Here is a 55425-nt window from a genome sequence, read left to right as displayed (position 1 = left end):
GGTCGGGCGCGACGTGGTCAGCCGGCTGATGGCCGGCGCCGGCACCTCCTGCGTCGTGGCGCTGCTGACCGTCGCCGTCGCCGTCACCCTCGGCACCGCCATCGGCCTGGTCGCCGGCTTCGCCCGCGGCTGGACCGACCGGCTGCTGATGCTGGTCAATGATGCGCTGCTGGCCTTTCCCGGCATCCTGCTGGCGCTCGGCCTGCTCGCCGTGCTGGGGGCCAGCCAATGGGGCATCGTCGCGGCGCTCGGCCTGGCCTATGCGCCCACCGTCGCCCGCATCGTGCGCGGCTCGGTCCTCTCGATCCGCGAGCGGGAATTCGTCGAGGCCTCGCGCGCCATCGGCAATTCCGAGCTCTACACGCTGTGGCGCCACGTGCTGCCCGGCACCGCCTCGCCGCTGATCGTGCTGGCCACCAGCATGTTCGGCTGGGCGATCCTGGCGGAAAGCGCGCTGTCCTTCCTCGGCCTCGGCGTGCCGCCGCCGGCGCCGACCTGGGGCAATATGCTGGCCGCGGCCCGCCCCTATCTGGAAACCGCCACCTGGCTGAGCCTGAGCCCGGGCGCCTGCATCGCGCTCGCCCTGCTCGGCGTCAACATGCTGGGCGACGCGCTGCGCGACCGGCTCGACCCGCGCACGAGGCCGCAATGAGCGCCATCCTGGAGCCGCTGCCGATGACCGCCGCCGCCACCGCCCCGCTGCTCTCGGTCGAGGGGCTGCGCGTGCAGGCCGGCCGCACCCTGGCCGTCGCCGATGTCTCCTTCGACCTGGCGCCCGGCGAGATCCTGGCGCTGGTCGGCGAGAGCGGCAGCGGCAAGACGGCCACGGGGCGCGCCATCCTCGGCCTGCTGCCGCCGGGGCTGGAGCGCAGCGCCGGCCGCATCCGCCTGGGGAGCGAGGATCTGACCACCCTATCGCCCGCCCGCCTGCGCCAGCTGCGCGGCGGCGCCATCGGCATGGTGTTCCAGGAACCGATGGTATCCCTCAATCCCGCCATGACGATCGGGCGGCAGCTCGGCGAAGCCCTCGCCCTGCACAGCGACCTGTCGGCGGCCGACCTGCACGCCGCCAAGATCGCCATGCTCGAGCGGGTGCAGATCCCCGACCCCGAGGGGTGCCTCCGCGCCTATCCGCATGAATTCTCCGGCGGCATGCGCCAGCGCATCATGCTGGCCGCCGTCATGCTGCCGAAGCCGCGCCTGCTGATCGCCGACGAGCCGACCACGGCGCTGGACAATCTGGTGCAGGCCGAGATCCTCGACCTGATGGTGGAGCTGGCCCGCGACAACGGCACCGCCGTGCTGCTGGTCACCCACAATCTCGGCCTGGTCGCCCGCTATGCCGATCGCGCCCTGGTCATGCAGGGCGGCCGCGTCGTCGAGGAGGGCCCGGCCCGCCGCCTGCTGACCGCGCCGCGCCAGGCCTATACCCGCCTGCTGGTCGAGGCCATGCCGCAACGCTCCCCGCGCCCGCCGCGCCCGGTGGGCGAGACGCTGCTGGAGGCGCGCGGCCTGGTGGTCGACTATCCCGGCCGCGCCCGGCTGTTCCGCCGTGCGCCGCCGAAGCGGGCGGTGCAGGGCGTCGACCTGGCCATCGCCCGCGGCGAGACCGTGGCCCTGGTCGGCGGCAGCGGCTCCGGCAAGACCACGCTGGGGCGCGCCATGCTGCGGCTGGTGCAGCCCAGCGGCGGCCAGCTTCTTTTCAAGGGTGAGGACATCACCACCCGGAAGGACACGGCCTACCGGGAGTTCCGGCTGGCCTGCCAGATCGTCTTCCAGGATCCCTATTCCTCGCTCGACCCGCGCATGCGGGTGGGCGAGATCGTCGCCGAGCCACTGCGCCACGAGCCGGGACTGACCGCCGCCCAGCGCGCCGCCCGGGTGCAGGAGACCTTCGAAGCCGTCGGCCTGCCGGGGATGGACCAGCGCCTGCCGCACCAGCTGTCGGGCGGGCAGCGGCAGCGGGTGGCCATCGCCCGCGCCATTGTCCGCCGGCCGGCCCTGGTGGTCGCCGACGAGCCCGTTTCCGCCCTGGACATGACGGTACAAAAACAAATCCTGGCGCTGATCCGGCAGCTGCAGGCCGAGCGCGGCTTCGCCTGCCTGTTCATCTCGCATGACCTGGGCGCGGTGGCCGAGGTCGCCGACCGCGTCGTCGTCATGCAGGAGGGCCGCATCGTCGAGCAGGGCGCCCGCGACACCATCTTCGATGCGCCGCAGCACCCCTATACCCGCGCGCTGCTGGCGGCGACGCCGCGCATCGACTGACGGCGCTTTCCGCTTTTCTCCCTGACCTCCCTCCGCTATGGCGCCCTCCGCATGACCGCCACCCCCCTGCAGCGCGAGCTGGCGCGCAACATCCTCGAGCTGCTGCGCGACCGTGGCGCGGCACCGGGGGCGCGCATCAGCCGCGCCGGCCTGGCCGAGGCGCTGGGCGTCTCCCGCACGCCGGTGAATGGCGCCGTCGCCCTGCTGGAGGCGCTGGGCGCGGTCGCCACCGAGGGCCGTGCCCTGCGGCTGATCGACGCCGAGGCCGAGCTGCCGCCCGAGGGAGATGGCGAGAAGACCGGGGTCGACCGGCTGCTGGTGGCGATCGCCCAGGGGCGCTCCGACGGGCGGGTGGCCGAGGAGGTCTCCGAGCGGCAGCTGGCGCAGCAATTCGCCGCCCCGCGCGGTGCCGTGGCGCAGGCCCTGGCGCAGCTGGCCGAGGCCGGCGTGGTCAGCCGCAACCGCGGCCATGGCTGGCGCTTCACCGCCGGCTTCGCCTCGCGCGCCGAACGCGCCGCCTCCTACCGCTTCCGCATGCTGATCGAGCCGCCGGCCCTGCTCGAGCCGACCTTCGCGCTGCCCGCCGGCTTCGCCGCGCGGATGCGGGCGGAGCATCACCGCTTCCTGGAGCGGCCCTGGCACGACGACCACGCCGTCGCCCTCTACCGCATCAACGCCGCCTTCCACGAGGGGCTGGCCGAGGCCTCTGGCAACCGCTTCATCGCGGCCGCCGTCGCGCAGCAGAACCGGGTGCGGCTGCTGTCCAACTATTCCTGGCGGGTCGGCGCCGAGCGCGTGGCGGTCACGGTGCGCGAGCACCTGGCCATCCTGGACGCGCTCGAGGCCGGCGACCAAGAGCGCGCGGCGCTGCTGATGCGGCTGCACCTGGCCGACGCCCTGGCGCTGCGCCAGGAAAGCTGAGGCGGGCGGCGCGCGCCGGCGTCAGTCCTGTCCCGATCCCGAGGAGCGGAGATTGTCGCGCGGCGCCCCGCGCGGGCCCTCGCCCTTCGCCTGATCCATCCGGTTGAGCATCTTCTGCAGCCCTGGCAGGCGCTCCGTGCTGGCGGGCGGATGCTCGCTGCCCAGGGTGTTGGCGATGTGCTGGCGGCGGGCCGCCTCGGCCGACTGCTTCAGCATGCGCAGCTGGTCCATGTCGGACATGGTTTTTCCTCCTTGTTGATGGCGCGGACGCCCCTGGCGCGCACGGGCGGCGTCCGGGGCCGGCAGCATGCGCAGGCCCCGCGATCGGGGCAAGGCCGGGCCCGCCCGCTCACCACAGGGCTGCCGTGACGGCAACGGGGGTCAGGGCGCGCGGGTTGCGCTGCCCGCCAGGCCGCCCGCGCCCGGGCCTTGGCCCGCGGCGGCACACTCCCCGGCGCGACTCCTCCACCCGCCTTCCCGGCGCCGACTGTCCCCCTGAAAAACCGTGCAACTGTCCCTTTTCCTGCCGTCACACATGGGACAGTGATATCGCTGCACGACAAGAACGAACCACAAGAACTTCCGGGAGACGTCCATGCTGCACCGCCGCCCCCTGCTCGGCTGCGCCCTCGCCGCCCCTGCCCTGCTGCTGTCCCGCCCGGGCGCCGCCCAGGCCCCCGAGGCCTGGCCGAGCCGCGCCATCACCCTGGTCGAGGGCTATCCGCCCGGCGGCGTGACCGACCTCGCCTCGCGCGCCGTCGCCGAGCCGATGTCGCGCGCGCTGGGCCAGACGGTCGTGGTGGAGAACCGCCCCGGCGCCGCGACCTCGGTCGCCGCCACCTATGCGGCGCGCGCCAAGCCCGACGGCTACACGCTGGTGATGGGCACCACGACGCTCGCCATCAACCCGACGCTGCAGCCCGGCCTGACGCCGAAGGAGCCGGTGAAGGAGCTGGAGGCCATCGGCATGGTCTTCCAGACGCCCTTCATCCTGCATATCCATCCGGGCCTGCCGGTCAGCAACGTCGCCGAGCTGATCGCCTATGCCAAGGCCAATCCGGGCAAGCTGCTGTTCGGCTCGCCGGGCACCGGCTCGGTCAGCCATCTCTGCCTGGAGCTGTTCCGCGCGCGGGCCGGCATCGAGATCGTCCATGTGCCCTATCGCGGCGGTGCGCCGGCCGCCCTCGACCTGCGCCAGGGCCGCATCCATGCGGTGTTCCAGGCGATCCAGGAGGCGGCGACGACGCTGTCCGACGGCGGCACCAAGGGGCTGGCGGTGACCGCCACCGCGCCGATCGCCAACTACCCGGCGCTGCCCCCGGTGGCCGCGACGCTGCCGGGCTTCGAGGTGTTCTTCTGGCAGGGCCTGTTCGCGCCGGCGCAGACCCCGGCGCCGATCCTGGCGCGGGCCGGCCGCGCGCTGAAATCCGCCACCGACGACACGGCCCTGCGCAGCCGGCTGGCCGAGCAGGGCGTGCAGCTGGTCAGCGGCGACGCGGCCACGACGAAGCAGCGGCTGATCGACGACACGCAGAAATGGGGCGACCTGATCCGCTCCGCGAACATCCGCCTGGAGTGAGGCGACCCGCCTCGCCCCCCGCCGCTCCCTCGCTCTCGTGGACAAGAAGATGTCGATCAGCAACCTGACCTCCCGCATCAGCGGGTTCCACCGCATGTCCGCCGAGGAGCGGCGCGAGGCCGTCGCCGCCTTTGCCGGGCTGGACGAGGCCGCCACCGCGCAGCTCGCCCGCGACACCAATATCGACGCCCATCTGGCCGAGCACATGATCGAGAACGTGGTCTCGAGCATCGCCATCCCGGTCGGCGTCGCCACCAACCTGCGCATCGACGGCGAGGACGTGCTGGTGCCGATGGCGACCGAGGAAAGCTCGGTGGTCGCCGCCGTCTGCAACTCGGCGCGGCAATGCTATGACCGCGGCGGCTTCGCCACCTCGATGTCCGGCGGCGAGATGATCGCCCAGGTGCAGCTGCTCGGCGTCGCCGACCCGGAAAGCGCGCGGCTGCGCATCCTGGAGCGGCGGGCCGAGATCGGCGCGCTCTGCGACGCCTGCGACCCGATGCTGGTGCGCCTCGGCGGCGGCTTCCGCGACCTCGAGGTGCGCCTCCTGCCGAGCCGCGGCGGCACCATGGTGATCGTCCACCTGATCGTCGACACCCGCGACGCCATGGGCGCCAACACGGTCAACACCATGGCCGAGACGCTGGCCCCGCGCCTGGCCGAATGGAGCGGCGGCCGTTCGCTGCTGCGCATCCTCTCCAACCTCGCCGACCGCCGGCTGGCGCGCGCCCGCGCGGTCTGGCCGGTGGAGGCCATCGGCGGCGAGGCGGTGCGAGACGGCATGCTGGCCGCCTACCACTTCGCCGAGGCCGATCCCTACCGGGCGGCGACGCACAACAAGGGCATCATGAACGGCGTCTCGGCGGTGGTGCTGGCCACCGGCAACGACACCCGCGCGGTCGAGGCCGGCGCCCATGCCTATGCCGCGCGCTCGGGCCGCTACACCAGCCTGACGCATTGGGAGATGACGGCGGCGGGCGAACTGGCCGGCATGATCGAGCTGCCGATGCCGGTCGGCCTGGTCGGCGGCGCCACGAAGATCCACCCGACCGCCCAGGCCTGCCTGAAGATCCTGGGCGTGAAGACCGCCGAGCGGCTGGCGCGGATCATCGCCGCCGTCGGCCTGGCGCAGAATTTCGGCGCCATGAAGGCGCTGGCGACGGTCGGCATCCAGCAGGGCCATATGGCGCTGCACGCCCATAACGTCGCCATCGCCGCCGGCGCGGTGGGCGAGGAGGTCGGCCGCGTCGCCGCCATCCTGGTCGAGCGCCGCCAGGTGCGGCAGGACGTGGCGACCGAAGTCCTGGCCACGCTCCGCGGCTAACGCGCCCCGAACTGCCCGCGCATGAATTGAAGAAAACGCGGATCGGCGGCATGGGCGACGTTGCAGCGCAAGGCGGCGACGGCGCCCTCCCGCTCGATGCGGAAGACGCTGCCGGGGGCGAGGAAGATGCTCTCGGCCGCGGCGGCACGGCAGAGCGCGGCCTCGTCGACGCCCGGCGGCAGCTCGATCCAGATGTAGAAGCCGCCGCCGGGCGGGGCGCGGGCGGCGAGGCCGATGTCGGACAGGTCGGCGACGGCCCGTTCGGTCGCCTCCGCCACGCGGCGCTGCAGCCGTGCCAGATGCCGGCGGTAATGCCCGGCGGCGATCAGCCCGCAGACCAGCCGCTCGGCATATTGCGAGGTGGCGACGACGGTCAGCAGCTTCAGGTCGGCCAGGCTGGCCGCCAGCCCCGGCGGTGCCGCGACGAAGCCGACCCGCAGCGAGGCCGACAGCGTCTTGGAGAAGGTGCCCACATAGAGCACCCGCCGCAGCCCATCCAGCGCCGCCAGCCGCGGCAGCGCGGCGGGCAGGATGTCGGCGAAGGCATCGTCCTCGACGATCAGGAAACCGGCGCGCTCGGCGGCCTGCAGCAGCGCCTGCGCCACGGGCCGGGAAAGCCCGGCCCCGGTCGGGTTGTGCGCCAGCGACTGGGTGAAGAAGGCGCGCGGCCGGCAGCTGGCGAGCGCCCGTTCCAGCGCGGCCAGGTCCGGCCCCTCCGGCCCGCGCGGAATTCCGATGATGCGCGCCTTGGCCAGGCTGAGCTTGGCGAAGAGCGGGTAGTAGCCGGGATCATCGACCAGCACCGCATCGCCGGGCTCGACCAGCTGGCGGATGATCAGGTCGAGCGCGTGGTTCGCCCCCTGGGTCAGCAGCAGCCGGTCCGGCGGGCAGGCGATGCCGCGCTCGGCCAGGGTCAGCGACAGCCGCTCGCGCAGCGGCGCATAGCCCCAGGCGCTGCCATAGTCATGCTCGGTGCCGGGCCCCTCGCCGGCGGCCTGGCGCGGCAGGCGGAAATGCGCGGCGAGCTCCGAGCGCTCCATCCAGGCCGGCGGCGGGCGGCCGTCGCCGGGACGGACGGCATAATGCGCCTCGCCCTGCTCGCGCAGCAGCGAGACCAGGTCGAGCGCCTCGGCCAGATGCGGCTGGGCCTGCGGGGTGGCGGCGACCGGCTGCGACGTGACGAAGAAGCCAGCGCCACGGCGCGCTTCCAGGCAGCCGGCGGCGACCAGCCGGTCATAGGCCTCGGCCATGGTGTTCTTCGACACGCCCTGGTCGCGCGCCGCCTGGCGGACCGAGGCGATGCGCTCGCCCGGCCGCAGCGTCCCCGCCGCGATGGAGGCGGACAGCCGCGCCACGATGCGCGCGACGCGGCTGCCCTGGCCGGCCATGGCGGTGGTTCAGCCCTCCAGCGGCCGCATCGCGCCGGGGCGCAGCGGCGCCTCGGTCTGCGCCCGCAGCGCGTCGAGGCTGAGCCCCGGCAGGATCTCTTCCACTTCAAGCCCCTCGGGCGTCACGGCGATGACGGCGAGATTGGAAAAGATCCGCTTCACCACGCCGCGGGCGGTCAGCGGATAGGTGCAGTCGCGCACGATGCGCGCATGCCCATGCCGCGAGGTGTGCTCCATCATCACCCAGATCTGCTTGGCACCGACCGCCAGGTCCATGGCGCCGCCGACAGCCGGCACGCCCTCGCCGATCCCGGTCGACCAGTTCGCCAGGTCGCCCTTCTCCGAGACCTGGAAGGCGCCGAGGACAGAGATATCGAGATGGCCGCCCCGCATCATCGCAAAGCTCAGCGATGAGTCGAAAAAAGAACCGCCGGTGCGCAGCGTCACCGGCTGCTTGCCGGCATTGATCAGGTCCCAGTTCTCCTGCCCCGCCGGCGGCCGCGGCCCGAGATTCAGGATGCCGTTCTCGCTGTGCAGGAAGATCTCGCGGTCGGCGGGGATGTGGTCCGGGATCTGGTCGGGCAGGCCGATGCCCAGGTTGACGAAGGCACCATCCGGGATGGCGCGGGCGATGCGGCGGGCCAGCTGCTCGCGGGTCAGCGGCGTGCTCATTGCGGCGCCCCCTTCAGCACGACGCGGTCAACGAAGATGCCCGGCGTCACCACCGCCTCCGGATCGATCGCGCCCAGCTCGACGAATTCCTCCACCTCGGCCACCACCAGCGCGGCCGCGGTCGCCATCACCGGGGCGAAATTGCGCGCGCCCATGTTGTAGGTGAGGTTGCCCAGCCGGTCCGCCTGTCGCGCCCGGATCAGCGCGGCGTCCGCGCGGATCGGCTTTTCCAGCACATGCTCGCGCCCGTCGATCATGCGGGTCTCCTTGCCCTCGGCCAGCGCGGTGCCGGCGCCGACCGGCGTGTAGAAGCCGCCAAGGCCGGCGCCGCCGCAGCGGATGCGCTCGACCAGCGTCCCCTGCGGCACCAGCTCCAGCTCGATCTTCCCGGCCAGGTACAGCTCGGAAAAGCTCGCCGTCGTGTTCAGCTTGGACTTGGGATAGGAGCAGACCAGCTTGCGCACCTGGCCGGCCGAGAGCCACAGGCTGAGATCCGGCTCGGCGCTGCCGCCATTGTTGGCGATCACCGTCAGGTCCTTCAGCCCGGCCGCATGCACCGCCGCCACCAGGCCGAGCGGCGTCCCGGCGCCGCCGAACCCGCCCAGCAAGATCGTCGCGCCATCGCCGATCCCGGCAATGGCCTCCGCAAAACGCGCGACACGCCTGTCCAGCATGACCGGTCCGCCCCTCCCAAGGCGCGCGGCTCTTGGCCGCTTGATAAAGTTGAGGCCGGGGGGCGGTATCCCCCCGCGCAAACCTGCAGGTTTGCGCCCTTCTGTTTCTTATTTAGAAGTCCTGATCACCTTCCAGACGCCATCGGCGGCCAGCACCGTCTCGCCGCGGACGGACAGCACGCCGCGGACGAAGACCACCGAGCGCGCGACGCGCAGCACCTCACCGCGCGCCTCGATGAAGTCGCCCGGCCGCGCCGCGGTGATGAACTGGGTGTTGAGCTGCATCGTCACCGCCGGCTGCCGGCCGGTCGCCTCCCACACCGTCAGGCCCAGCGCATTGTCGATCAGCGTCATCAGCATCCCGCCATGCACGATGCCATGCACATTGCTGTGCTGCGGCCCGGCGAGCAGCCCATAGGCCCAGCCTTCGCTGTCCCGCCTGGCCCAGAGCGGGCCGACCAGATCCGTGAAGCCGCCCGCGTCCCGTTCAGACCATCCCGCCGCCGCCGGATCGAAGGCCGCCGTCTCAAGCTCCATGCGCAATTCCGCTCCGCAGAATATCGTTCCAGCCGCTCGCGGCGAAGTATGGACCCCTCCCCCCCAAGGTCAAGCAGCGGCGGGTTTACGCGCCCATCCGGCGCGCCTAACTGACAGACATGCCCTTCGACGCACGCTTCCGCCCGGCCACCCGCCATGCCCAGCTCGGCGACGAGTTTTTCGACATCGTCGCCGCGGCGGAGTTTCCGCAGCACCGTCTCCGCTTCCGCAACCAGCCCTGGGCGGCGGCGCTCGGCCTGGGCGGCCTGACCGAGGCCGAATGGCTCGATCACTTCGGCCGCTTCCAGCCGCTGCCGGGCAGCTTCGAGAAGCCTCTGGCGCTGCGCTATCACGGCCACCAGTTCCGCAGCTTCAACCCTCAGCTCGGCGACGGCCGCGGGTTCCTGTTCGCGCAGCTTGAAGAAGCGGGTGGCCGGCTGCTCGACCTCGGCACCAAGGGTTCGGGCACCACCCCCTGGTCGCGCGGCGCCGATGGCCGCCTGACCCTGAAGGGCGGCGTGCGCGAGGTGCTGGCGGCGCAGCTGCTGGAGGCGCAGGGCGTCGACACCTCGAAGCCCTTCAGCCTGGTCGAGACGGGGGAGAACCTGGTGCGCCAGGACGAGCCCTCGCCGACCCGCAGCGCGGTGCTGGTGCGGCTGAACCATTCGCATGTGCGGATCGGCAGCTTCCAGCGCCTGGCCTTCAACCGCGACACCGAGGGCGTGCAGCGGCTGATGGACTACTGCCTGGACAACTACCTGCCGGAAGCCGCTGTCCGCGACGCCACCGGCTTCCTGGAGGCCGTGATGCGGCGCGTGGCCAGGACCGGCGCGCAGTGGATGGCCGCCGGCTTCGTGCATGGCGTGCTGAACACCGACAACATCAACATCACCGGCGAGAGCTTCGACTACGGGCCCTGGCGCTTCCTGCCGGCCTACGACCCGAACTTCACCGCCGCCTATTTCGACTATAACGGCCTCTACGCCTATGGCCGGCAGCCGCAGACCCTGCTGTGGAACCTGGCGCGGCTGGCCGAGTGCCTGCTGCCGCTCTCCAGCATGGATGCGCTGCAGGGCGTGCTGGAAGGCTTCGCCACCGCCTTCGAGGCCGAATGGACCCAGGCCTGGCTGCAGCGCCTGGGCCTGCGCAGCCTCGGTCAGGAGGCTGATACCCAGCTCTGCGTGCTGTGGGAGAGTTTTCTGGGCGAAAGCCAGGTCGGCTTCGAGCAGGCCGTGTTCGACTGGCAGGGCGGCCTCGCCAGCGGCGTCCGCGCCGGCGACAGCCCAGCCGCCGCGCATTATGCCGGGGAAGCCTTCGCGCCCTTCAAAGAGCGGCTGCAGGACTACCGCGCGGTCGACACCACCCGGCTCGAGCACCGCTACTTCCAGCGTCCCACCCCCGCCGCCCGCCTGCTGATCGACGAGGTCGAGGCGCTCTGGGCGCCGATCGCCGAGGCCGACGACTGGTCGCTGTTCGAGGCCAAGCTCCTGTCCATCGCCGAGCTGGGCGAGGCCATGGGCACCAGCCGGGCCTGACCTTTCCCCCTTGGAGCGCGGCCGCGACCGGCGCAGTCTGGCGCGGCGCGCGGCCCGGGACTCTGGAAACGCCCGGGCGCGCCAAGAAGCGACCAGGGAAACGACCGGATGACTGACTTCCTGACCCGCCGCCGGATCGGCGCGGCCTCGCTCGGCCTGGCGCTGGCCCTGCCGGCGCTGCGCCGCCCCCTGGCGGCCGAGACGGTGCTGCGCCTCTCCACCAACCTGCCGCCCAGCCACCCGCTGAACCAGCGGCTGATGGAGGCGGCGACGGCCATCGGCCAGCGCAGCGACGGCAAGCTGGAGCTGCGGCTCTTCCCGGCCAACCAGCTCGGCGCCGACACCGACGTGCTGAGCCAACTGCGCTCCGGCGCGGTACAGATGATGACGCTGTCGGGGCTGATCCTCTCGACCCTGGTGCCGGTGGCCTCGCTGAACGGCGTCGGCTTCGCCTTCCCCGACTATCCGACCGTCTGGCGCGCCATGGACGGGGCGCTCGGCGCCTTCCTGCGCGGCGAGATCGCCAAGGCCGGGCTGACGCCGATGACCCGCATCTGGGACAATGGCTTCCGCCAGATCACCTCGGCCGCCAAGCCGGTGGAGAAGCCCGAGGACCTGGCCAATTTCAAGATCCGCGTCCCGGTCAGCCCGCTCTGGACCTCGCTGTTCCGGGCCTTCGGCGCGGCGCCCGCCTCGATCAACTTCGCCGAGACCTATTCGGCGCTGCAGACCCGCCTGGTCGACGGCCAGGAGAACCCCCTGCCCGTCATCGAGACCGCCCGCCTCTACGAGGTGCAGAAGTTCTGCGCCATGACCAACCACATGTGGGACGGCTTCTGGCTGCTGGCCAACCGCCGCGCCTTCGCCGGCCTCACCACCGGCCAGCAGGAGATGGTGCAGCAGGAGCTGGACGCCGCCGCGCTGCGCGAGCGCGAGGATCTGGCGACGCTGTCCACCGCGCTGGAGACCACGCTCTCCGCCCGCGGCCTGCGCTTCAACACCCCCGACCCCGCGCCCTTCCGCCAGAAGCTGCAGCAGGCCGGCTTCTACGAGCAGTGGAAGACCCGCTACGGCGCCGAGGCCTGGGGCCAGCTCGAGGCGGCGGTCGGTAAGCTGGGCTAGTGGACAGGGCGGGCGACGCGGGGGAAATGTGTTCCCCCGCCAGCCCGAGGAGCGTCCCATGGCCGACAACCCCTTCTTCGAGACCTGGGACAGCGCTGCCGGCCTGCCCCCCTTCGCCCGGCTGCGGCCCGAGCATTTCCCCTCCGCCCTGACCGCGGCGCTGGCCGCCCACAGGGCCGAGATCGCCGCCATCCTGGCCAACCGAGATCCGGCCGGTTTCGCCAACACGCTGGAGCCGCTGGAACGCGCCGGGCGCCAGCTGAGCCTGGTCTCCCGCTGCCTGGACACCCTGGCCAGCAACCTGGGCGATCCGGCGATCGAGGCGCTGGAGCTGGAATGGGCGCCGGTGCTGGCCGAGCACGACGCCGCGGTGACGGGGGATGCCCAGCTCTATGCCCGGCTGATGCAGGTGCCGGAGGAAGGGCTGGAAGAGGACCAGCGCCGGTTGCTGGCGCAGCACCGCCGGCAGATGCGCCGCGCCGGCGCCGGGCTGGACGCCCCTGGCCGTGCCCGCATGCTGGCCATCGCCGCCGAGGCCAGCCGGCTGGAGACCGAATTCGCCCAGAACGTGACGCGGGCCGAGCGCGACTGGACCCTGGCCCTGGCGGAGGCCGATCTCGACGGCCTGTCGGCGGATTTCCGCGCCGCACTAAAGGCCGCGGCCGAGGAACGCGGCGAGCAGGGCTGGCTGGTCACCCTGTCGCGCAGCGTCATGGAGCAGTTCCTGGCGCAATCCACCCGCCGTGACCTGCGCCGGGCGGTGCACCAGGCCTGGTCGGTCCGCGCCGCCGAGGCCAATGCCCCGCTGGTGCCCCGCCTGCTGGCGCTGCGGGCCGAGCGCGCCCGGCTGCTCGGCTTCGCCAACCATGCCGAGTATGCGCTGGACGGGTCCATGGCCGGCAGCCCGCAGGCGGCCATGGCCCTGCTGGAGAAGCTCTGGGAGGCCGGCCGCGCCCGCGCGCTCGCCGAGCAGGCCGAGCTGCAGGCCCTGGCCGATGCCGACGGGCTGGGCGGGCCGATCCAGGCCTGGGACTGGGCCTTCTACGCCGAGCGGCTGCGCCAGGAGCGCCACGGCATCGACGAGGCGGCGCTGAAGCCCTACCTGCCGCTGGACCGCGTGCTGGAGGCCGCCTTCGACACCGCGCATCGCCTGTTCGGCGTCCGCTTCACCGAGCGGCCCGACCTGCAGGCCTGGCACCCGGATGCGCGCAGCTTCGCGGTGACCTCGGGCGAGGCCACGCTCGGCCTCTTCGTGATGGACAATTATGCCCGGCCCGGCAAGCGATCCGGCGCCTGGATGTCCAGCCTGTCGGATGCGGCCGCGCTGACCGGCGCGAAGGCCGTCGTCACCAACGACAACAACATCGCCCGCGGCAACCCGACGCTGCTCAGCTGGGACGATGCGCGCACCGTCTTCCACGAGCTCGGCCATGCGCTGCACGGGCTGCTCAGCACGGTGCGCTATCCCTCGCAGTCGGGCACCAATGTCGAGCACGACTTCGTCGAATTCCCCTCGCAGGTGCTGGAGAACTGGCTGGCGACGCCGGCCGTGCTCGACCGCCATGCGCGGCATGTCGAGACCGGCGCGCCGATCCCCGCCGCGCTGCGCGACGCGGTGCTCGGCGCCCGCAACTTCAACCAGGGTTTCTTCACGACGGCCCTGGTGGGCTCGGCGCTGCTGGACATGGCGCTGCACAGCCTGGACGATCCCGCGGGCCTCGACCCTGCCGCCTTCGAGGCCGCTTTCCTGACCGACAGAAGAATACCGGAGGCGGTGGGGCTGCGGCATCGCACGCTGCATTTCAGCCATCTCTTCGGCGGCTCCATGTATGCCGCCGGCTACTACGCCTATCTCTGGGCCGAGGTGCTGGATGCCGACGGTTTTGCCGCCTTCGAGGAATCGGGCGATGTCTTCGACGCTGAGCTGGCCGGGAAGCTGCGCGCCATCTATGCGGCCGGCGGCGCGCGCGATCCCATGGCGCTGTATCTGGACTTCCGCGGCCGACCGCCGCAGGAAGACGCCCTGCTGCGGGCCCGCGGCCTGATCTGAGACACCGGAGAGAACGTCGTCATGCAGAACACCCCCGATATCTGGACGCTGGTCGAGGCCAGGCGCGAGGCCATGGTGGCGCTGGCCGACCGCGTCTGGGAGACGCCCGAGGTGCTCTACACCGAGGCGCGCTCCGCCGCCGCCCATGTCGAGGAGCTGCAGCGCCAGGGCTTTTCGGTGCGCCAGGGTGTTGCCGACATTCCCACCGCCATCCTGGCCGAGGCCGGCGAGGACGGCCCGGTCATCGCCATCCTGGGCGAGTACGACGCCCTGCCCGGGCTGAGCCAGCAAGCCGGCATCGCCGAGCACCGCCCGGTCGAGGGCCAGGGCGGCGCCGGCCATGGCTGCGGCCACAACCTGCTGGGGGCCGGCGCCATGCTGGCGGCGACCGCGGTGAAGGACTGGCTGGCGGCGCAGGGCATCAAGGGCCGCGTCCGCTACTACGGCTGCCCGGCGGAAGAAGGCGGCGCCGGCAAGACCTTCATGGTGCGCGCCGGGCTGTTCGACGACGTGGATCTCGCCATCACCTGGCACCCGGATTCCTTCGCCGGCGTCGCCCCCGCCATTGCTCTCGCCAACACCCGCGTCGACTTCACCTTCACCGGCCGGTCCAGCCATGCCGCCGCGGCGCCGCATCTGGGCCGCTCGGCGCTGGATGCCGTCGAGCTGATGAATGTCGGCGTCAACTACATGCGCGAGCACATGAACAGCGAGGCGCGCGTGCATTACGCCGTGCTCGATGCCGGCGGCATCGCGCCCAATGTCGTGCAGGGCCGCGCCAAGGTGCGCTATGCCGTGCGCAACACCGATCTCGCCGGGATGCGCGCCCTGGTCGAGCGGGTGCGCAAGATCGCCGAGGGCGCCGCGCTGATGACCGAGACCAAGGTCGAGATGCGCATCGTCGCCGCCTTCTCCAACCTGATGGGCAACCGGGTGCTGGAACAGGCGATGCAGGCCGAGTTCGACCGGCTGGGCGCGCCGGAGTTCGACGAGGCCGACCGCGCCTATGCCAACCAAATCCGCGCGACGCTGGACCCGGAGGACATCCGCGCTGCCTTCCGCGGCGCCGGCCTGCCCTTCGATGGCGAGATGGCGCTGTGCAATACCGTCGTGCCGCTGGACGCGCCGCGCAAGCCGATGGTGGGCTCGACCGATGTCGGCGACGTCTCCTGGGTGGTGCCGACGGTGCAGGCGCATGGCGCGACCTGCGCGGTGGGCACGCCGTTCCATTCCTGGCAGCTGACCGCCCAGGGCAAGAGCCCGCATGCGCACAAGGGCATGGTGCATGTGGCCAAGGTGATGGCGGCCACCGCCGTCGCCGCGCTGCAGGACCAGGGGCTGATCGCCCGCGCCAAGGCGGAACTCGCCGAGCGCCGCCAGGGCGAGGCCTATGTCAGCCCGATCCCGGCCGAGATCCCGCCGCCGCTGGACATGGCCAAGGGCTGACACGCGCCGCGGGGCTTTCCTGAGCGCCCCTGCGCGGTGCATGCTGCGCGCAACGCGGGGCGGACCAACGAGTCCGCCCCCGACGGGAAAAAAGCCGGTCGAGGGAGTGTGCCATGGAGCGCCGTGCCTTCCTTGCCTCCGCCGCTGCCGCCGCCCTGGCGGCCCCCCTGGCAGCACCGCGCCTCGCCGCCGCGCAGAGCGGCCCCGGCAGCCGCGTGCTGCGCTTCATCCCCGAAAGCGACGCGACCGTCCTGGACCCGGTCTGGACCACGGCGACGGTCACCCGCAACCATGGCTACCTGGTCTTCGACACGCTCTATGGCCAGGCGGATGACTTCTCGATCCAGCCGCAGATGGTCGAGGGCCATGTCGTCGAGCAGGATGGGCTGCGCTGGACGCTGACGCTGCGCGAGGGCCTGCGCTTCCATGACGGCGAGCCGGTGCGCGGGGTGGATTGCGTCGCCAGCATCCGCCGCATCGCCGCCCGCGACGCCTTCGCCGCCGCGCTGATGGCCGCGACGGAGGAACTGTCCGCGCCGACCGACCGCACCATCGTCTTCCGCCTGAAGAAACGCTTTCCACTGCTGCCGAACGCGCTGGGCAAGACCGGCACCTCGATGCCGGCGATGATGCCGGAGCGGCTGGCCAGGACCGATCCCGGCACCCGCGTCACCGAGATGGTCGGCTCCGGCCCCTTCCGCTACCTGGCGCGCGAGCATGTCGACGGCGCCTTCTCCGCCTATGGCCGCTTCGAGGGCTACCAGCCGCGCCAGGGCGGCTCGGCCAGCTTCACCGCCGGGCCGAAGCAAGCGCATTTCGACCGCATCGAATGGCGCATCATCCCCGACCCGGCGACGGCGGCCGGCGCCCTGATGAATGGCGAGGTTGACTGGTGGCAGCAGGCGGCGATCGACCTGCTGCCGATGCTGTCGCGCGGCAACCGCTTCTCCACCATGGTGCAGGATGTCAGCGGCAATCTCGGCACGCTGCGCTTCAACCACCTGCTGCCGCCCTTCGACAATCCGGCGATCCGCCGCGCGCTGCTCGGCGCCATCAGCCAGGCGGACTGCATGCAGGCCATCGCCGGCAGCGATGCCAGCCTGTGGAAGGATGGCGTCGGCCCCTTCCCGCCCGGCACGCCGCTGGCCAACAGCGTTGGCGTCGAGGCGATCAGCGGGAAGCGCGACTATGACAAGGTGAAGCGCGATCTGGCGGCGGCGGGCTACAAGGGCGAGCCGGTGGTGATGATGGTCGCCGGCGACTATCCGGCGCAGAGCGCCATGGGGCTGGTCGCGGCGGATGCGTTGAAGCGCGGCGGGCTGAATGTCGACCTGCAGGTGCTGGACTGGGGCACGGTGGTGCAGCGCCGCGCCAAGAAGGACGCGCCGCAGGCCGGCGGCTGGAATCTCTTCATCACCTTCCTGACGGGGACGAATAATTTCGACCCGGCCAGCCATCTCGGGCTGCGCGGCAATGGCGCCGGCGCCTGGTTCGGCTGGCCGACCCTGCCGCGGCTGGAGGCGCTGCGCCAGGACTGGTTCGACGCGCCGGACCTCGCCGCGCAGAAGCAGGTGGGCGAGGCGATCCAGCGGCAGTTCTGGGAGGACGTCCCCTATCTGCCGCTCGGCGTCTACTACCAGCCGACCATTTTCTCGAAGCGGCTGATTGGGCTGCGCAGCGGCTTTCCCCAGTTCTACGACGTCCGCTGGGGCTGATCCGCCGAGGGCGGGAAAGGCGCGCGCCGGGCCAGCCTCGTTGACGGCTGGCCGGGCTTGGTGTTCCGTGGATCGCAACGCCGCGCGGCACGCGACGCGGCGAGATGGGGAGGAACACGCCCTTGGCCCGCATCGCCTATGCCGATCCGGATCGGCCCGAGACGCGCCCGCTCGTCGACCGCATCGTGCGGGAGCGCGGCTCCGTCCTGCATCTCTATGCCATGCTGCTGCACAGCGCGCCGGTCGCCGAAGGCTGGCTGCGCTACCTGACCGCCATCCGCCATGAATGCGCCCTGCCGGGCCGCCTGCGCGAGATGGTGATCATGCGCATCGCCCATCTGAACGCCGCGCCCTATGAGGCGGCGCAGCACGCGCCGATCGCGCTGAAGGAAGGTCTCAGCCAGGACCAGGTCGAGGCACTGGTCGACTGGCGCGCGCAATCGGGCCTGTTCGACGCCACCGAACAGGCGGTGCTGGCCTATTGCGACGCCATGACCCAGCATGTCCATGTCCCCGAAGGCGTCTTCGAGGCGCTGCGCCCGCGCCTGGAGCCGCGGCTGCTGGTCGAGCTGACGGCGACGGTCGGCGCCTACAACATGGTCTCCCGCTTCCTCGAAGCGCTGGGGATCGATGCCGCCGATCCGCTGGCGCAACCGAAGGCGCCCTCTGATGGGCAGGCTTGAGGGCAAGGTCGCCATCGTCACCGGCTGCGGCTCGCAGGGGCCGGGCTGGGGCAATGGCAAGGCGATCGCGGTGACCTTCGCGCGCGAGGGCGCCAGCGTCTATGGCGTCGAGCGCAACACCGCCGCGGCGGAAGAGACGGCGCGGTTGATCGAGGCGGAGGGAAAGAAATTCGCCTTCGGCATCGGCGACGTCACCGACAAGCCGAGCGTCGAGGCGCTGGTCGCCGACTGCGTCACGCGCTTCGGCCGTGTCGATATCCTGGTCAACAATGTCGGCCTGTCCCGCCCCGGCGACCCCGCGACGATGAGCGAGGAGGAGTGGGACGCGCAGATCGACATCAACCTGAAAAGCGCCTTCCTCTGCTGCAAGGCGGTGCTGCCGCTGATGGCAGCGCAAGGCTCGGGCGCCATCGTCTCGATCGCCTCGACGGCGGCGATCCGCTACACCGGCAAGCCGCAGGCCGGCTATGCCGCCGCCAAGGCCGGGCTGGTGCAGTTCAGCCGCGTCGTCGCCGTCGACTATGCCCGCCGCGGCGTGCGCCTGAACTGCGTGCTGCCGGGGCTGATGAACACGCCGCTGGTCGAGAAGCTGGCCGAACAATTCGCCAGCCGCGAGACCGGGATGGATCGCGACGCCTTCTTCCAGCGCCGCCACGACCAGGTGCCGATCGGCCGCATGGGCGAGGCCTGGGACGTGGCGAATGCCGCGCTGTTCCTGGCCTCCGACGAGGCGAAATACATCACCGGCACCGAGCTGCTGGTCGATGGCGGACTATGCGCCGCGGTGCGCGGCTGAGGGAGAGGCTTGATGCTGCGGCTGGACGGCAAGGTGGCGCTGGTGACGGGGGCGGGCTCGGCGGGGCCGGGCTGGGGCAATGGCAAGGCGACGGCGGTGCTGCTCGCCCGCCAGGGGGCCAAGGTCTTCTGCCTGGACAACCGGATCGAGGCGGCGGAGGAGACGCTGGGCCTGATCCGCGGCGAGGGCGGCGAGGCGCGCGCCCATGTGGCCGATGTGACGCTCGCGGCCGAGGTCGAGGCTGCCGTCGCCGCCTGCGTCGCGGCCTTCGGCGGGCTGGACATCCTGGTGAACAATGTCGGCGGCTCGCATCCCGGCGGCGCCGAGACGATGGACGAGGCCGACTGGGAGCGGCAGATCGACTTCAACCTGCGCAGCGCCTTCCTCGGCTGCAAGTATGCGCTGCCGCATCTGAAGGCGCGCGGACGCGGCGCCATCGTCAACCTGTCCTCGATCGCGGCGCTGCGGATGAGCGCCGAGCGCCCGCACATCGCCTATAGCGCGTCGAAATACGGCATCATCGCACTGACCAAATCGGTTGCGATGGAGCATGCCAAGGCCGGCATCCGCTGCAACACGGTGATCCCCGGCCTGATGCACACGCCGCTGGTCGAGCATCGCCTGGTGCGCCAGCTCGGCGCCAACGACGCTGCGGCACTGATCGCGAAACGCGATGCGCAGGTGCCGATGGGCAAGATGGGCGATGCCTGGGACATCGCGCATGCCGTGCTGTTCCTGGTGTCGGACGAGGCCAAGCATGTGACCGGCACGGAGTTGCTGGTCGACGGTGGCATCGGCGCGGCCATGCCCTAGAAAAAAGAGGGGGGTCTGGGGGAATTCCTTCCCCCAGCCTTGCTGTCTTCCTCCATGCTCGTTCCGGACCTGCCGCAGAGCGGGCCTTGTCGGAGGAAGTTCACGATGGATTTGACCCGCCGCGCCCTGGCGCTGGCCGGCGTCGGCCTGGCCATGCCTGCCTTGGCCCAGCCGCGTTTCCCCAGCCGTCCCATCACCATCACGGTCCCCAGCCCGGCGGGCGGCGGCACCGACTATGCCGCGCGGCTGATCGCCGAGCCGCTGGGCCAGATCCTCGGCCAGCCGGTGGTGGTCGAGAACCGCCCGGGCGGCAATGACGTCGTCGGCCTGATGGCGGTGGCGCGGGCGCAGCCGGACGGGCATGCGCTGCTGATGGGCTATTGCGGCACCATGGCCGGGCGCGCCGCCATCGGCGGGACGGGCGGCATCAGCACCACCAACGACTTTCTCCCCATCGGCCAGGTGTCGGACACGCCGCAGCTGATCGTGGCGCACCCATCCCTGCCGGTGAAGACGCTGCCGGAGCTCGTTGCCTATGCCAAGGCCAATCCGGGCAGGATCAGCTACGCCTCGGCCGGCAGCGGCTCGATGCATCATCTGGGGACGGAGCTTTTGAAGTCGCGCGCCGGCATCGACATGCTGCACGTGCCCTATCGCGGCACCGGCGAGACCATCAGCGACCTGATCGCCGGCCGCGTGCAGTTCTACATGAACTCGCCGCCGCCGCTGGTCAGCCTGCTGCGGGATGGCAAGCTGCGCGGACTCTGCGTCAGCTCGAACGAGCGGCATCCGGGACTGCCGGATCTGCCCTCGGCCGCCGAGGCGGGGTTCCGGGACCTGCCGCTGAACGTCTGGTTCGCGGTCTTCGCGCCGAAGGACGTGCCCGCCGAACTACGCCAGCGGCTGACCGAGGCGCTGCAGAAGACGCTGCAGGACGAGAACCTCAGACGGCGCGCCTTCGAGGCAGGGTCGCTCGTCAACTTCGCCACGCCGGAGCAGACAAGCCAGCGCCTCACCAACGAAGTAAGAAACTGGCAGGCAGTGGCGCAGCATGCGAATATCAGGGCAGAATAAGGAAGCAAGGCTGGGGGAATGAATTCCCCCAGGCCCCCTTCTTTTTTCTGTCGGTTTTTAGGCGCGCTTCAGGTTCCAGGCGATCGCGAAACCGCCGACGCGATCCTTCAGGGAACGGTTCACCGCGGTCAGGCTCTTGTAGGCGCCGACCGGGATGTAGGGCAGCTCGTCCATGACGACGCGCTGCATGTCCTCGGCGATCTTCTTCTGCGCGGCCAGGTCGGGCGCCAGGAACCACTCGTCGCGGAGCTGCTCCAGACGCGGCACCTCGGGCCAGCCGACCCAGGCCTGCGCGCCATTGCCGCGCAGCGGGAAATGGCAGGACGGATCGACGAAGTCGAAGGAGGAGAAGCTGGTGAACAGCATGCTCCAGCCGCCCTTCTCCACCGGCTCGCGCGAGGTGCGGCGCTGCACCACCGTGCCCCAGTCGCCGAAGGCGATGTCGGCATTCATCCCCAGGCGCCGCACCAGGTCGGCACCCACCTGCGACATGGCCGAGGGCGCCAGGATGTCGGTCGGGCCGATCAGCCGCATCGGCTGGTTGGTATAGCCTGCCTCCTTCAGCAGCGCCTTGGCGCGGTCCAGGCTGCGCGGGCCCAGCAGCGGCTCCAGCCCGACCTTGTTCGCCAGCGGCGTGCCGGGCGTGAAGACGCCGACATCGTCATTGTACAGCGACGGCTCGGGCCCGACGATCGCGCTCATGAAGTCGGACTGGCTGATCGCCGGCAGCAGCGCCTGGCGCACCTTCTTGTCGTTGAAGGGGCCGTGCAGATGGTTGAAGCGCAGCACGCCGACCAGCGGCAGCGGATCGATCTCCTCGATCGCCAGCTGGCGGTTGCGCTTCAGCAGCGTCTGGATCTCCGGCGGCGGCTGCTCGAACCAGTCGATCTCGCCGGTCTGCATCGCCGCCGCGGCGGTCGAGGCATCGGTGATGATGTTCCACTCGACCCGGTCGAAATGCACCAGCTTCGGCCCGGCCGTCAGGCTCGGCGTGCCATTCGGCGTCGGGCTGTAATCGGCATTGCGCTCATAGGCGACGAAGCTGCCCGAGTTGAACTCGTCCGCCTTGAAGCGGAACGGGCCGCAGCCGGTGGTGTCGCGGATCTGCGTGAAGGCGTCGGTCTTGGCCAGCCGCTCCGGCAGGATGAAGGCCGGGCTGTTGCTGACCTGCGCCAGCGCCGAGAGCAGCATCGGGAAGCGCTGCTTCATGCGGAAGCGCACGCGGCGATCGTCGACCGCCTCCAGCGCGTCCACGAAGGTCGCCAGCTTCTGGCCGACCGGGCTGCGCTTCATCCAGCGCTGCAGGCTGGCGACCACGTCGGCGGCGCGAACCGGCTCGCCGTCATGGAATTTCGGGCCCTGGCGCAGCGTCAGCGTCACCAGCTTGCCGTCATTCTCCTCGACCACGCCCTCGGCCAGCTGCGGCCGCGGCACGAAGCTGCTGTCCATGCCGTAGAGCGTGTCATGGATCATGTAGGCGTGGTTGCGGGTGATGTTCGCCGTGGTCCAGATCGGGTCCAGGCTGGTCAGGTTGGCCTGCGGCACCAGCTTGAGCACGCGGTTGCGCGCCGGCTGAGCAAGGGCGACGCGCGACAGCCCCGCGCTGCCGGCAAGACCGGCGGCGGCGGCGCCCGCCAGCAGGCTTCGACGATGCAGCATGAGGCTCTCCTATCCGTGATGTAATCTGGCGCGCAGAAGAGCGCAGCTGCCACCGGCTTGGCAAGCCCTGCGTGGTCAGGCCGCTTCGCAGACCTGCGGCAGCCCGGCACGAAGGTCGAGCTCCCGCCAGCTGGCGGCATGCGCCGCAGCGGCATCCGGCATCGCCGGCAGCGACGCTGTAGCCCGCGCCTCCAGCGCTGCCGCCTCCGCCCAGCAGGCATCCATGACCGATTGCTGCTCGGCGAGGGGTGCGGCCAGCACGGCCTCGATGCGCGCGCGGAAATCGGCTTCCAGCGCGTCCCGCTGCGGCGCGAAATCGGCAAGGATGGCGGCGAAGTCGCCCCGCTCGGCGGCGCGGTGCAGCATCTCGTGGCGCCACCACAGGCTGGTGGCGTCATAGCTCTCGCCGGCGCGCGCGGCGTCTTCCGGCAGCACCAGCCCGGGCAGCACCGGCTTGAAGATGGACAGGCAGGGCGCAGAGCTCGCCGTTGCCCAATGCAGCACGCGCCCGTCGCCGCGCAGCTCGGAGACCATCGAGGCGGTGCTCTGCGACCGCCGCAGCCCCTCCCCGGCATGCATGCAGATGCTGCGGCCCTGCAGATGCGCCGGGTGCCAGCGCGGATCGGCCTCCGCGGCGGCGCCGTGGTCGCGCAGCGCGGCCATCAGATGCGCGGTCGTCAGCCGTGGCGCGTTGCGCGCCAGCACTTCGGTGGCGCGGCTGCAGGGGGCGCGGCCCTGGCTGACCGCGTCGCGCTCCAGGCTGAGATAGCTTGCCGCGACGTCGAGATCCTCGAGCGAGCTGCAGAAGCCGGCAGCGCGGGCATGCTCCAGCAGCCCGCCGCCGGCGCGCCAGATCGCGCCGCGGCCGATCGAGAAGGCGTTGGACAGGGCGCGAAAGCCCGACACCCGCTCCACCGCCCAGAACTGGCCGATGGTCTCCAGCACATAGGCTTCCCGACGATCGGCGATGATGAAGCCGTTATCATAGAAGTGCTCGTGCAGATGGCCGCAGGGGCCGCCCTGGCCATGCGCTTCCAGCAGGCGGGTGATCACCTCCACGGCCCCGGCGGCGGTCGCGGCCCGTTCCAGCCCCAGCCGCACCAGGTCCATCCCGATCAGCTTCTTCTCGGTGCCCGGCGCGATGGTCGCGACCATGGCCTCGTTGCCGATGACCACGCCATGCTCATTGGCGCCGATCTCCGCGCCCCAGCACCAGAAGGGGCGGCTGAGCAGCGTGGCGTGCGTCTCGGCGACCTGGGGGATGTCGATATAGGTGCAGCGCAGCCGGCTGCCCGCCGCATGCGCCGCGCGGGGAAAGGCCGCGAAAGGCTGGCCCTCGTTGCGCTCGCGGTCGCTGTTCTTGGCGAAGATCACGGCGCCCGACAGGGTCACGGGGGGCAGGGCCACCATGGTGTCGCACATGCGGGCAGGCTCCTTCGGCTGTCAGAGGCGGCACTCTGCCACGCGCCGCGCCATCCGCAAGCCGCGCGCGGCGTCCGGATGGCAGGGCGATGCCGTCAGCCGGCCGGCGGCGCCACCGGCTTCAGCCGCGACAGCCAGGCGGCGCAGGCGATCGCCAGCACCATGCCGCCGGCGATGAGGGAGACCACGCCCTCCCAGCCCCAGCCCGACCACAGCCAGCCGCCGGTCGAGCCCAGCAGGCTGGCGCCCATGTAGCAGGAGAACAAATAGAGCGAGGAGGCCTGCGCCTTGGCGCGGAGGGCGCGGCGGCCGACCCAGGCGCTGCCCATGGAATGCGCCGCGAAGAAGCCGAAGGTGGTGATCGCCAGACCGGCGACGGCCGCCGGCACCGTCGGGACCAGCGTCACCGCCAGGCCGAGGATGGCGATGCCCAGCGCGATCCAGAACAGCCGCGCCCGCCCCAGCCGGTCGCCGAGCGCGCCCACGACGGTCGAGCTGCCGATGCCGACGATATAGACGGTGAAGATCAGCCCGATCAGCGTCTGGCTCAGCCCCAGCGGCGGCGCCATCAGCCGGTAGCCGATGTAGTTGTACAGCGTCACCAGGCCGCCCATGATCAGGAAGCCCTCCAGGAACAGCACGCGCAGCCCGGGCTCGCGCAGATGCGTGGCGAAGCCGCTCGCCAGCGCGCCGATGTTCAGCGGCCGCGGCGCGAAATGGCGCGACGGGCGCAGGTTCACCAGGAACAGCAGCGCCGAGACCAGCCCCAGCACCCCCATGAAGCCCATGGCGTGGTGCCAGGAATAATGCTCGCTCACCAGCCCGACGCCGACCCGCCCGGCCATGCCGCCCAGCGCATTGCCGCTGATATAGAGGCCCATCGCCAGGCCGATCGAGCGCGGATGCACTTCTTCCGCCAGATAGGCCATGGCCGCCGCCGGCAGGCCCGACAGCGCCAGCCCCTGCAGCGTGCGCAGGACCAGGAAGCTCTCCCAGGAGGGGGCGAAGGCGGAAGCCAGGGTCAGCGCCGAGGAGGCGAAGACCGCGCCCACCATCAGCGGCTTGCGGCCGACGGCCTCCGACAGGCTGCTGGCGATCAGCGTGCCGAAGGCCAGGGCGATCGAGGGCAGCGACAGCGACAGCGAGGCGGCCGCCGCGCCGATGCCGAATTCACGCGAGAAGGCCGGCAGCAGCGGCTGCACGCAATAGAGCAGCGCGAAGGTGGCGAAGCCGGCGCAGAGCAGGGCGATGCTGGTGCGGGTGAACTCCGCCGTGCCCTGCTGGATATAGGGGGTCTCGACGGGCGGGCTGGCGGCGATCGGGGTGGCGGCGGTGGTCGAGAGCGACATGCGGGGCAGGGTCCTGGGGAAAACCGGCCGCCTCTCTCCCCTCTTGGCATCGGCCTTGCCGGCCGCGCCCCAGGATCAAACCACTTCCGTCACCCCCCGTCATTCATGCTGCACCGCAAAATAATTCGGCGCTTCCGAATGATCCCGGCCTCACGCCCGGAACAGCGTCTGCAGGCCGAGCGCCAGCGTGGCGCGCCAGGCGATATAGTCATGGCCGCTGGCCCATTCGCGGTGCGTCAGCGGATAGCCGCGGGCGCGCAGCACCATGGCCATGTGCCGGTTGCTGTCGACCAGGCTGACCCGCCCGGGCCGGCCGCGCTCGAAGCTGCCGGCCTCCAGGTAGAAGCGCAGCGGCAGCCGGGCGGAAGACGCATAGTGCTCGATGAGCCATTCCGGCGGCGCCCCCTCCGGCGACCAGCCGTAGCTGCCGGACTGGCTGAGCACATTGCCGAAGACCTCGGGATGGCGGAAGGCGGCGAAGGCGGCGGCGATGCCGCCATAGCTGGCGCCGCCGATGACGACCTGCGCCGGGTTCTCGGTCAGCCGCAGCTGCGCCCGCGCCCAGGGTAGCATCTCCTCCACCAGGGCGGCGGCGAAGCGCGGATTGGGCGGCAGCTCGCGGTCGCGGGCATCGCCCGGCCCGTTGCCGACGAACAGCGCGGCGACCGGCGGGATCTCGCCGGCGGCGATCAGGTTGTCGAGGATGGTCGGCGTCGGGACGATATCGAGATAGGCATCGCCGTCGAACATCACCAGCAGCGGCAGCGGCGCCTGGGCCGCGGCGGCCGGGCTGTAGAGCGCCAGCAGCCGGGTATTGCCCAGCGTCGGGCTGGTGAAGCGGCGGCGCCAGACCTGGCCCTCGGCGACGCCCGGGCGGCGCGCCAGCCAGGGGGAGGCTGGCGCGTCCTCCAGCTCCAGCACCGACGAGGAGGTGTAGCGGTCGCGCCGCGGATCGGCCGGCCACCAGGGGTGCGGGTTCAGCGGATCGGCCTGGGCGGTGGCGGGGACCGCGCCGCGCCAGGCCTCGGCCTCCTCGGGCAGTTCCGGCACGTCGGGCGCCAGCTGGTAGGTCAGCCGGGTGCCGGGCGGCACGGCGACGGTCAGGAACCACAGATCGGTCCCCGGCATCCGCGCCAGCGGCGGCAGGTCGCGGCTGGGGCCGCCGGAGAGCCGGACATTCCGGGTCGCCGCCCCGCGCCACAGGAAGGAGACCCAGGCGCCCTGCCCGTCCGCGCGCTTCTCGATCAGCGGCGCGCCCTGGCGGGCGATCTCGGCCCAGAAGCGGGTCATCTCGGAGGCCGCATCGGCACCGTCGCGCAGCGCCTGGCGCAGCGCCTGCAGCCGCGGGCTGTCCAGCGGCGCCAGCGCGGGATCGGGCGCCACCTGCTGCGCCCGCGGCAGGATGCGGGTGATGCCGAGGCCGGCCTCGGCCGCGGCGCCGGCAAACAGCCGCAGCCGGTACGCGCCCTCGGCCGGCGCGACGAACTGGAAGGACAGCGGCCCGCCGCCGGGGATGGCCAGCCGGCGCAGCGGCGCCTCGCTGCCCGGGGCCAGCAGATCCAGCCCCGGCCCCTCGACCAGCGGGTCGGTGCCGCGGGTCAGCAGCCCCGCGACATAATCGCCCGCCTGAAGCGGCAGCAGCAACTCGCGGCGCTCGCCGGCCTCGAGCCGCAAGGTCGCCGTCTCGCCGACCTGCAGGGCCGCCGCGATGCCCTGGGCCACCGCGGGGGCCGCCGCCGGCAGCAGCCAGGGCATCGCCAGCATGCCGCGCCGCCCGAATTCCCTGCCTGTCATCCGTCCGATCCGCCGGTGCTGCCCTGGCGGGCATACTCCCCCGCCCGGCCACCCCATGGCAATCGGCGCAAAAGCTGGCAGAAGGGCAGCGGAGCCCAGCGAGGAGACAGGCCGGCCATGCGCCTGAGTGCACGACGCGACCGCATCGTCGAACTGCTGATGCAGCACCAGCGGATGACCGTGGAGGAGCTGGCGCAGCAGCTCGCGGCCTCGCAGGAGACCATCCGCCGCGACCTGACCGAGCTCGCCGCGCGCAACCGGCTGCGCAAGTTCCATGGCGGCGCCACGCTGCCCGACAGCATCGGCGAGGGCGCCTTCCGCAGCCGCATGGTGGAGAACCTGGACGCCAAGCGCGCCATCGCCCGCCGCGCCGCTGCCCTCTTCGCGCCCGGCGATTCGCTGTTCGTCGACACCGGCTCGACCACCATCGCCTTCGCCAGCGAGCTGGCCCAGGCGAGCGACGTCACCGTCATCACCAATTCGGTCGGCATCGCCCAGGCGGTCTCGCGCAGCGGCGCCAACCCCACCTACCTGCTGGGCGGCGAGCACCGGCACGAGGCGGGGGAGAATGTCGGCTCCCTGGTGCTGCAGCAGCTCGCGGGCTTCAGCCCGCGCCATGCGGTGCTGACCGTGGGCGGGCTCGGCCCCAAGGGCATCGCCGATTTCGACCTGGCCGAGGCGGAGATCGCCCGGACGATGATCGCCCGCGCCGCCGAGGTCACGGTGCTGGCCGATGCCTCCAAGCTGGGGCGCGAGGCGCTCTTCTTCCTGTGCGGGCTGGAGCGGATCGCCCGCCTCGTTACCGACCGTCCGCCACCGCCGCCGCTGGCCGAGGCCCTGGCGCAGGCGGGCGTGGCGGTGCTGCTGCCGTCTGACCGAAAATCTGCCAAAATCGACTGAACGGGCATTTTAGGGGCGTGTATTTTGGCCGAACGGTCATATACCTTGTCCCATGACCCTGCCCTCCGATGCTCCCTGCGATATCGCCGTGATCGGCGCCGGCGTGGTGGGCTGCGCCGTCTTCCGCGATTTCTGCCTCACCGGCCAGCGGGTGGTCCTGCTGGAGCGCGGCGCCGACATCCTCTCCGGCGCCAGCAAGGCGAACAGCGCGCTGCTGCACACCGGCTTCGACGCGGTGCCGGGCAGCCTGGAATCGCGGCTGATGCAGGAGGGCGCCGCGCGCTACCGCCGCCTCCACCAGGGCCTCGGCCTGCCGCTGCTGCCGACCGGCGCCGTGGTGGTGGCCTGGAACGACGCCGACGAGGCCGCGCTGCCGGGCATCCTGGCGCGCGGCCAGGCCAACGGGGTGCATGACGTCCGGCCGATGCCGGCGGCGGAGCTGCAGGCCCGAGAGCCGCATCTGGCGGCCGAGGCGCGCGGCGGCGTCTGGGTGCCGGGGGAATCGGTGATCGATGCCTGGTCGGCGCCGCTGGCCTATGCGCTGCAGGGAATCGCCGCCGGCGGCCGGGTGCTGCGCCGCGCCGGTGTCCGCGGCGGGCGGCGCGACGCGGCCGGGCTCTGGCACCTCGACACCGCCGCCGGCCCGGTGGCGGCGCGGGTGGTGATCAACTGCGCCGGCAACCAGGGCGACATTGTCGAGGCCATCGCCCGCCCCAGCCCCTTCGAGATCCGCCCGCGCAAGGGCCAGTTCGTGGTGCTGGACAAGACCGCCCACCGCCTGGCGCAGGCGATCATCCTGCCGGTGCCCAACGAGCGCACCAAGGGCGTGGTGATCAGCCGCACCGCCTTCGGCAACCTGCTGGTCGGCCCGACCGCCGAGGAGCAGGAGGACCGCGAGCGCGCCGCCACCGACAGCGCGGCGCTGGAGGCACTGCTCGCCCAGGGCCGCCGCATGATCCCGGCGATCGCCGAAGAGACGGTGACCGCCACCTATGCCGGGCTGCGGCCGGCCACCCAGTTCAAGGACTACCAGATGGAGGCGCTGCCGCGGGAGGGCTGGATCAGCATCGCCGGCATCCGCTCGACCGGGCTGACCGCCGCCCTCGGCATCGCGGCGGAGGCGCGCCGCCTGCACGCGGCGCATTTCGCCGCCCTGCCGGAGATCGAGGAACCCGAGGGCCCGGTCATGCCGAACCTGACCGAGGCGCTGCCGCGCCCCTGGCAGCAGCCCGGCCGGTCGGAGATCGTCTGCCATTGCGAGATGGTCACCCGCCGCGAAATCGAGGCCGCCTTCGAGGGCCCGTTGCCCGCCGGCGACCTCGGCGGGTTGAAGCGCCGCAGCCGCTGCATGATGGGCCGCTGCCAGGGCTTCTACTGCACCCGCCGGGTGATGGAGATCGCCGCGCCGCATCTGCCGGAGCTGGTCGCCCCGGCCGGGGGTGCCGGCTGATGGCGCCGATCGTCATCATCGGCGCCGGCCCCGCCGGGCTGACCGCCGCCCGCCACCTGGTCGCCGGCGGCGCCCGCGACGTCACCATCCTGGAGCGCAACCCGGAAGCCGGCGGCCTGCCGCGCTTCTGCGGCCATCTCGGCTGGGGGGTCCTCGACTACCACCGCCTCTGGCGCGGCCCGGCCTATGCCCGCCGGCTGGTGCAGGACGCGCGCGGCGCCACGCTGCGCACCCAGGTCTCGGTGACCGCGCTGGGGCCGGGCGGCGTGCTGGAGCTCGCCACCCCCGAGGGCCGCGAGACGCTGACGCCCCGCGCCGTGCTGCTGGCCGCCGGCATCCGCGAGACGACGCGCGCGGCACGCCTGATCGGCGGCACCCGCCCCTGGGGGGTGGTCAGCACCGGCGCCTTCCAGGAGATGGTCTATGCCGGCGGGCAGCTGCCCTTCAGGCGCCCGGTGGTGCTCGGCAGCGAGCTGGTTAGCTTCTCCGCCCTGCTCACCGCCCGCCATGCCGGCATCCGCCCCGTCGCCATGATCGAGGAAGCCGCCCGCATCACCGCCCGCCGCCCCGGCGACCTTTTCGCGCGTCATATCCTGGGCGTGCCCGTGCTGACGCAGACGAAGCTGGTCTCGATCGAGGGCACCGGACGTGTCGACGCCATCATCGTCGAGGAGAACGGCGTCCCGCGCCGCATCGACTGCGACGGCGTCATCGTCACCGGCCGCTTCGCCCCCGAGGCCGCCCTGCTGCGCGGCGGCCACCTGGCGCTCGACCCCGCCACCGGCGGGCCGCAGATTGATTCCTTCTATCGCACCTCCGACCCGGCGGTCTTCGCGGCGGGGAATGTGTTGCGGCCGGTCGAGCATTCCGGCCAGGCCGCCGCCGAGGGCGCCGCCGCCGCCGCCGCCCTGCTGCGCGACCTCGCCGGCACCCTGCCCGCCCCGGCCGAGGCCATCCCGGTCACCCCGGCCGGCGCCCTGCGCTATGTCTATCCGCAGCGCGTCTTCCGCGATGCCGGCGCCATCACCCTCCATGCGCGCGCGGCGACCGCGCATCGCGGCACGCTCCGCCTGAAGGCCGAGGGAAGAACCCTGGTCGAGCGCCGCATCGACGCCCTGCCCGAACGCCGGATCACCCTGACCATCCCCGCGGGCGCCCTGAAGGATATCGGCCGGGTGGCGCTGGAACTGGCATGAGCAACGGCATCCTCGCCCTCGACCAGGGCACCACCTCCTCGCGCGCCTATCTCTGGCGCGACGGCGCGCTGCGCCTGGTCGGCCAGCACCAGCACCGCCAGATCCGCCCCGCCCCCGGCTGGGTCGAGCATGATGCGGAAGAGATCCTCGGCCACCTGCAGGCCCTGGTCGAGGCCGCCGGGCGCTGCGCCGCCGCGGGGCTGGCCAACCAGGGCGAGACCGTCATCGCCTGGGACGCGGCCACCGGCCGCCCGCTGCACCACGCCATCGTCTGGCAGGACGAGCGCACCGCGCCGCGGATCGCGGCGATGCGCGCCGGGGGCCTGGAAGCCCTGACCCTGGCCCGCGCCGGCCTGCCGCTCGATCCCTATTTCGCCGCGGGCCGGATGCGCTGGCTGCTGGACCACGCCGAGGGCGCCCGCGACCTGCACCGCCAGGGCCGCCTCCGCCTCGGCACCAGCGATGCCTTCTTCCTGGCCCGCCTGACGGGGGTGGCGGCGACCGACATCGCCACCGCGTCGCGCACCAGCCTGATGGATATCCGGACCGGCGCCTGGGATGCCGAGCTTTGCGCGGCCTTCGGCGTGCCGATGGAATGCCTGCCCGCCATCCGCCCCAGCGCCGGGCATTTCGGGACGCTGGCCAACGGCACCCCCGTCACCGCCAGCCTGGTCGACCAGCAGGCGGCGCTCTACGGCCATGGCTGCCACCGTCCCGGCGAGTTGAAAATAACCTTCGGCACCGGCGCCTTCGCCCTCGGCCTGACCGAGGCGCTGCCGGAGGCCGGGCAGCCGGACGGGTTGCTGCCCACCCTGGCCTGGCAGGTCGCCGGGGAAGCGCCGCGCTATGCTCTCGATGGCGGCATCCTCACCGCCGGCGCCGCCGTCGAATGGCTCGGCACCCTGGGGCTGCTGGAAGGCGGCCATGCCGGCCTCGACCATTTCGAGGGGCCGCACGCCATCGAACGCGGCCTCGCCTTCGTCCCGGCGCTGGCCGGGCTCGGCTGCCCGCATTGGGATCGGGCCGCGCGCGGCTGCTTCCTCGGCCTCGGGCTGGAGACCGACAAGGCGCTGCTGCGCCGCGCCGTGCTGGAAGGCATCGCCTTCCGCGCCGCCGAGCTGGTGCGCGCCTTCGAGGCCCGCCTCGGCCCCGCGCCACGCATCGCCATCGATGGCGGGCTGAGCCGCAGCGGCGGCTTCACCCGCTTCCTCGCCGCCGTGCTCGGCCGGCCGATCGAGGTCGCGGGCTCGGCCGACATGACGGCGCTGGGGATGCTGCGGCTGTGCCGGGCCGATCTACCGCCGCCGGCCAGCCGCACCGTCGATGCCCCGCCGCTGCCGCCGGCGCTGCACGAACGCTTCGCCCGGGCGGTCGAACTCAGCAGAGGCTGGGCAGCCTGAAGTCCGCAAGTCCCTGCCGCCGGTGGCGGCAGGGACCGCCCCGTCAGCCGCGCTTCACGTTCCAGAAGGTCGCGAAGCCGGGCAGCACCCCCGTCAGGTTCGCGCGGAAGGCGGTCGGCTGGATGTACTGGCCGAAGGGCAGGTAGGGCACGTCGACGAAAGCCTGGCGCTGGATCTCGGCGGCGACCTTCTGCTGCGCGGCCAGGTCGGGCGCGGCGAACCACTGGCCGCGCAGCTCCTCCAGCCGGTCGCTCTTCGGCCAGCCGAAGAAGCTGGCATTGCCGCGCAGCAGCAGATGCCCGGCCGGGTCCAGATGGTCCAGCCCGCCCCAGCTGGAGCAATAGGCGCTCCAGCCGCCCTTGTCGGTCGATTCCCGGTTGGCGCGGCGCTGGATGACGGTGCCCCAGTCCAGCGCCTGGTAGTCCACGGCCAGCCCGGCCTTCTGCATCATGTCGGCCGCGACGTCGCAGGCATTCTTGACGTTCGGCACATCGGTGCCGGCGAGCAGCACCACCTTCTCGCCCTTGTAGCCGGCGGCCTCGATGGCGCGCTTCACCGCGGCCAGGTCGCGCGGGCCGTTCAGCACCTCCATCCCGGCCTCCGAGGCCATCGGCGTGCCGGGGCAGAAGACGCCGACGCCGGTGCGGTACATCTCGGGCAGGGCGCCGACCTGCGCCTCCATGAAGTCCTTCTGCACCACCGCGCCGAGCAGCGCGCGGCGGATCGCCACATTGTCGAAGGGCGTCGTCGTGGTGTTGAAGCGCATCGTCGGGATCATGCCGGTGGGATCGGTGACCTCGACCTTCACCTCGCGCCCGCGCTTCAGCATCGGCAGCAGGTCGTGCAGCGGGTATTCCCACCAGTCGGCCTCGCCGCTGCGCAGCGCCCCGGCGGCGGTCGAGGCGTCGGGCACCACGTTCCACTCGACCCGGTCGAAATGCACGACCTTGGGGCCGCCGGTCCAGCCGGGCTTGCCGTCCTCGCGCGGCCTGTAGTCGGAGAACTTCTCGTAGACCACGCGCGCGCCCGGCACCCGCTCATCCGCCTTGAAGCGGAAGGGGCCGGAGCCGACCATCTCGGTCACCTGGGTGAAGGCATCGGTCTTCGCCAGCCGCTCCGGCATGATCGCCGGCATTAGCGAAGGCGCCTTGCCCAGCGCATAGGGCAGCAGCGGGAAGGGCGTCTTCAGCCGGAAGCGCAGCGTGCGGTCGTCGACGGCGGCGAGCTCATCCGTGGCGGCGAAGAGCGCCGCGCCAAAGGCGTCGCGCTTGCCCCAGCGCTGCAGACTGGCCACGCAGTCGCGCGCCAGCACCGGGCTGCCGTCATGGAAGCGCAGGCCGTCGCGCAGGCGGATGGTCCAGACCTTGCCGTCGGCCTCCGACACCGCGCCCTCGGCCATCTGCGGCACCGGGCGCAGGTCGGCATCCAGGCCGAACAGCGTGTCGAAGACCATGTAGCCATGGTTGCGGGTGACATAGGCCGTGGTCCAGATCGGGTCCAGCGCCGCCAGATCGGCCTGCGGGATGAACTTCAGCACCCGCTGCGACGGCGACTGGGCCAGGGCGGGGCCGGCCAGCGGCGCGGCAAGGGCGGCGGCCCCGGCCGCGAAGAGGCTGCGGCGCTTCATCGGAATCATTGCACATCCTTGGACTGCGGCAGGTCGATGCCGCAGGCTAAGGTCCCGATGACCGATCGGTCAATTTACAATGACCATTTCCGGGCGTTTTTGGGCGACCGGCCTGCCTATCCGCCAGGATCAAGGCGCTGCGCGATGCCCCAGGCGGTCTCCGCCATGCCCCGGTAGCGCTCGCGATAGCCGATGGCGCGCGGATCGGCGGCATTGCCGTCCAGCGCCCGCCGCCAGACGCCGGCGACGATGGAGGCCAGCCGGAACATCGAGAAGACCACGAAGACATCGAGCCCCTCGGGCTCGGGCCGCCCCGCCGCCGCGCAATAGGTGCGGACGAAGGCCGCCTGGTCGGGAATGCCCGTCCCGGCGAAGTCGGTGCCCGCCAGCCCGGTCACCCCGCTCGGCCCCGGCGCCATGTGATAGGTCAGGCAGGCATAGCCGAGATCGGCCAGCGGATGGCCGAGCGTCGCCAGCTCCCAGTCCAGCACCGCGACGATGCGCGGCTCGGTCGGATGCAGGATGACATTGCCCAGGCGGTAGTCGCCATGCGCGATGGCGGTCTCCTCCCCGGCCGGCAGGTGGCGCGGCAGCCATTCGGCCAGCCGGTCCATCGCCGGCATCTCCTCGACCTTCACCGCCTCCCATTGCCGGGTCCAGCGGGCGACCTGGCGCTCCATGTAGCGGTCAGGCCTGCCGAAATCCGCCAGCCCCGCCGCCTGCCAGTCGACCTTGTGCAGCGCCGCCAGCACCCGGGCGAGATCCGCATAGACGGCCGCGCGCTCCGCTGGCGTGCCTTCCTTCATCACCCGGTCGGCGAAGATCCGCCCGGGCACATGGTCCATGACGAAGAAAGAAGTGCCGATGATGGACTCGTCCTCGCAGAGCAGCCGCACCCGCGGCACCGGCACGCCGCTGCCGGCCAGGGCCTGCATGGCGCGATACTCGCGCTCCACCGCATGGGCGCTGGGCAGCAGCTTGCCCGGCGGCTTCTTGCGCAGCACGTAGTCGCCGGCCGGCGTCGCCACATGGAAGGTCGGGTTCGACTGGCCGCCCTGGAACTGGCGGATGGTCACCGGCCCGTCGAAGCCGGGCAGCCTGCCGCGCAGATGGCCGGCCAGGGCGGCTTCGTCGAAGCGGTGGTTCTCCAGCACCGGCACCAGGGCCGGCGCGCCGGCATCGGCCATGCTCAATCCTCCCCCACCATCGGCGGCCCGGCCATGATGCCGCCATCGATGACGATGGTCTGGCCGGTCATGAAGCTGCCGGCGCGCGAGGCCAGGAAGACCGCGGCGCCGGCGATCTCGTCCGGCTCGCCGATGCGCTGCAGCGGCGTGTCGCGGGTGCGCTTGCGGTAGATCTCCGGATTCTCCCAGAGCGCGCGGGCGAAGTCGGTGCGCACCAGGCCGGGGGCGATGCAATTGGCGCGGATGTTGCGCGGCCCCCATTCCACCGCCAGGTTGCGCGCCAGCTGCATGTCCGCCGCCTTGGAGATGCCATAGCCGCCCAGCACCGGCGAGCCCCTGAGCCCACCGATCGAGGAGACGATGATCACGCTGCCGCCGCCCTGCGCCGCCATGCCGGGCAGCGCCATATGCGCCAGCCAGAGGTTCGACTTGACGTTGGAGGCCATGATCTTGTCGAAGGCCTCGTCCGGCATGTCGATGGCCGGGCCGAAATGGGGATTGATCGCGGCGTTGCAGACCAGGCTGTCGATCCGCCCCCATTTTGCCAGCGTCGCATCGACCAGCGCCTGCAGCTCGGGCTTGCGCCCGATGTTGCAGGCCACCGCGATCGCCTCGCCGCCACGCGCGACGATGCCGTCGACCACCTCCTGGCAGGCGTCGATCTTGCGCGAGGAGACGACGACCTTCGCCCCCTGCTGCGCCATCCGCTCGGCAATGGCGCGGCCGATGCCGCGCGAGGCGCCGGTGACGATGGCCACCATCCCGGTCAGGTCGAAGAGCGAGCGCTCCATCGCTCAGACCCCCTGCCCGGGGCCGGCATTGCGCGGCGGCCGGTGCTTGTTGAGCTCCATGCGGCCGAGCTGGAAGCGGTGCACCTCGTCCGGCCCGTCGACGATGCGCAGCGTGCGCGCGATCTTGTACATGTAGGCGAGCGGGAAATCCTCGGTGACGCCGCCGCCGCCATGCGCCTGGATCGCCCAGTCGATCACCTGGCAGGCCATGTCGGGCGCGGCCACCTTGATCTCGGCGATCTCGGTGCGGGCGACCTTGTTGCCCACCGTGTCCATGCGCCAGGCGGCGTGCAGGGTCAGCAGCCGGCACTGGTCGATCAGGATGCGCGACTGGGCGATGCGGTCGACCATCACGCCCTGGTCGGCCAGCGGCTTGCCGAAGGGGCGGCGCTCCAGGGCACGCTTGCACATCATCGCCAGCGCGCGCTCGGCCAGGCCGATGGCGCGCATGCAGTGGTGGATGCGTCCCGGGCCAAGCCGCCCCTGCGCGATCTCGAAGCCGCGGCCCTCGCCGAGCAGGATATTGTCCACCGGCACGCGGACATCGTTGAACAGCAGCTCGGCATGGCCGTGCGGCGCGTCGTCGAAGCCGAAGACCGGCAGCATGCGCTTGATCACCAGGCCGGGCGTGTCGCGCGGCACCAGGATCATCGACTGCTGGCGGTGCTTGTCGGGCGAATCCGGATCGGTCTTGCCCATCACGATGAAGACCTGGCAGCGCGGATCGCCGGCGCCGGACGACCACCACTTGCGCCCGTTGATCACATAGTGGTCACCGTCGCGGGTGATGCGCGTCTGGATATTGGTCGCGTCCGAGGAGGCGACATCCGGCTCGGTCATGGCGAAGCAGGAGCGGATCTCGCCGGCCAGCAGCGGCTTCAGCCAGCGCTCCTTGTGCGCCTCGGTGCCGTAGCGCTCGATGGTCTCCATGTTGCCGGTGTCGGGGGCCGAGCAGTTGAACACCTCGCTGGCCCAGGGATAGGCGCCCATGATCTCGGCCAGCGGCGCGTATTCCAGGTTGGTCAGCCCGGCGCCATGATGCGAGGCCGGCAGAAACAGGTTCCACAGCCCGGCCTCGCGCGCCTTCGGCTTCAGCGTCTCGACGATCGGCACCGGCTGCCAGCGGTCCGGCATGGCCGCGTGCTGCTCATGGTGCAGATGGTCGTTGGGGATGATGTGCTCGTCCATGAAGGCCTGCAGCCGCTCGCGCAGCGCCACCACTTTCGGCGAATAGCTGAAATCCATGCCCGTCTTCCTCCAGCCGGTTTCATTCTCGATGCAGTGCTGCACGGGCTTGCGCCGGATGGCAAGCCGGCGCCAGGGTTCCTGCCGGAGGAACCCCGTCATGAAAGCCATTCTCTGCGCGGCCTATGGCCCGCCATCCCAGCTGACCCTGCAGGAGATCGCCAGTCCCGTCCCCGGCCCCGGCCAGGTGCTGGTCCGCGTCGAGGCCTGCGGCGTCAATTTCCCCGACATCCTGCTGGTCGAGGGCAAGTACCAGCAGAAGCCGGCCCTGCCCTTCTCGCCGGGCGGCGAGATCTGCGGCGTGGTCGCGGCGCTGGGCGAGGGCGTCATGGCGCCAGCCATCGGCAGCCGCGTCGCCGCGCTGATGACCTATGGCGGCTTCGCCGAGGAGGTGGTGCTGGACGCCGCCCAGCTGGTGCCGGTGCCCGACGGCGTCGCGCCCGTCGCCGCCGCCGCGGTCTGCCTGGCCTATGGCACCGTGCTGCACGGGCTGCGCGACCGCGGCGCGCTGCGGCCGGGCGAGACGCTGCTGGTGCTGGGCGCCGCCGGCGGCACCGGCATGGCCGCGATCCAATTGGGCAAGCTGCTGGGGGCCCGCGTCATCGCCGCCGCCAGCAGCGAGGCCAAGCGCGCCGCCTGCCTGGAAGCGGGCGCCGATGCCGCCGTCGACTACACCGCGCCGGACTGGCGCGAGACGCTGCGCGGCCTGACCGGGGGCCGCGGCCCCGACGTCATCTTCGATCCCGTCGGCGGCGCAGCGGCCGAGCCGGCGCTGCGCTCCATCGCCTGGCGCGGCCGCTACCTGGTGGTCGGCTTCGCCAGCGGCGAGATCCCGCGCCTGCCCTTCAACCTGGCGCTGCTGAAAGGCTGCAGCATCACCGGCGTCTTCTATGGCGACTTCGCCCGGCGCGAGAAGCCGGCCCAGCTGGCGCTGCTGGCCGAGCTGTTCGACTGGGTGGCGGCGGGGAAGCTCGTGCCGCTGGTCTCGGAGAGCTTCCCGCTGGCGCAGGCGGTGGCGGCGCTGGAGCGGCTGGCGGCACGGCAGGCGACCGGCAAGCTGGTGCTGCTCACCCATGCGGCGCCGAGCGCGCCATAAGCGCATCCACCGCCAGCAGCCGGGCGCCGTGGCAGATCACCGGATTGACATCGATCTCGGCGATCTGCCCGGCCTGGTCGGCAGCGAGCTCGGCGACCCGCTGCACCAATTCCGCCAGCCCGTCGATATCCACCGCCGGCATGCCGCGGAAGCCCTTCAGCAATGCCGCGCCGCGCAGCCCCTCGATCAGCCGTCGCGCCTCGGCGCGCGTCACCGGGGCCAGCGCCACACCGCTGTCGCGCAGCAGCTCCACCAGGATGCCGCCGAGCCCGACCACGACCGTCGGGCCGAACAGCGGATCGCGCCGCGCGCCGATCACCATCTCGATGCCCTGCGGCACCATGGGCTGCACCAGCACGCCGTTGATCTGGTCGTCCGTGGTGGCGCGGCGCGCATTGGCCATCACCTCGGCGAAGCCCGCGCGCAGCGCCGCCGCGTCGCGCAGGTCGAGGCGGATGACGCCGGCCTCGGTCTTGTGCGGCAGCGCCGGGCTCTCGACCTTGATCACCACCGGATAGCCGATCCGCTCCGCGACCTGCACCGCCTCTTCCGCGTCAGCGACGAGGATCTCCTGCACCACCGGCACGCCGTATTCGGCGAGCACCGCCTTGGCCTCGCGCTCGGTCAGCACCGGGCCGGCGGCCTGCAGCAGGGCAGCGGCGCGCGCGGCCGCCTCGGGCGGCGCCTGGCGCTCGACCTGGCGCGGCCCTTCGGCGCGCAGCGCAGCGCGCGCCTGCCAGGCGGCGATGGCGGCCAGGCAGCGGTCCATCGAGCGGAACAGCGCGACGCGCGGCTCGGCCTCCACCTCGCGCGCGCCGGGGCCTTCCAGCCATTGCGTGGTCCAGACGACGCAGGCCGGCTTGCCGTGCTGCGCCGCCAGCTCGCCCAGCATGGCGAAGCGCGGCGTCGCCACGTCATAGGCATAGCCGTTCGGCAGGATCAGCGTGCCATAGGCCGGATCAGCCAGCAGCGCCCCGGCGCAGGCGCGCAGCGATTCCGGATCGTTCAGCACCTGCGCGGTGACGTCGCAAGGATTGCGCGCCGAACCGAAATCCGGGATGCGCGCCGCCAGCACCGCCTGCGCCTCCGGGCCCGGCTGCGGCAGCGGCACGCCGCGCAACTCCGCCCGGTCCGCCGCCATGATCGCCGAGCCGCCAGAGGTCGAGACCACGGCGACGCCGTCGGCCTTCGGCGGCGGCGCCTTGGCCAGGAAGCTGGCGCATTCCAGCAGCCCCTCGAAGCCCTCGACCAGCACCATGCCGGCGCGGGCGAAGGCGGCGCGATAGGTGGCATCCGACCCGGCGAGCGATCCCGTGTGCGACAGCGCCGCCTGCGCGCCCTGCTCGCCGGTGGCCAGCTTGTAGACCACCAGCGGCTTGTCCTGCGCCCAGGCGATCTCCGCCGCCTCGATCAGCCGGCGCGGCTCGGCCATGCCCTCGAAGACCAGCGCGATGGCCGAGCAGGCGGGATCCTCCGCCAGTGCCGCCACCAGATCGGCGACATCGACATCGGCGGAATTGCCACAGGTCAGCACCCGGCCGATCGACAGGCCGGCCTCCACCGCCTGGGCCAGGGCGAAGCCGAGATTGCCCGACTGGCTGACGATGCCGATGGCCGGGCGCGCCGGCGGCGCCTTGGCTTCCGGCACGGCGACGAAGCTGATCCTGGCGCCGCGCGCATAATCCACCAAGCCGATGCAGTTCGGCCCGACCAGGCGGACGCCGCCGCGCTGCGCCATGGCGGTGAGCTTCGTCTGCAGCGCGATGCGCTCGGGCCGCCCCGTCTCGGAGAAGCCGGCGGCATAGAGCACCAGCGCGCCGACGCCGGCGGCGATGCAATCCTGCAGCACGCCCTCCGCCGCCTCCATCGGCGTCGCGGCGACGACGAGGTCCGGCACTTCCGGCAGGGCGGCGATCGAGGCGTGGCAGGGATGCTCGCCGATCGTCCCGTAGCGGCCATTGACCAGGTGCAGCCGCCCGGCGAAGCCCGCCAGGTTGCGCATCGTCCGCTCGCCGAAGGAGCCGGGGCGGGCGGAGGCGCCGACGATGGCGATGCTCCGCGGATCCAGCAGCGCGCGCAGATCGGCATGGCGGTAGAGGGCGCGGCGCGGCGCGGGCTGGCTGTCAGGCATCGACGACATCCTCACGGGAATTCTTTTTCGCACTGAACCGGGTGGCAAGGCCGGTGAAGGCCGAGGCCAGGCCGCCCGGCAGGAAGGCCAGCGCAACGATCAGCGCGCCGCCGAGAATGACAGCGTTCACATCGCCGCCGAACGACAGGAAGCGCTCCTGGCCGATGATCAGCGCGGTGCCGAGCAGCGGCCCGAACAGCATCCGCTTGCCGATGATCACCACCGCCGTCAGCATCAGGACGAGGAAATAGGTCTCGAACAGGTCCGGCCCGACATAGGCGCGCTGATAGGCATAGAGCCATCCCGCCGCCGCGCTGAACGGCGCCGAGAGGACGAAGATGCCGAGCCGCACGCGGCGCACATCGATCCCCGACATGGTCGCCAGCCGCGGGTTGAGATGCACCATCATCGCCATGGCGCCGGGGCGCGAGCGGCGGAACTGCCGCACCGCATAGAGGGTGACCAGCAGCAGCACGAAAGCGAAGGGCCAGAGCTCGGCATCGTTGCGTGCGGTCAGCGCCCAGGGCCCGATCGACAGGTCGAGCGTCGGAATGCCGGAGACGCCATCGGAGCCACCCAGGAAATTCCAGTTATGCGCCAGCGCCGCCGCCACCACGGTCGCCGCATAGGTGACGAGGGAGAAGACGAACTCGCGCAGCCGCAGGGTGATCAACCCGAGCAGCAGGGCGATGGCGACGCCCGCCAGCAGCGCGGCTCCGAGCGTGGTCCAGGAGCCCGCGCCGGCGCGCGTCGCCAGCAGGCCGGTGGCATAGGCGCCCGCCGCGAAGAACACCGTATGCGCCAGGCTGACCTCGCCGAGATCGGACAGGACGATATCGAGGCCATAGGCGGCGACGGCCAGGATGGCGATGACGGTGAAGGCGCCGTAGAGCGCCGGCACCTGCCCCGGCAGCAGGAAGACGATGACGGCGGCGACCAGCAGCGCCGCCAGGCGGAGCGCGCCGGTCACCGCCCGGCCCTCGCGCCGAGGGCGAAGCCGCCGGGGCGCAGCACCAGCACCAGGATCAGCAGCCCGAAGGCGGCGGTGCTGGCATAGGCCGGCGAGACGAAGCCGCCGAACAGCGCGGTGAACATGCCCAGCGCGACGCCCGCGACATAGGAGCCGCCGACCGAGCCGATGCCGCCCAGCACGACCACGACGAAGGTGATGATCACCTCCTCGAAGCCGATATTGGTCAGGATCGGCGTGCGCGGCGCGACCAGCGCGGCGGCGAAGGCCACGGCCGCCCCCTCGAAGGCGAAGACCGAGAAATAGACGCGGCGGACGTCGATGCCGGCGAGCTGCGCCAGCTTCGGATCCTCCGCCACCATGCGCGCGGTGCGGCCCAGCGCGCCGCGCTCCAGCCCGAAGCGCAGCAGCGCGAAGACGGCGATGGCGGCGACGACAATCAGCAGGTCCTGGCCGGTGACCCAGGCACCGCCCAGCTCGAAATCGACATAGCTCAGCGGCGTCTCCAGCACCTGCGGATTGCCGCCGAAGACCAGGCCGGCGACGCCGCGCATCACATGGCCGAAGCCCAGCGTGACGATCATGATGGAGACCAGGTCCTGCTCGAAGGTCAGCCGCAGCATCGCCGCCTGCATGATCAGCCCGAGCAGCAGCCCAGCGCCGATGGCGAAGGCGATCGCCACCGGATAGGGCAGGCCGAGCCGCGCCACCGCCCACCAGGTGACGAAGGCGCCGAGCATGTAGATCTGCCCGTGCCCGAAATTGACCAGCCGCGCGACGCCGAGCAGCACGGTCCAGCCGATGGCGACCAGCGCATAGGCATGGCCGAGGATCAGCCCGTTGATCAGGTGCTGCGGCAGGTTCATGCCACTGCCTCCCCCAGATAGGCCTGCAGGATGCGCGGATCGTCGCGCATGGTGGCGACCGGACCTTCGGCCAGGATGCGGCCGCGCTCCAGCAGCACCAGCCGGTCGACCACCTCGATGGCGGCGCGCAGGTTCTGTTCGACCAGCAGGACCGAGAGCTGCGGCCCGACCAGGCTGCGCACCTGGCGCAGCACCTCGGTCACCAGCTTCGGCGCCAGGCCGATCGAGGGCTCGTCGAGCAGCAGCACCGAGGGGCCGAGGCGCAGCGCGCGGGCGATCGCCAGCATCTGCCGCTCGCCGCCCGACAGCGCCGAGGCCAGGTGGTGCAGCCGTTCCTTCAATCGCGGGAACAGCGCGTAGATTTCATCCAGCGAATGCGCGGGGCGGTCGCTGCCGTCCAGCGGGCCTGCCGCTGCGAGATTCTCCTCCACCGTCAGCCGCATGAAGACGGCGCCGCCCTCCGGCACCAGCGACAGGCCGCGGGCGACGCGCGCATGGGTGGCCAGGGCCGAGACATCCTCGCCCCGCACGAAGACCTGGCCGTCGATCCGCGGATGCCCGCGCGACCAGCCGAGCAGCGCATTGACCAGCGTCGACTTGCCCGCGCCATTGGCGCCCACCACGCCGACCAGCTCGCCCGGCGCCAGCCGCAGATGCGGCACCTCCAGCGCGCGATGCCCGGCATAGGCGACGCGCAGGTTGCGCGCTTCCAGCAGCGGCGTCATGCGGCGCGGCCCAGATAGGCTTCCAGCACGCGTGCATCGGCCTGGACCTCGCGCGGCGTGCCGCTGGCCAGCATGCGGCCCTGTTCCAGCACGACGATGCGGTCGGCCAGCTGCATGATCAGGTCCATATGGTGCTCGATCACCACCAGCGCGGCGCCGCGCTGGCGCAGCGCGCGCAGCAGATCCATCAGCCGCGCCATGTCGGCGCCGCCGAGGCCCGCCGCCGGCTCGTCCAGCATCAGCACCCGCGCGCCGCGGCCCCAGGCCAGCGCGATGGAGAGCATGCGCTGGCTGCCATAGGGGATATTGCCGGGGCGGAGCTCGTGCATGCCGCGCGGCACGCCGAACTCCTCGAGCAGTGCCGCCGCCTCGCGCTCCAGCGCCGCGCGGGAACGCGCCTCGCGCCAGGGCGCCAGCAGGCTGGCCAGCAGCCCGCTGCCGGCATCCCGCTGCAGCACCGCCACCATGTTGTCGCGCACGCTGAGCCCGGCGAAGAAGGCGTTCTGCTGGAAGGCGCGCTTCAGCCCGCGCGCCGCCAGCCCGTGCGCCGGGATGGCGGTGACCTCCTCGCCCTCCAGCCAGACGCGGCCGCTGCGCATCGCCAGATGCGTGGCCGCGTCGTAGCAGGAGCTCTTGCCGGCACCGTTGGGGCCGATGATACCGAGGATCTCGCCGGCCGAGACCTGCCAGCTGACATCCTGCAGCGCCACCAGCGCGCCGTAGCGCACGCCCAGGCCCTCGACCCGCAGCAGCGGGCGATCGGCGCCGGCCGCCGTCATGTGCGGACCTCGATCTTGCCGTCCTTCACGGTGAAGAGGTGATGGCTGGACTGCATCTGCCCATCCGCGGCGAAGGAGACATCGCCGAAGACGGTGCCCTTGAAGCTGCCGCCGCGGATGCGCCGGGCGATCGCCTCGCGCTCCAGCGTCTTCAGCTCGTTCGCCGCCGCCGCCCAGACCTGCAGCGCCGCCGCGCCCAGCGCCATGAACTTGTCGGGCGTGTACTTGATGCTCTCCTCGGCGCGCTTGACGAAAAGCTGGTTGACCGGGTTGGAGGCGAAGGGCTCGACATTCGGGAAGTAGATGTCGGCGCCGATGATGCCATTGGCCGCCTCGCCGGCGACGGTGATGACGCTGGGTGCCACCGTGCCGACGGCGGTGACGAACTCGCCGCGGATGCGCATCTGCCGCGCCTGGCGGATCAGCGCCGGCAGGCCCGATCCCTCATTCGCATTGATGGCAACGACCGCATCGGCATTGGCGCCGCGGATATTGGTCAGCGCCACGCGGAAATCGGCCTGGGCGAAGGGGAATTTCTCTTCGCCGACCTTCTCCCAGCTGTGGCCGACCGCCTTCAGCTCGGCCTCGATCGAGGCCTGGGCACCGTTGCCATAGGCGTCGTTCTGGGTGAGGAAGGCGATGCGCTTCGCGCCCATCGCCTTCAGATGCTCGGCGATGACGCGGCCATCCTGCGCGTTGGAGGAGTTCAGCCGCACCGCCAGCGGATTGCCGCCGCCGGTCAGGATCGGATCGGCCTTGGAGACGGCGGTGATGTCCAGCACGCCGGCGCGCGCGATCACTGTCTGCGTCGCCAGCGTCACCGGGCTGTTCCAGCCCTCGATGATGACGGCGACGCCCTCGGCGATCAGCTCGTTGGCGCGGCTGACGCCGACGGCGGGCGTCGATTCATCGTCGCGCTTGATCACCTGGATCGGCCGGCCAAGCACACCGCCCGCCTCGTTGACCAGGGCGGCGGCGATCTCGATCGCCTGGGTCACGTGCTGGCCCTGCGGCGCGGCGCCGCCGCTCAGCGGGAACAGCGCGCCGACCTTGATCGGATCGGCGGCGTAGAGCCGGGCGGGGGCGGCCAGCGCAGCTGCGCCGATCGCCGTCGCCCGCAGCAACTGCCTGCGAGACGTCATCCTGTGGACCTCCTCCTGCGCGACCGTTCTTTTGGCAGACCGGTTCGCTGTCGATCATCGTGCCGCGCGCGGGGCGCGGATGGCAATCCCGTTCCTCAGCGCGGCAGGATGCGCGTCTCCTGCAGATGGCGCAGCCACCAGTCGAGCATGACGCTGCTGTCGATGCAGTCGCCGAAGCCGGCCTGGCGGATCTTGATGGTGCTGACCAGCGAGGCGACCTGGTCCTCGCGGCTGAAAGCGAAATCGGCGAACTGCCAGGAGGCGCCGACCAGGCTGTCGAGCCCGTGTGGGGCCAGGCCGTGGCGCTCGACCATGCGCTGCCACAGCGGCGCCTTGTCGCTCATGATCACCGGCAGCGACATCGGCTGCGGGGCGCCCATCTCCATGCCGAAGACCCTGGCGACGACCGGGAAGAGGCTGCGCCAGGTCATCGCATCACCATTGGTGACGTTGAAGATCTGGTTCGCCGCCCCCGGCGCCTGCCCCGCCCAGGCGATGGCGGCGGCCAGCAGGCGCGCATCCGTCACCTCGGTGATGCGGTCGCCGCGGCCCGGATAGACCAGCGGCAGGCCAAGCTCGCGGCTGATCGCGGCATAGGCGCCGATCGCGGTCAGCAGGTTCATCGCGCTGCCCAGCGCGAAGCCGATCACCGCCTGCGGCCGGAAGATCGTCCAGTCCCAGCCGCTGCCGGGCTGGCGGGCGCGGATATCGTCCTCCTGCTTCCAGTAGAAATTCGGATGGATGTGGCGCGGCGCATCCTCCTTGCCCGGGATCGGCATCTGGCCGAGATGCACGCCATAGGCCTTGGTGCCCTGCAGCAGCGCGACATGCCGCAGCCCCTGCCCCTCCAGCGCGTCGAGGCAGTTGCGCAGCATGGCGCGGTTCACCGCCATCTGCTCGCTGTCCAGCCAGCCGCCGCGCAGATCCGGCATCTCCTGCAGCGCGCCATAGACGAGATGCGTGATGCCGAGCCCCGACAGCGCCGCCCGCGTCGCCGCCGCGTCGGCCAGGTCGACGGAGAGGAAGCGGGCCGATGACGCGAAATCCGGGGCGCGGCGCGACAGGCCGATCACCTCGACGCCGGCGGCTTCGTAGTGGCGCAGGGCGGCGCGGCCGACCAAGCCCAGCGCGCCGGCCACCAGGACCCGCCTGGTCATTCGCGCTTGCCCGCCAGCCGCGCCACCACTGGCCGCCAACGCTCGGCCTGCTGCGCCAGGAAGGTGGCGAAATCGTCGGGCGAGCCGCCGGCGACGAACTGTCCCTCGGCCAGCAGCCGGTCGCGCAGCTCGGTCGATTGCAGGGCGCGGGCGGCGGCGGCGTTCAGCCGCAGGATGGCGGCCTGCGGCGTGCGCGCCGGGGCCAGCAGGCCGAACCAGGTCTGCACCACCATGTCGGGGCCGAGCTCGGAGAAATTCGGGATCTCCGGCGTCACCGCCAGCCGCTCCTCGCCGGTCCAGCCGATGATGCGGCCGCGGCCCGAGCGATGCGCGGCGAGCCCCGAGCTGCCGCCAACGACGATGGCATCCAGCGTGCCGCCCAGCAGGTCGTTCAGCTGCTGCGCATCGCCGCGATAGGTGATCTCCTGCATGCGGATCTTCATGCCTTCCAGCACGGCGACCGCGGCCAGGTTGTTGAAGCTGGTCGGCCCGTTCGAGCCGTAGTTCAGCGCGCCGTTGCGGCTCTGCGCCAGCTTGACGAAATCGGCGATATTGGTCGGCAGCCCGTTGCGCACCACCACCGCGAAAGGCAGCTTGGTCACCAGCACGATCGGCGAGAAATCCTCGGCCTTGTAGGGCAGGCGGTCGGGCAGCAGCGGGTTCAGCGTCAGCGTGGTGCCGGAGGCCATCAGGATAGTGTGGCCATCCGGCTGGGCGCGCGCCACGGCCTCGGCGCCGATCACCGTCTGGGCGCCGGGCTTGTTGTCGACCAGCACCGGCTGGCCGAGCAGCGGCGCCATGACCTCGGCCATCATGCGGGCGGCGACATCGGTGGCCCCGCCCGGCGGGAAGGGCACGATGATGGTCACCGGCCGCGTCGGAAAATTCTCGGCGGCGGCAGCGGGCAGGGCCAGCAGCAGGGCAGCCAGGCCCGCGAACAGCGTCCTCCTCAGCATCCTTTTCTCTCCTCCCTGTGGCGGGCCGCTGCGTGGCGACCCGCTCCGTTATTCGAGTATGCTTTCTCGCAAGGCGCGCAGGCGCGGCGCCTCGAGGCCGAGCGCGGCCTTGGCGAAATCCTCGATCGAGGCATGGCCGGCCAGCGCGCGCTCCAGCGCGGCGTCCAGCAAAGGCGCATGGGCGCGCATCAGCGTCTGCGCCACTTCCGGCGCGGTGCCGGGCGGAAAGACGCGCTCACCACGCCACAGCCCGTTGGTCGCCAGATAATCGTCCATCACGCTCGCCCGCGGCACGCCGAGCAGCGTCAGCAGCAGGGCGGCGCCGAAGCCGGTGCGGTCCTTGCCCGCCGAGCAGTGGAACAGCAGCGGCAGGCGCCCGGGCTCCAGCATCGTCGCGAAAAGCGCGCGATAGACCGGCAGCTTCTGGGTCGCATAAGCCGCGTAAGCCTGCGCCAGCAGGGAAAGGACATCCTCGCCGGTGGCCTGACCGCGCGCCAGGATGTCGCGCAGCGAGGCGCCGACAGTGGGCTCGATCGGCATCGGCAGGGCGGCCACGCCGGGCGGCAGGCGGCTCGGCGCGCGTTCGGCTTCGTGCAGGCCGCGCAGGTCGCAGACGGTCTTCAGCCCCAATGCGCCAATGGTCGCCAGATCATCCCCGGTCAGGCCCCCCAGCGCGGCGGAACGGAAGATCAGGCCGAAGCGCGTGCGCCGCCCGTCGGCCGTCGCATAGCCGCCCAGGTCGCGCAGATTCGTGGCGCCCTGCAGCGCGACGACCCGCGGCAGCGTGCCGAGGCTGGCCGCCATGCTCAGCGGCCCTTGAAGTCGGGGCGGCGCTTGTCGAACCAGGCATCCACCGCCTCGCGATGGTCCTCGGTCGAATGCGCCAAAGCCTGGTAGGCGGCGGAGAGCTCCAACAGGGAAGAAAGCCGCATGTGCTGGCCCTCGCGCAGCAGCCGCTTGGTCATGCGCAGCGCCTGCGGCGGGTTGCGGGCAATGCGGCCGGCCAGCTGGCGGGCGGCGGGCAGCAGTTCCTCATCGGGGACGACGCGCGAGATCAGCCCGCAGGCCAGCGCGGCTTCCGCATCCAGCCGGTCGCCGGTGAAGGCCATCTCGGCCGCCATGCTCTGGCCGACGGCGCGCGGCAGCAGCCAGGCGCCGCCATCGCCGGGAACGATGCCGACACTGACGAAGCTCTCGGCGTAGGAGGAGGAAGCAGCGCCGATGCGGATGTCGCACATGCAGGCCAGATCGAGCCCGGCGCCGATCGCCGGCCCGTTCACCGCGGCGATGGTCGGCACGTCGAGCTCATAGAGCGCCAGCGGGATCTTCTGGATGCCACGGCGGTAGCTGTCGCGGATCTCGGCCGGCGGCATGCCGTAGCGGGCGCGCATCGACTTCAGGTCGCCGCCGGCGGAGAAGGCGCTGCCGGCGCCGGTCAGGATGACGGCGCGCACATCGGGCTCGGCGGCGATGCGGGCGCAGGCCTCGGTGAAGGCCTCGGTGCTGCCGCCTTCGATGGCGAGGGCGTTGCGCTTCTCGGGCGCGTTCATCGTCAGGGTGACGATCGGGCCGTCGCGCTCGAAGAGAAGAAAATCGCTCATGCCATCTCCTGCGGCGCCAGATGGTGGCGCACGAAATCCAGCGTGCCGGCGAAATCGCCCGGCGCCGCCGCCAGATAGGCCCGGCCCAGCCAGCCGGACCAGTAATCGGCGCTGCCGAACAGCGCGCGGCCCTGCAGCAGGCGCGCGGTCGCCAGATGCAGGTCGAGTTCTTCGGTGATGCCGATGGCACCGTGCACGGCATGGGCGATGCCAGCGGCCTCGCGCGCCGCGAGGCCGATGCGGGTCTTGGCCGCGGCGACGCGGGCGCGGTCCAGGCCGAGCGGCCCGTCGCCACCGCCAAGGCTGCCGAGCTGCGCCGCCATCCGCGCGGCCAGCACCTCCTCGGTCAGCACCGCCAGTTGCTGCTGCACCGCCTGGAAGCCGGCGACCGGGCGGCCGAACTGCCGGCGCACCGTCGCATGGGCGATGCTGGACTCCAGGAGCTTCTCCAGCGCGCCGGCCATGGCCGCGCCTTCCAGCCAGGCGCCGAGCAGCAGCCAGTCGGCCGCGGGCACGGCCTGGCCGATGCTGGCTTCCGGCCATTCCAGCCGGCGCTCGAAGGGGGCCGCCGCCTCGATCTCCCGCGCATCGGCCAGTGGCAGCAGGGCGGCATCGCCCGGCAGGATCGCCCATTCGGCCGGGCGCTGCGCCGGGATGCGCGCCTGCAGCGGCGCGCCCCCTGGCATGGCGATCAGCACCGCGCCGGGTGGCGCTGCCTCGCCCAGCAGGGCACGGGCGATGGCGGTCTCGCCGAGCGGCAGCGGCAGCGCGCAGCGACCGGCCGCCAGCAGCACCGGCAGGAACTCGGCCGGGGTCAGGCCGGCGCCGCCCGCCGCCTCCGGGCGCAGGGCGTCGAGGAAGCCGGCCTCCTCGATCCTCGCCCAGAGCCCGTCATCGGTGCCGCCCTGGCGCAGCCGCCGCACCAGCGCCGGCGGGCAGTGCCGCGAGAACAGCTCGGACGCCGCTTCGGCCAGAAGCTCCTGCATCAGCGCAACCCCATGCCGCGCGCGATCATGCCGCGCAGGATTTCCCGCGTGCCGCCGCGGAGCGAATAGGAGGGCGCCATCGACGCCGTATAGGCCAGGGTGCGCAACAGCGCCGGCGGCGGCACGGCATCGGGATCGGGATCGGCGCCCAGGGCCTCGGTCAGCAGCGCCGGGATGGCCTGCTCGAAGCCGGTGCCGAGATCCTTCACCAGCGCCGCCTCGACGATGGGACTGTCGCCGGCGACCAGCCGGGCGGTCACCGCCACCGACAGGGCGCGCAGCGTCGCCAGCTCGGCCAGCAGCCGGCCCAGCAGCCGCTCGGTCGCCGCATCGGCGCCGCGTTCCCGCAGATGGTTGGCCCAGCAATCCAGCAGGACAGCGGACGAAAAAATGCGCTCGGGGCCGCTGCGCTCGAAGGCCAGCTCGGCATTGACCTGGGCCCAGCCGCCGCCCTCCTCGCCGATCAGCGCCTCCTCGCCGAGCAGGACATTGTCAAAGACCACCTCGGCGAAATGCGCCTCGCCGGCCAGGTCGCGGATCGGGTTGATCGTCACCCCCGGCAGCGACAGGTCGATGATGAGCTGGGACAGCCCCTTCTGCCGGTCGGCGGCGGTGCCGGAGGTGCGGACCAGCGCGATCATGAACTGCGCGTGCTGGGCGTGGGTGGTCCAGATCTTGGCGCCGTTCAGCCGCCAGCCGGAGCCTTCGGGCACCGCGCGGGTGGTGACGCTGGCGAGGTCGGAGCCGGCATTCGGCTCGCTCATGCCGATGCAGAAGAAGGACTGGCCGGCGACGATGCGCGGGATGTGGAAGCGGCGCTGCGCCTCGCTGCCGAAGCGCAGGATCAGCGGGCCGCTCTGCCGGTCGGCGATCCAATGCGCGGCGACCGGGGCGCCGGCCGCCAGCAGCTCCTCCACCAGCACGTAGCGGGCGAAGGGGCCGCGCCCGGCGCCGCCATACTCTTCCGGAAAGGTCAGGCCGAGCCAGCCGCGCTCGGCCAGCGCCCGGCTGAAGCCGGCATCGAAGCCCATCCAGGAGCGGGCACGGCGCTCGGGCGGGATCGGCGGGATGCGCTCGCGCAGGAAGCCGCGGATCTCGTCCCGGAAGGCTTCGTCGGCGGCGGGGATGGCGCCGAGCGGCAGGTCCGCGATCATGACAGCGCCTCCGCCCGGGCCAGCGGGTCCAGCCCGATGACGCCACGCGCCGCCAGCGCCGCGATGGCCTCTGGCTCCAGCCCCAGCGTGGCGGCGAGCACCGCGGCGGTGTCCTGCCCCAGCCGCGGCGGCGCCAGCCGGTAGCTGGCGGGCGTCTCGGAGAACTGCGTCGGGAAGCCGATGACCGTGACCGGCGTGCCGTCGTCGCGCGTCATCGACTGCAGCAGGCCGCGCGCGGCAATCTGCGGGTTCGCCAGGATCTGGTCGATGGAATGGATCGGGCCACCGGGGATGCCGGCCTCGGCCATGGCGGCCAGCAGCTCGGCGGCCTTCCAGGGGGCGATGGCGGCGGCCAGCTGCACCTCCAGCGCGCGGCGGTCGCGGCTGCGGCCGGCATTGCTCGCGAAGCGCGGGTCGGCGCCGAGCTCCGGCCTGCCCAGCAGCCGGCACAGCGCCTGGAACTGCCCATCCGTGCCACAGGCGACCAGGATGTAGTCGTCGCTGCAGGCGAAGTCGCGATAGGGCACGACATTGGGGTGGTCATTGCCCAGCCGCTGCGGCACCGCGCCGCCGACCAGGTAGTTCATCGCCTGATTGACCAGCACGGCCACCTGGCTGTCGAGCAGCGCGCAGTCCAGCCACTGCCCCTGCCCGGTCACCTGGCGGTGGTTCAGCGCCGCCAGGATGGAGACCGCGGCATAGAGGCCGGTGAACAGGTCGCTGACCGGCAGGCCGACCTTCATCGGCCCGGCGCCGGCGACGCCTTCGGGGCGGCCGGTGATGCTCATCAGCCCGGACATGCCCTGCACCAGGAAGTCATAGCCGCCGCGCCTGGCATAGGGGCCGGTCTGGCCGAAGCCGGTGACCGAGCAATAGATCAGGCGGGGGTTGGCGGCGCGCAGGCTTTCGGCATCCAGCCCGAAGCGGGCGAGCGCGCCGACGCGAAAATTCTCCACGACGATATCGGCCTGCAGCGCCAACTGCCGGACCAGCGCGGCGCCTTCCGGCTGGGAAAAGTCGATGGCCAGGGAACGCTTGTTGCGGTTGGCACAGAAGAAATAGGCGGCATCGGGCGACGGCGAAGAATCCTCGACGAAGGGAGGGCCCCAGCGGCGGGTGTCGTCGCCGCGGCCGGGCTGCTCGATCTTCAGCACCTCGGCGCCCAGATCGCCCAGGATCTGCGAGGCCCAGGGCGCCGCCAGCACGCGCGACAGGTCCAGCACCTTCAGCCCGTCCAACGCCATCGGACGCGCCTGATCGCCTTCCGCCTGGGCCATGCGGCCTTCTCTCCCCTCGCCGTTTCATTCGTTGAAATTCTATTTCAGAAGAACTATGGCATGGGGCGCGGCGCCTCGGGAAGCCCCATTCGGCGCCGCGCCAGGGAGAGGATCTGCATGGCCTCCTACGAGCCGGTCACCGCGCTGCTGCGCGGGCTGGAGGTGCTGCGGGCGGTCAACCGCCTGCCGGTCGCGACGGTGAAGGAGATCCATCGCCAGACCGGGCTGAACCAGCCCTCCGTGGTGCGGATGCTGGAGACGCTGATGCATGCCGGCTTCGTCACCCGCGACGGGCAGCAGGCGGTGTATCGCCCGACCGGCCGCACGCTGGAGCTCGGCGCCGGCTACGTGCTGCACCGCGAGGTGGGCGAGGTCGCCTCGCCGATCATGTCGGCGCTGCGGCGCCAGGTCGGCTGGCCCTCCGATGTCGCGGTCTTCGACGGCGACGCCATGGTGGTGGCCCATACCAGCCGCGGCGAGGGCCGCTTCCTGTTCGAGCGCCGCCAGGGCTATCGGGCGCCGATCCTGGCGACCTCGCTCGGGCTGTCCTTCCTGGCCTTCAGCGATGCCGGGCACCGGGCGCAGGCGCTGGCGCTCGCCGCCCGCTCACCCGAGCCCTGGAACGACGCGGCCCGCCATCCCGAACGCGCCGCGGCGCTGTTCGCCAGGATCCGCGAGGAGGGCTTTGCGGTGATGGACGAGGCCTATGCGATGCGGGAATACAATGGCCTGGCCAGCTCGATCGGCGTGCCGGTGATGGTCGACGGCCGGGCGCGGGCCGCGGTCAACCTGATGTATCTGCGCGAGGCGATCGACCGCGACGGCGCCGCCACCCGCCTGCTGCCGGTGCTGCGGGAGGCGGCGCAGGAACTGGCAAAAGTCTTCGCCGGGCTGAATGCCGGCATCTGGCCTTCCCCCGCGCCGCCGCCCTGAGCGCTACTTGCTCGGCCGCGTCATGTCGAAGCGGCTTTCCGGCCCGATGGCGGCATAGGCGGTCGGCCCGCCGGCGCGCATCACGACGCCCGAGTTGAAGGTGTCGTAGATGCCGTCCTTCAGCAAATGCTGGGCGATGTGCACGGCGACGACCTCGGCCAGCACCAGCCAGCCGAGTGCCGGGCGGCCGTCATGCCCCTTCAGGTCGATGACGTCGCAGACCTTGCATTCGAAGCTGACCGGGCTTTCCGCCACCCGCGGCGCCCCGATGATGCGCGACGCAACCGGCGTCAGGCCGGCATGGGAAAACTCGTCCTGGCCATAGGGCAGCGGTGCGCAGGTCAGGTTCATCGCCTCGGCCAGGTCGCGGGTCACCAGGTTCCAGGCGAATTCCCGCGTCTCCCGCGCGTTGCGCAGGCTGTCCTTCGGCGCATGCGTGGTCGAGAAGCCGATGATCGGCGGGCTGTAGCAGAAGGCATTGAAGAAGCTGTAGGGCGCGAGGTTGAGCGACCCGTCGGTGCCCCTGGAGGAAATCCAGCCGATCGGGCGCGGGCCGATGATGGCGTTGAAGGGGTCGTGCGGCAGGCCGTGGCCCTTGGCGGGCTCGTAGAAATAGCTGTCGGTCATCGGGGCGAAGCCTTGTTGCGGTTGGCCGGCAGACTGCCCCGGCGCGGGCCGGATGGCGAGAGCCGGCGGGAGCGAAGCTGTCGTTATCGTTACCGGAAATTCATTCTTCGGGCGGGTAAGCAGGGCGGCCCCCTGCCACCCCGGAGACTGGATGTCGGCCACGCTGCCCCGCCCGGACCTTGCCCTGCCCGCGCTGCAGCCGGTGGCCGAGGCCGGTCGCCTGGCCGCCTTCTTCCGCCCCGGCCCGCCGGCGCCGGTCCGGCAGCGCCGGCTGCTGGTCTCGCTGGCGCCGCGGCAGGACAGCCCTGCGGCCGACAGCTCGGCGGCGGGCAGTCCGGCGGCGGGCAGTCCGGCGGTCTGGGGGCTGGAATTCCTCGGGCGCTTCCAGGCCGGGCTGCTCGGGCTGACCGATGCCGGGGCCGGCTGGTATCCGCGCGACGACATGGCGGCCCTGCTGCCCCAGCTGCGGCCGATCCTGGCGGCGCATGACCGGGTGGTGCTCTACGGCTTCAGCATGGGGGCCTACGCGGCGCTGAAATACAGCGCGGCGCTCGGGGCCGATGTGGTGCTGGCCTTCGCCCCCCAGGCCTCGATCGAGCCGGCGCTGGTCGGCGGCTTCGACGCGCGGCGCCCGGCCTGCTTCTACCGGCCGCCGCTGCATGACGGCATGGCGGTGACGGCCACGGATCTCGGCGGGCTGGCCCTGGCCTTCCACGATCCGGCGCTGCCCGACGATGCCGGCCATGCCGCGCTGCTGGCCGCGACCGGGCGGGTGGCCACCGTCGCCACCCCCTTCACCGGGCATGAGCCGGTGCGCTTCGCCAAGGCCACCGGCCTGGTGGGGCACCTGCTGCAGGCCGCGCTGGACGGCAGCCTGACGCCGGGGGCGGCGCGGCGCTGGCGCCGGCAGGACCGCGCCCGCTGCCCGCATTACTGGCTGGCGCTGGTCGAGGACGGGCTGCCCCGCGGCCGCGCCGCATCGCTGCTGCCGCGGCTGGAGCGTGCCCTGGCCGAGGCGCGCAGAACAGCGCCGCTGCAGCTGGCGCGCCTGCTGGCCCTGCTGGAGACCGGCGCCGAGGCCGAGGCGCAGGCCGTCCTGCGCCACTTCACCCCCGCCCCGCGCGCGGCGGTGGAGGAGCGCCTGGCGCTGTGGCGGATCGCCGCCAGCCTCGGCCTGCCGCCGCCTGAGGGCGCCGAGCCGCCGCCGGACACGCCGCTCGACCGGCCCTGGCGGCAGGTGGTCGACTTCCTGGCGCCGCGCCTGGCGCCGCGCGACCGGGTCCTGGCGCCACGGCCCTTCTGGCGCTGCTTCCAGGGCTGCCGGCTGGCGGAGCGGCCGCGCCCGGGGCCGCTGCCGGACTGGGTGGTGCTGCACAAGGGCGCGCTGCGGCCGGGCCAGGGCGACTTCCTGCGCGCCCTGACGCGGCAGGCCCGGCCGGTCTTCGGCAATGACGTCTTCGGCGTGTTCCAGACCGCCGGCACCGCGCCGGAAATGCCGCCTGGCCGCCATCGCCGCGACCTGGAGCGCCGGCTGCGGGCCGCCACCGGCGAGCCCGCCTGGCGCGCGACGCTCGCGGCCGCCTGGCGGCGGGTCGCCGGCCCGGGGTGAGGGCGGGCAGCCGCCCGCGCCCGATCCGGGCGCCAGATCCGGGCGCTAGATCCGGGTGCTAGATCCGGAAGTCGCGCAGCAGCACGGCCAGCTCCGGCTCGACCACCCGCTCCGCGGCTTCGGCCAGGGTGAACCATTCGGTCTCGCGCTCGGCGCGCTCGGGCCAGTCATCGAGCTGCCGCTCGACCCAGAGCGGGAAGACGCCGACCGTGCAGGGCACGAAGCGGCCGTCGCGCAGCTCCTTGTCGTAGCGGTATTCGCCGACCGCCAGCAGCTCCATGCGGCCCTGCAGCCCGGCTTCCTCGAAGGCCTCCTTGGCGGCCAGCTCATGCGGGCAGAGGCCGGGCTCCGCCCAGCCCTTGGGCAGCACCCAGCGGCGGGTGCGCCGGCTGGTCAGCAGCATCACCTGCAGCACGGCGCCCTGACGGCGCAGCGGCAGGGCGGCATATTGCCGGCCGCCCAGGATCTTCTCGGCGAGCGACATCTTCGCCTGGGAGGACTTCGCGGATTCTGTCATCGAACTGACATAATAGTGCTATGGAGGCGCCCGGTGAAGGTCGGCAGGGAATTAAGCTGCTGGCGTTAGCCCGTCTTTATGTCGCTGTCATGACCAAATCATGACGATACGGTTACCCGCGCCGGGAGTGTTTGCGCATGCTGTCTCTGTTTCGCCGGCTGATGCCGCGCGAGGAACGTTTCTTCGATCTGTTCGCCCGCCATGCCGATTGCGTGGTGCGTGGGGCGGAGGCGCTGCGCGGCATGCTGGATGGCGGCGCGGCGGTGCAGCAGTATTTCCCGG

The 55425-nt window shown here is 71.9% G+C and carries 50 protein-coding genes (2 of these 50 running past the window's edge); 22 read left to right on the top strand and 28 right to left on the bottom strand.

Annotation, left to right across the window (positions count from 1 at the left end; translation table 11 throughout):
* The 3 genes in view from WFI16_RS08330 to WFI16_RS08320 are tightly spaced (at most 51 nt apart) and all read left to right on the top strand, a layout consistent with a single transcriptional unit that may run on beyond the window.
* Window positions 1-652 carry the 3' portion of an ABC transporter permease gene (locus tag WFI16_RS08330; RefSeq protein ID WP_419897356.1) on the top strand. Its footprint begins 161 nt before the window's first position, so the window shows 652 of its 813 coding nt (coding positions 162-813); the start codon falls outside the window, past its left edge; its stop codon occupies window positions 650-652.
* Window positions 649-2268: an ABC transporter ATP-binding protein gene (locus WFI16_RS08325; protein WP_419897355.1), complete on the top strand. Its 1620-nt coding sequence runs from the start codon at window positions 649-651 to the stop codon at window positions 2266-2268. Before WFI16_RS08330 ends, WFI16_RS08325 begins: the two co-directional genes overlap by 4 nt.
* 51 nt (window positions 2269-2319) lie before the next feature.
* On the top strand, window positions 2320-3189 hold the full coding sequence (locus WFI16_RS08320) for a GntR family transcriptional regulator (RefSeq protein ID WP_419897354.1): 870 nt from the start codon (window positions 2320-2322) through the stop codon (window positions 3187-3189).
* A gap of 21 nt (window positions 3190-3210) precedes the next feature.
* Here the strand turns inward: WFI16_RS08320 and WFI16_RS08315 are convergent, their stop codons facing one another.
* On the bottom strand, window positions 3211-3429 hold the full coding sequence (locus WFI16_RS08315) for a hypothetical protein (RefSeq protein WP_419897353.1): 219 nt from the start codon (window positions 3427-3429) through the stop codon (window positions 3211-3213).
* Window positions 3430-3784: 355 nt separating this feature from the next.
* On the opposite strand from WFI16_RS08315, the gene WFI16_RS08310 reads away from it, so the two are divergent.
* Together WFI16_RS08310 and WFI16_RS08305 are read left to right on the top strand one after the other, a co-directional pair.
* Window positions 3785-4768, top strand: a complete 984-nt coding sequence (locus WFI16_RS08310; protein WP_419897352.1) for a Bug family tripartite tricarboxylate transporter substrate binding protein — start codon at window positions 3785-3787, stop codon at window positions 4766-4768.
* 49 nt (window positions 4769-4817) lie between these two features.
* Window positions 4818-6092: a hydroxymethylglutaryl-CoA reductase, degradative gene (locus WFI16_RS08305; protein WP_419897351.1), complete on the top strand. Its 1275-nt coding sequence runs from the start codon at window positions 4818-4820 to the stop codon at window positions 6090-6092.
* Here WFI16_RS08305 and WFI16_RS08300 read toward each other — a convergent pair.
* The 4 genes from WFI16_RS08300 to WFI16_RS08285 all read right to left on the bottom strand — a co-directional run bounded on the left by WFI16_RS08300 (window position 6089) and on the right by WFI16_RS08285 (window position 9363).
* A complete protein-coding gene (locus tag WFI16_RS08300; RefSeq protein WP_419897350.1) occupies window positions 6089-7480 on the bottom strand; it encodes an aminotransferase-like domain-containing protein in 1392 nt (463 codons plus the stop codon). The two genes, WFI16_RS08305 and WFI16_RS08300, sit on opposite strands and share 4 nt — an antisense overlap.
* A 9-nt stretch (window positions 7481-7489) precedes the next feature.
* Window positions 7490-8152 (bottom strand): 3-oxoacid CoA-transferase subunit B, encoded by a 663-nt coding sequence (locus WFI16_RS08295; RefSeq protein ID WP_419897349.1) that lies wholly within the window; start codon window positions 8150-8152, stop codon window positions 7490-7492.
* Entirely contained in the window at window positions 8149-8826 is a 678-nt protein-coding gene (locus tag WFI16_RS08290) for a 3-oxoacid CoA-transferase subunit A (RefSeq protein WP_419897348.1), read from the bottom strand. The genes WFI16_RS08295 and WFI16_RS08290 overlap by 4 nt, the downstream gene beginning before the upstream one ends.
* Window positions 8827-8934: 108 nt before the next feature.
* Complete coding sequence (locus tag WFI16_RS08285) at window positions 8935-9363, bottom strand: PaaI family thioesterase (protein ID WP_419897347.1); 429 nt, start codon at window positions 9361-9363, stop codon at window positions 8935-8937.
* 119 nt (window positions 9364-9482) lie between these two features.
* Here WFI16_RS08285 and WFI16_RS08280 point away from each other — a divergent pair, with 119 nt between their 5' ends.
* The 9 genes from WFI16_RS08280 to WFI16_RS08240 all read left to right on the top strand — a co-directional run bounded on the left by WFI16_RS08280 (window position 9483) and on the right by WFI16_RS08240 (window position 20597).
* Window positions 9483-10898, top strand: coding sequence for a protein adenylyltransferase SelO (locus WFI16_RS08280; protein WP_419897346.1), 1416 nt, complete (start codon window positions 9483-9485; stop codon window positions 10896-10898).
* 108 nt (window positions 10899-11006) lie between these two features.
* Window positions 11007-12020, top strand: a complete 1014-nt coding sequence (locus WFI16_RS08275; RefSeq protein WP_419897345.1) for a TRAP transporter substrate-binding protein — start codon at window positions 11007-11009, stop codon at window positions 12018-12020.
* A 58-nt stretch (window positions 12021-12078) separates the two neighbouring features.
* Window positions 12079-14070 carry a M3 family metallopeptidase gene (locus WFI16_RS08270; RefSeq protein ID WP_419897344.1) on the top strand — a complete coding sequence of 664 codons (1992 nt, stop codon included), beginning with the start codon at window positions 12079-12081 and terminating at the stop codon, window positions 14068-14070.
* Window positions 14071-14091: 21 nt separating this feature from the next.
* Window positions 14092-15516: a M20 family metallopeptidase gene (locus tag WFI16_RS08265; RefSeq protein ID WP_419897343.1), complete on the top strand. Its 1425-nt coding sequence runs from the start codon at window positions 14092-14094 to the stop codon at window positions 15514-15516.
* Window positions 15517-15629: 113 nt separating this feature from the next.
* Window positions 15630-17231, top strand: a complete 1602-nt coding sequence (locus WFI16_RS08260) for an ABC transporter substrate-binding protein (protein WP_419897342.1) — start codon at window positions 15630-15632, stop codon at window positions 17229-17231.
* A 122-nt stretch (window positions 17232-17353) separates the two neighbouring features.
* Window positions 17354-17914: a carboxymuconolactone decarboxylase family protein gene (locus WFI16_RS08255; protein WP_419897341.1), complete on the top strand. Its 561-nt coding sequence runs from the start codon at window positions 17354-17356 to the stop codon at window positions 17912-17914.
* Window positions 17901-18710: an SDR family NAD(P)-dependent oxidoreductase gene (locus WFI16_RS08250; RefSeq protein WP_419897340.1), complete on the top strand. Its 810-nt coding sequence runs from the start codon at window positions 17901-17903 to the stop codon at window positions 18708-18710. Before WFI16_RS08255 ends, WFI16_RS08250 begins: the two co-directional genes overlap by 14 nt.
* 12 nt (window positions 18711-18722) lie before the next feature.
* Entirely contained in the window at window positions 18723-19523 is an 801-nt protein-coding gene (locus WFI16_RS08245; RefSeq protein WP_419897339.1) for an SDR family NAD(P)-dependent oxidoreductase, read from the top strand.
* 105 nt (window positions 19524-19628) lie between these two features.
* Window positions 19629-20597, top strand: a complete 969-nt coding sequence (locus WFI16_RS08240; protein WP_419897338.1) for a Bug family tripartite tricarboxylate transporter substrate binding protein — start codon at window positions 19629-19631, stop codon at window positions 20595-20597.
* A 57-nt stretch (window positions 20598-20654) separates the two neighbouring features.
* Here the strand turns inward: WFI16_RS08240 and WFI16_RS08235 are convergent, their stop codons facing one another.
* From WFI16_RS08235 to WFI16_RS08220, 4 genes are all read right to left on the bottom strand, one after another.
* Window positions 20655-22256, bottom strand: coding sequence for an ABC transporter substrate-binding protein (locus tag WFI16_RS08235; RefSeq protein WP_419897337.1), 1602 nt, complete (start codon window positions 22254-22256; stop codon window positions 20655-20657).
* A 75-nt stretch (window positions 22257-22331) separates the two neighbouring features.
* Window positions 22332-23678 (bottom strand): hypothetical protein, encoded by a 1347-nt coding sequence (locus tag WFI16_RS08230; protein WP_419897336.1) that lies wholly within the window; start codon window positions 23676-23678, stop codon window positions 22332-22334.
* Between the two features lie 95 nt (window positions 23679-23773).
* On the bottom strand, window positions 23774-25027 hold the full coding sequence (locus WFI16_RS08225; protein ID WP_419897335.1) for an MFS transporter: 1254 nt from the start codon (window positions 25025-25027) through the stop codon (window positions 23774-23776).
* Window positions 25028-25177: 150 nt separating this feature from the next.
* Complete coding sequence (locus WFI16_RS08220; RefSeq protein WP_419897334.1) at window positions 25178-26821, bottom strand: alpha/beta hydrolase-fold protein; 1644 nt, start codon at window positions 26819-26821, stop codon at window positions 25178-25180.
* A gap of 117 nt (window positions 26822-26938) precedes the next feature.
* On the opposite strand from WFI16_RS08220, the gene WFI16_RS08215 reads away from it, so the two are divergent.
* The 4 genes from WFI16_RS08215 to WFI16_RS08200 are packed head-to-tail and all read left to right on the top strand — an operon-like array spanning window position 26939 to window position 31767.
* Window positions 26939-27721, top strand: a complete 783-nt coding sequence (locus tag WFI16_RS08215; protein WP_419897333.1) for a DeoR/GlpR family DNA-binding transcription regulator — start codon at window positions 26939-26941, stop codon at window positions 27719-27721.
* A gap of 52 nt (window positions 27722-27773) precedes the next feature.
* Window positions 27774-29171, top strand: a complete 1398-nt coding sequence (locus tag WFI16_RS08210; RefSeq protein ID WP_419897332.1) for an NAD(P)/FAD-dependent oxidoreductase — start codon at window positions 27774-27776, stop codon at window positions 29169-29171.
* Window positions 29171-30367, top strand: coding sequence for an NAD(P)/FAD-dependent oxidoreductase (locus tag WFI16_RS08205; protein WP_419897331.1), 1197 nt, complete (start codon window positions 29171-29173; stop codon window positions 30365-30367). The genes WFI16_RS08210 and WFI16_RS08205 overlap by 1 nt, the downstream gene beginning before the upstream one ends.
* Window positions 30364-31767, top strand: a complete 1404-nt coding sequence (locus WFI16_RS08200) for an FGGY family carbohydrate kinase (RefSeq protein ID WP_419897330.1) — start codon at window positions 30364-30366, stop codon at window positions 31765-31767. The genes WFI16_RS08205 and WFI16_RS08200 overlap by 4 nt, the downstream gene beginning before the upstream one ends.
* Before the next feature lie 43 nt (window positions 31768-31810).
* Here WFI16_RS08200 and WFI16_RS08195 read toward each other — a convergent pair whose 3' ends face one another.
* The 4 genes from WFI16_RS08195 to WFI16_RS08180 form a co-directional block, all read right to left on the bottom strand.
* On the bottom strand, window positions 31811-33394 hold the full coding sequence (locus tag WFI16_RS08195; RefSeq protein WP_419897329.1) for an ABC transporter substrate-binding protein: 1584 nt from the start codon (window positions 33392-33394) through the stop codon (window positions 31811-31813).
* A 116-nt stretch (window positions 33395-33510) separates the two neighbouring features.
* Window positions 33511-34581 (bottom strand): phosphotransferase family protein, encoded by a 1071-nt coding sequence (locus tag WFI16_RS08190; RefSeq protein WP_419897328.1) that lies wholly within the window; start codon window positions 34579-34581, stop codon window positions 33511-33513.
* A 2-nt stretch (window positions 34582-34583) separates the two neighbouring features.
* Window positions 34584-35372, bottom strand: a complete 789-nt coding sequence (locus WFI16_RS08185) for an SDR family NAD(P)-dependent oxidoreductase (protein WP_419897327.1) — start codon at window positions 35370-35372, stop codon at window positions 34584-34586.
* Between the two features lie 3 nt (window positions 35373-35375).
* On the bottom strand, window positions 35376-36617 hold the full coding sequence (locus WFI16_RS08180; RefSeq protein WP_419897326.1) for an acyl-CoA dehydrogenase family protein: 1242 nt from the start codon (window positions 36615-36617) through the stop codon (window positions 35376-35378).
* 100 nt (window positions 36618-36717) lie between these two features.
* On the opposite strand from WFI16_RS08180, the gene WFI16_RS08175 reads away from it, so the two are divergent.
* Entirely contained in the window at window positions 36718-37713 is a 996-nt protein-coding gene (locus WFI16_RS08175; RefSeq protein WP_419897325.1) for an NADPH:quinone oxidoreductase family protein, read from the top strand.
* Here the strand turns inward: WFI16_RS08175 and WFI16_RS08170 are convergent.
* The 13 genes from WFI16_RS08170 to WFI16_RS08110 form a co-directional block, all read right to left on the bottom strand.
* On the bottom strand, window positions 37685-39844 hold the full coding sequence (locus tag WFI16_RS08170) for an acetate--CoA ligase family protein (protein ID WP_419897324.1): 2160 nt from the start codon (window positions 39842-39844) through the stop codon (window positions 37685-37687). The two genes, WFI16_RS08175 and WFI16_RS08170, sit on opposite strands and share 29 nt — an antisense overlap.
* Window positions 39837-40814, bottom strand: a complete 978-nt coding sequence (locus tag WFI16_RS08165) for a branched-chain amino acid ABC transporter permease (protein WP_419897323.1) — start codon at window positions 40812-40814, stop codon at window positions 39837-39839. Before WFI16_RS08165 ends, WFI16_RS08170 begins: the two co-directional genes overlap by 8 nt.
* Complete coding sequence (locus tag WFI16_RS08160; protein WP_419897322.1) at window positions 40811-41680, bottom strand: branched-chain amino acid ABC transporter permease; 870 nt, start codon at window positions 41678-41680, stop codon at window positions 40811-40813. Before WFI16_RS08160 ends, WFI16_RS08165 begins: the two co-directional genes overlap by 4 nt.
* Window positions 41677-42405 (bottom strand): ABC transporter ATP-binding protein, encoded by a 729-nt coding sequence (locus WFI16_RS08155; RefSeq protein ID WP_419897321.1) that lies wholly within the window; start codon window positions 42403-42405, stop codon window positions 41677-41679. Before WFI16_RS08155 ends, WFI16_RS08160 begins: the two co-directional genes overlap by 4 nt.
* Window positions 42402-43184, bottom strand: coding sequence for an ABC transporter ATP-binding protein (locus tag WFI16_RS08150; protein ID WP_419897320.1), 783 nt, complete (start codon window positions 43182-43184; stop codon window positions 42402-42404). Before WFI16_RS08150 ends, WFI16_RS08155 begins: the two co-directional genes overlap by 4 nt.
* Window positions 43181-44326, bottom strand: a complete 1146-nt coding sequence (locus WFI16_RS08145; RefSeq protein ID WP_419897319.1) for an ABC transporter substrate-binding protein — start codon at window positions 44324-44326, stop codon at window positions 43181-43183. Before WFI16_RS08145 ends, WFI16_RS08150 begins: the two co-directional genes overlap by 4 nt.
* A 95-nt stretch (window positions 44327-44421) precedes the next feature.
* Window positions 44422-45483: an SDR family oxidoreductase gene (locus WFI16_RS08140; protein ID WP_419897318.1), complete on the bottom strand. Its 1062-nt coding sequence runs from the start codon at window positions 45481-45483 to the stop codon at window positions 44422-44424.
* Window positions 45480-46439, bottom strand: coding sequence for a tripartite tricarboxylate transporter substrate binding protein (locus WFI16_RS08135; protein WP_419897317.1), 960 nt, complete (start codon window positions 46437-46439; stop codon window positions 45480-45482). The genes WFI16_RS08140 and WFI16_RS08135 overlap by 4 nt, the downstream gene beginning before the upstream one ends.
* A gap of 48 nt (window positions 46440-46487) precedes the next feature.
* Window positions 46488-47243 (bottom strand): tyrosine-protein phosphatase, encoded by a 756-nt coding sequence (locus WFI16_RS08130; protein ID WP_419897316.1) that lies wholly within the window; start codon window positions 47241-47243, stop codon window positions 46488-46490.
* Window positions 47244-47245: 2 nt separating this feature from the next.
* Window positions 47246-48040: a crotonase/enoyl-CoA hydratase family protein gene (locus WFI16_RS08125; RefSeq protein ID WP_419897315.1), complete on the bottom strand. Its 795-nt coding sequence runs from the start codon at window positions 48038-48040 to the stop codon at window positions 47246-47248.
* Window positions 48037-49026 carry an acyl-CoA dehydrogenase family protein gene (locus WFI16_RS08120; RefSeq protein ID WP_419897314.1) on the bottom strand — a complete coding sequence of 330 codons (990 nt, stop codon included), beginning with the start codon at window positions 49024-49026 and terminating at the stop codon, window positions 48037-48039. Before WFI16_RS08120 ends, WFI16_RS08125 begins: the two co-directional genes overlap by 4 nt.
* Complete coding sequence (locus tag WFI16_RS08115) at window positions 49026-50180, bottom strand: acyl-CoA dehydrogenase family protein (RefSeq protein ID WP_419897313.1); 1155 nt, start codon at window positions 50178-50180, stop codon at window positions 49026-49028. Before WFI16_RS08115 ends, WFI16_RS08120 begins: the two co-directional genes overlap by 1 nt.
* Window positions 50177-51457, bottom strand: a complete 1281-nt coding sequence (locus WFI16_RS08110) for a CaiB/BaiF CoA transferase family protein (protein WP_419897312.1) — start codon at window positions 51455-51457, stop codon at window positions 50177-50179. Before WFI16_RS08110 ends, WFI16_RS08115 begins: the two co-directional genes overlap by 4 nt.
* 117 nt (window positions 51458-51574) lie before the next feature.
* Between WFI16_RS08110 and WFI16_RS08105 the strand changes: the two genes are divergently transcribed.
* Window positions 51575-52390, top strand: coding sequence for a helix-turn-helix domain-containing protein (locus WFI16_RS08105; protein WP_419897311.1), 816 nt, complete (start codon window positions 51575-51577; stop codon window positions 52388-52390).
* Window positions 52391-52393: 3 nt separating this feature from the next.
* Here the strand turns inward: WFI16_RS08105 and WFI16_RS08100 are convergent, their stop codons facing one another.
* The gene (locus tag WFI16_RS08100) at window positions 52394-53017 is read right to left on the bottom strand and encodes a flavin reductase family protein (RefSeq protein WP_419897310.1); all 624 of its coding nucleotides are present in this window, start codon (window positions 53015-53017) and stop codon (window positions 52394-52396) included.
* Between the two features lie 151 nt (window positions 53018-53168).
* On the opposite strand from WFI16_RS08100, the gene WFI16_RS08095 reads away from it, so the two are divergent.
* Entirely contained in the window at window positions 53169-54626 is a 1458-nt protein-coding gene (locus WFI16_RS08095) for a hypothetical protein (RefSeq protein WP_419897309.1), read from the top strand.
* Window positions 54627-54684: 58 nt separating this feature from the next.
* Here WFI16_RS08095 and WFI16_RS08090 read toward each other — a convergent pair whose 3' ends face one another.
* On the bottom strand, window positions 54685-55143 hold the full coding sequence (locus WFI16_RS08090; protein WP_419897308.1) for an NUDIX hydrolase: 459 nt from the start codon (window positions 55141-55143) through the stop codon (window positions 54685-54687).
* A gap of 137 nt (window positions 55144-55280) precedes the next feature.
* Here WFI16_RS08090 and WFI16_RS08085 point away from each other — a divergent pair, with 137 nt between their 5' ends.
* On the top strand, window positions 55281-55425 hold the 5' portion of the coding sequence (locus WFI16_RS08085) for a DUF47 domain-containing protein (protein ID WP_419897307.1). The gene runs 500 nt beyond the window's last position; 145 of the gene's 645 nt are visible here — the first part of the coding sequence; it begins with the start codon at window positions 55281-55283; its stop codon lies off the right edge, out of view.

The sequence above is a fragment of the Roseomonas sp. USHLN139 genome, from assembly GCF_037145735.1.
Taxonomy (GTDB): Bacteria; Pseudomonadota; Alphaproteobacteria; order Acetobacterales; family Acetobacteraceae; genus Pseudoroseomonas.
Note: the sequence above shows the minus strand (reverse complement) of the source record. Positions and strands in the feature narration are given on the sequence as shown.

Bases quoted from the DNA above. Each gene is read 5' to 3' on its own strand.
- WFI16_RS08325 (WP_419897355.1), top strand. From the start codon at position 649: ATGAGCGCCATCCTGGAGCCGCTGCCGATGACCGCCGCCGCCACCGCC.
- WFI16_RS08320 (WP_419897354.1), top strand. From the start codon at position 2,320: ATGACCGCCACCCCCCTGCAGCGCGAGCTGGCGCGCAACATCCTCGAG.
- WFI16_RS08315 (WP_419897353.1), bottom strand. From the start codon at position 3,429: ATGTCCGACATGGACCAGCTGCGCATGCTGAAGCAGTCGGCCGAGGCG.
- WFI16_RS08310 (WP_419897352.1), top strand. From the start codon at position 3,785: ATGCTGCACCGCCGCCCCCTGCTCGGCTGCGCCCTCGCCGCCCCTGCC.
- WFI16_RS08305 (WP_419897351.1), top strand. From the start codon at position 4,818: ATGTCGATCAGCAACCTGACCTCCCGCATCAGCGGGTTCCACCGCATG.
- WFI16_RS08300 (WP_419897350.1), bottom strand. From the start codon at position 7,480: ATGGCCGGCCAGGGCAGCCGCGTCGCGCGCATCGTGGCGCGGCTGTCC.
- WFI16_RS08295 (WP_419897349.1), bottom strand. From the start codon at position 8,152: ATGAGCACGCCGCTGACCCGCGAGCAGCTGGCCCGCCGCATCGCCCGC.
- WFI16_RS08290 (WP_419897348.1), bottom strand. From the start codon at position 8,826: ATGCTGGACAGGCGTGTCGCGCGTTTTGCGGAGGCCATTGCCGGGATC.
- WFI16_RS08285 (WP_419897347.1), bottom strand. From the start codon at position 9,363: ATGGAGCTTGAGACGGCGGCCTTCGATCCGGCGGCGGCGGGATGGTCT.
- WFI16_RS08280 (WP_419897346.1), top strand. From the start codon at position 9,483: ATGCCCTTCGACGCACGCTTCCGCCCGGCCACCCGCCATGCCCAGCTC.
- WFI16_RS08275 (WP_419897345.1), top strand. From the start codon at position 11,007: ATGACTGACTTCCTGACCCGCCGCCGGATCGGCGCGGCCTCGCTCGGC.
- WFI16_RS08270 (WP_419897344.1), top strand. From the start codon at position 12,079: ATGGCCGACAACCCCTTCTTCGAGACCTGGGACAGCGCTGCCGGCCTG.
- WFI16_RS08265 (WP_419897343.1), top strand. From the start codon at position 14,092: ATGCAGAACACCCCCGATATCTGGACGCTGGTCGAGGCCAGGCGCGAG.
- WFI16_RS08260 (WP_419897342.1), top strand. From the start codon at position 15,630: ATGGAGCGCCGTGCCTTCCTTGCCTCCGCCGCTGCCGCCGCCCTGGCG.
- WFI16_RS08250 (WP_419897340.1), top strand. From the start codon at position 17,901: ATGGGCAGGCTTGAGGGCAAGGTCGCCATCGTCACCGGCTGCGGCTCG.
- WFI16_RS08245 (WP_419897339.1), top strand. From the start codon at position 18,723: ATGCTGCGGCTGGACGGCAAGGTGGCGCTGGTGACGGGGGCGGGCTCG.
- WFI16_RS08240 (WP_419897338.1), top strand. From the start codon at position 19,629: ATGGATTTGACCCGCCGCGCCCTGGCGCTGGCCGGCGTCGGCCTGGCC.
- WFI16_RS08235 (WP_419897337.1), bottom strand. From the start codon at position 22,256: ATGCTGCATCGTCGAAGCCTGCTGGCGGGCGCCGCCGCCGCCGGTCTT.
- WFI16_RS08230 (WP_419897336.1), bottom strand. From the start codon at position 23,678: ATGTGCGACACCATGGTGGCCCTGCCCCCCGTGACCCTGTCGGGCGCC.
- WFI16_RS08225 (WP_419897335.1), bottom strand. From the start codon at position 25,027: ATGTCGCTCTCGACCACCGCCGCCACCCCGATCGCCGCCAGCCCGCCC.
- WFI16_RS08220 (WP_419897334.1), bottom strand. From the start codon at position 26,821: ATGACAGGCAGGGAATTCGGGCGGCGCGGCATGCTGGCGATGCCCTGG.
- WFI16_RS08215 (WP_419897333.1), top strand. From the start codon at position 26,939: ATGCGCCTGAGTGCACGACGCGACCGCATCGTCGAACTGCTGATGCAG.
- WFI16_RS08210 (WP_419897332.1), top strand. From the start codon at position 27,774: ATGACCCTGCCCTCCGATGCTCCCTGCGATATCGCCGTGATCGGCGCC.
- WFI16_RS08205 (WP_419897331.1), top strand. From the start codon at position 29,171: ATGGCGCCGATCGTCATCATCGGCGCCGGCCCCGCCGGGCTGACCGCC.
- WFI16_RS08200 (WP_419897330.1), top strand. From the start codon at position 30,364: ATGAGCAACGGCATCCTCGCCCTCGACCAGGGCACCACCTCCTCGCGC.
- WFI16_RS08195 (WP_419897329.1), bottom strand. From the start codon at position 33,394: ATGAAGCGCCGCAGCCTCTTCGCGGCCGGGGCCGCCGCCCTTGCCGCG.
- WFI16_RS08190 (WP_419897328.1), bottom strand. From the start codon at position 34,581: ATGGCCGATGCCGGCGCGCCGGCCCTGGTGCCGGTGCTGGAGAACCAC.
- WFI16_RS08185 (WP_419897327.1), bottom strand. From the start codon at position 35,372: ATGGAGCGCTCGCTCTTCGACCTGACCGGGATGGTGGCCATCGTCACC.
- WFI16_RS08180 (WP_419897326.1), bottom strand. From the start codon at position 36,617: ATGGATTTCAGCTATTCGCCGAAAGTGGTGGCGCTGCGCGAGCGGCTG.
- WFI16_RS08175 (WP_419897325.1), top strand. From the start codon at position 36,718: ATGAAAGCCATTCTCTGCGCGGCCTATGGCCCGCCATCCCAGCTGACC.
- WFI16_RS08170 (WP_419897324.1), bottom strand. From the start codon at position 39,844: ATGCCTGACAGCCAGCCCGCGCCGCGCCGCGCCCTCTACCGCCATGCC.
- WFI16_RS08160 (WP_419897322.1), bottom strand. From the start codon at position 41,680: ATGAACCTGCCGCAGCACCTGATCAACGGGCTGATCCTCGGCCATGCC.
- WFI16_RS08155 (WP_419897321.1), bottom strand. From the start codon at position 42,405: ATGACGCCGCTGCTGGAAGCGCGCAACCTGCGCGTCGCCTATGCCGGG.
- WFI16_RS08150 (WP_419897320.1), bottom strand. From the start codon at position 43,184: ATGACGGCGGCCGGCGCCGATCGCCCGCTGCTGCGGGTCGAGGGCCTG.
- WFI16_RS08145 (WP_419897319.1), bottom strand. From the start codon at position 44,326: ATGACGTCTCGCAGGCAGTTGCTGCGGGCGACGGCGATCGGCGCAGCT.
- WFI16_RS08140 (WP_419897318.1), bottom strand. From the start codon at position 45,483: ATGACCAGGCGGGTCCTGGTGGCCGGCGCGCTGGGCTTGGTCGGCCGC.
- WFI16_RS08135 (WP_419897317.1), bottom strand. From the start codon at position 46,439: ATGCTGAGGAGGACGCTGTTCGCGGGCCTGGCTGCCCTGCTGCTGGCC.
- WFI16_RS08130 (WP_419897316.1), bottom strand. From the start codon at position 47,243: ATGGCGGCCAGCCTCGGCACGCTGCCGCGGGTCGTCGCGCTGCAGGGC.
- WFI16_RS08125 (WP_419897315.1), bottom strand. From the start codon at position 48,040: ATGAGCGATTTTCTTCTCTTCGAGCGCGACGGCCCGATCGTCACCCTG.
- WFI16_RS08120 (WP_419897314.1), bottom strand. From the start codon at position 49,026: ATGCAGGAGCTTCTGGCCGAAGCGGCGTCCGAGCTGTTCTCGCGGCAC.
- WFI16_RS08115 (WP_419897313.1), bottom strand. From the start codon at position 50,180: ATGATCGCGGACCTGCCGCTCGGCGCCATCCCCGCCGCCGACGAAGCC.
- WFI16_RS08110 (WP_419897312.1), bottom strand. From the start codon at position 51,457: ATGGCCCAGGCGGAAGGCGATCAGGCGCGTCCGATGGCGTTGGACGGG.
- WFI16_RS08105 (WP_419897311.1), top strand. From the start codon at position 51,575: ATGGCCTCCTACGAGCCGGTCACCGCGCTGCTGCGCGGGCTGGAGGTG.
- WFI16_RS08100 (WP_419897310.1), bottom strand. From the start codon at position 53,017: ATGACCGACAGCTATTTCTACGAGCCCGCCAAGGGCCACGGCCTGCCG.
- WFI16_RS08095 (WP_419897309.1), top strand. From the start codon at position 53,169: ATGTCGGCCACGCTGCCCCGCCCGGACCTTGCCCTGCCCGCGCTGCAG.
- WFI16_RS08090 (WP_419897308.1), bottom strand. From the start codon at position 55,143: ATGACAGAATCCGCGAAGTCCTCCCAGGCGAAGATGTCGCTCGCCGAG.